Here is a 57,671-nt window from a genome sequence, read left to right as displayed (position 1 = left end):
TACGAGGGCGCTGTATTCGCCCAGGCTATGACCAGAAACGAAGGCTGGCTGTGCGCCGCCCTCTTCCAGCCACAGGCGCCACAACGCGATGGACGCGGTGAGGATGGCCGGCTGGGTCTTGTCGGTCTGGTTGAGTTGCTCCTCCGGGCCTTCCTGGACCAGCTTCCACAGGTCGTAACCGAGTGCCTTGGAGGCCTCCTTGAAGGTTTCGACGATCACTGGCTTCTCGGCGCCGAGTTCGGCGAGCATGCCCAGCGACTGGGAACCTTGACCGGGAAAGACGAATGCGAGAGATGCAGACATAGAACAAGCCCTTATGATCTTGTCGTCGGATAGGGTGCGCCAGGCCCTGGGCCAGGCGCGGAATCTGAAAACTTGGATGGATGCACAGACCAAGCGGTCACATTTAAGCACTTCATGGGCAAAACGCCTAAAGCAACAGGTCTTCGAGGCGCCCATGCAAGCGCTGCGGCAGGTTTTCCTGAATCTCGATCAACGCCCGCTGAATGGCACTCTGAAAGCCCTGCACGCCCGCCGAGCCATGGCTCTTGATGACAATGCCCTGCAACCCCAGGAAGCTCGCACCATTGTGCCGCGCCGGCGCCAGGTCAGCCTGCAGGCGTTTGAGCAGCGGCATCGCTACCGCCCCGGCGGCCCGCGATAACACGCCACCCTTGAACAACTGCTCGATGCGCGCGCCGATCATGGTTGCCAGCCCCTCGCTGGACTTGAGCAGGATATTGCCGACAAAACCGTCGCACACCACTACATCAGCCTCGCCACGGTACAGCCCGTCACCCTCGACAAAGCCTACGTAGTTGAGCCCACGGGCGTTCTGCAACAGGCTGGCCGCCAGCTTGACCTGCTGGTTGCCCTTGATGTCCTCGGTGCCGATATTCAGCAGCGCCACACGCGGCCGATGCACGCCCAGCGCCTGGGCGGCCACCGAGCCCATCACAGCGAACTGGTAGAGGTTCTCGGCGCTGCAATCGACGTTGGCCCCCAGGTCGAGCAATTGGCAGTAACCCGCCTGGGTCGGAATCGCCGCCACCATGGCTGGCCGATCGATACCCGGCAAGGTCTTGAGCACGAAGCGTGATAGCGCCATCAGCGCACCGGTATTGCCAGCACTGACGCAGGCCTGAGCCTTGCCGTCGCGAACCAGCTCAAGGGCGATGCGCATCGACGAGTCCGGCTTGCCGCGCAACGCCTGAGATGGCCGCTCGTCCATGCCGATCACCTCACTGGCGGCGACAATCTGCAGGCGCGCGCGATCCGCAGCCGCAAGGCCGCTGACAAGATCTTCTAGGAGGGAGGGTTGACCGACGAGGGTCAGGTGCAGCGAGGGGGTAGCCGAAAGGCAGGCAATGCTAGCCTGGACAATGCTGCGGGGACCGAAGTCCCCGCCCATTGCGTCGATCGCGATGATCTGAGCGGACAAGGATTACTCGTCAGCGCCCTTATCGACCACTTTGCGACCACGGTATACGCCTTCTGGCGAAACGTGGTGGCGCAGGTGAACTTCACCGGTGGTTTTCTCTACCGACAGCGCGTTTTCCGACAGGGCGTCGTGCGAACGGCGCATGTCACGGGCAGAGCGGGATTTTTTGTTCTGCTGAACAGCCATAATTGATTAACTCCTAAACGTTTGGGTCACGCTTTAACTGCGCCAAAACACTGAACGGGTTGGACCGCGATACCTCGTCCTTGCTCGAATCGGGCTCGTCTGCGCCCGCCGGCTGCTGGCATTCTTCCGGATGATGAGCAGGCACGATTGGCAAGGCGAGCAGAAGCTCCTCCTCGACCAGCGCCTGCAGATCCAAAGGATCTTCGCCCAGTTCCAGCACGTCATAGCCTTTCGGCAACGACTGGGTATTCGCACCCTCCTTCACCACGGCGTAAGTACATTCGCTGTGGATCGGTAGGGTGACCAGCTCAAGACAACGCTGGCAAACCATCTTGACCTCGACGTCCAGCTCGCTGTGGATAACCACCACGTGCTGTTCATCTCGTTCAAAATCGAACTTCGCCTGCACCGTACCGACATTGTCGGAAAGCGGGTCGCAGAGTCTTTCCAAATCAGCGAGTTGCAGCGAACCGTTAAGGGTTACGCCACGATCGGCTAATTTGCGCGGGTCAACGTGAGGTGGAATCGGGTCATTCAACATAGGCGCAGCATTCTAGGGATGCCCCCCGCCCCTGTCAAAGGAAATTAGGCGGCATCGTGCGTGATAGAATTGGTTCAACCGAACCCGGAGTCTACCATGCTTCCTTTGTTACTGGCTTCCAGCTCTGCCTATCGCCGCGAACTGCTTGCACGCCTGCGCCTGCCCTTCACCTGGGCAAGCCCCGACATAGACGAGCAGCGCCTGGCCGACGAGCCTGCCGTAGAGCTGGTACGCCGGCTTGCCAGACAAAAGGCCGAAGCCCTGGCAGACAGCAACCCAGGGCATTTGATCATCGGTTCGGACCAGGTGGCCGTGTTGGGCGAGCAGGTGCTGGGCAAACCCCACACCTTCGAGCGGGCTTGCGAGCAGCTGCTGGAGTGCAGCGGGCAGCAGGTGAGCTTTCTGACCGGACTGGCATTGCTCAACAGCGCGACCGGGCACTGCCAGGTGGACTGCGTGCCATTTACGGTGACGCTGCGCGAATTGAGCAGAGAACGGGTGGAGCGCTATGTGACGGCGGAACAGCCGCTGGATTGCGCCGGGAGCTTCAAGGCGGAGGGTTTAGGGGTAAGCTTGTTCCAGAGCACGCACGGGTGCGATGCGACCAGCTTGATCGGCCTACCATTGATTCGATTGGTGGATATGCTGACCAAGGAAGGCGTTGTCATCCCTTGAGACTTGGGGGCGCTTGCGCCCCCAGCGACCTCAGCGCGAATCAGCGCAACTGCGGCCCTTGAAAGCCCATCCACATCGCCAGGTGCTCAGCCACGCTGGCCCCCACGCGCTTGGAGAAGCGATCGAACGGCGATTCCTGCACGGTGAAGTCGACCAACTCCTTCTCACCAACGATCTCGCGCGCTACATAGCTGGCACTGCCCAGCCCATCCACCAGCCCTAGCGCCTTGGCCTGCTCACCCGACCACACCAGACCACTGAACAGCTCCGGGTGCTCCTTGTCCTTCAGCCGCCCGCCGCGCCCCTGCTTGACCATGGCAATGAACTGGTTGTGCGTGGTGTCCAGCACGCCCTGCCAGAATCGGGTCTCTTCGGGCTTTTCCGGCGAGAACGGATCAAGGAAGGCCTTGTGCTCGCCTGACGTGTAGGCGCGCCGCTCCACCCCCAGCTTCTCCATGGTGCCGACAAACCCATAACCGGCCGCCGTCACACCGATCGAGCCCACCAGGCTGGCCTTGTCGGCGTAGATCTCGTCCGCCGCACTGGCAATGTAGTAAGCCCCGGAAGCACCAAGGTCCGAGATCACCGCATACAACTTGATGGCCGGGTATTCGGCACGCAGACGACGGATTTCGTCATACACGTAGCCTGCCTGCACCGGGCTGCCACCCGGGCTATTGATACGCATCACCACAGCCTTGGTCTTGCTGTCCTTGAACGCATCGCGCAGGCTCTTGACGATGTTGTCGGCGCTGGCAGCCTCCTGATCGGCAATCACCCCACGCACCTCGACCAGCGCGGTATGGCTGGCGCTGCGCGAGGCGGCCTTGTCCATGTCCATCAGCGGGGTGAACAACACCAGGATGCCGAACAGGTAGACGAAGGTCAGCAGCTTGAAGAAGATCCCCCAGCGCCGCGAGCGGCGCTGCTCCTGCACGCTGGCCAGCAAGGTCTTTTCCAGCAGCTTCCAGCTTTTGCGCTCTTCGCGCTCCTCGGGCTCGGCCTCGGGGGCCTTCCATTCGTCTGCCATGCTTACCTACCTTGGAAGTGGAATTGCAGTACCACCCAGCCACTCGCGCAGCTGGGAAAAGTGATCGATGCAAACCTGCGGCCCAAACTCGGCCAGCGCCTGTAGCGACATGGCACCATAGCCCACCGCCACCGAATGCATGCCGGCATTGCTGGCCATCTGCAGATCGAATGCAGAATCTCCGACCATCAGCGCACGCCCCGGTTCGACGCCGCAATGCGCGAGGATCTCCTCAAGCATCAGCGGGTGCGGTTTACCACGGGTTTCGTCGGCAGCGCGGGTGATGTCGAAGAACTGCTCCCAACCATTGGCCTTGAGCACCCGATCCAACCCGCGACGAGCTTTGCCGGTGGCCACCGCCAGGCGGTAACCCTCGGCGCGGAAGGCATCCAGCGACTCGACCACGCCCTCGAACAACGGTGAGGGCTGCTGATCCAGCGCCATGTAGATATCGGCATAGTGCTGACGAAAGCGCTCCACCTGCGCAGGCGCCAGGTGCGGGTACAGCGTATGAATGGCCTCGCCCAGGGCCAGGCCGATGATGCCCTTGACTGCATCGTCGCCACTGGGCGCCTCGCCAGCACGCTCGGCGGCGGCGTTCATCGCCTCAACGATACGCCCGATGGAATCAGCCAGCGTGCCGTCCCAGTCGAAAATCAGTAGCTCATAGCCCTTTTTCATAGATCAGGATGCACTCAAACGCTCAATGGTTTTCGCCCACACCTCATCCACCGGCGCCTCGAGTTTAAGCTCGCCTCCGTCCGGCAGCGGCACGGTCAGCGCATAGGCATGCAAGAACAGGCGCTTGCCGCCCAGCTCGCGAATCTCGCGACTGAAGTCTTCGTCACCGTATTTGCTGTCGCCGGCAATCATGTGCCCGGCGTGCAGGGTGTGCACACGGATCTGATGGGTACGACCGGTGATCGGGCGCGCCTCGACAATGGTGGCGAATTCGCCAAAACGGCGCAGCACGCGGAACAGGGTCAGTGCCTCCTTGCCCTCGTCGTTCACCTCGACCATGCGCTCACCGGAACGCAGGTTGCTCTTGAGCAATGGCGCATTGACCTGTTTTTTCGAGGTCGGCCAATGGCCACGCACCAGCGCCATGTAGCGCTTGTCGACACCATCGCCGCGCAGGGCGGCATGCAGGTGGCGCAGCATGCTGCGCTTCTTGGCGATCATCAGCAGGCCGGAGGTGTCGCGATCCAGGCGGTGCACCAGTTCCAGCTCCTTGGCATCCGGGCGCAGTTGGCGCAGCGCCTCGATCACCCCAAAGCTCAGGCCGCTGCCGCCGTGCACGGCAATGCCGGCGGGCTTGTTCATCACGATCAGCGCCTTGTCTTCGTAGACAATCGCGGCCTCCAGGCGCTGCAACAGGCCCTGGGCCACCGGTGCCGGTTCGTCACGTTCCGGCAGGCGGACGGGCGGCACCCGCACGATGTCGCCGGCCTGGATTTTGTACTCCGGCTTGACGCGGCCCTTGTTGACCCTCACCTCACCCTTGCGCAGGATGCGGTAGACCAGCGTCTTGGGCACGCCCTTGAGGGCCGTGATGAGGAAATTGTCGATGCGTTGGCCGGCAAGCTCCGGCGCGACTTCGATCAGCTGAACGCCGGAAGTCGGAGGGGTATTGGTCGTCATGGCGGGATCATAACAATTTTTTATGGAATTGAAGCACTTAATCATTGCTGCTATAGTCGCGAACGCCGCCAAAAGCGGCAGGCCAGCGGCACCAGGCTCTTCGCCGGTCCCTGACCTTCGCAATTCTCCAGGACGCGAGGCCGTCCTACGGGGTTTTCGCCAGTTTACCGAATTGCCTGGAATCGCCACCAGCGCTGTGTAGAGAAGACCGAAAAAAAACGACAAGTGCGGTGTTTCACCTGCTTACCCGATTCTTTTCGCTGCACCTCTGCCCGCGAGTCGCTTCCACGCAACGCCCGGCGAATGCTTCGGAAATACCTGCCTTGGACATGAATGGCGCCAGCGCAGAACCAGCGCTGGCGAAAAATGCAACCCGTTGCGGATTCAGCGCGCGGCAGCACCCGAATTATCAGGGATACGTGCAGGGTGGAGATGCACAGCCCTCGGACCGTGTAGCACCGCGTCCGGCCACCAGCCCACTCACGGCTGGCGAGCGGATAAGGTCCTGAACAGATGCCTCCGGGCGTCCACGGCTGACGGTTGATTCCTCCTCCTGACTGAGTGCACAAGGCCCGCTTGGTTGATTCGGATACCTATTCGAAGCCACCGGGGCCTTGTTGGCACCGCAGCAAACAGGACGCGTCGTCGCGACAACGGCAGGCTGGGCAACCGGCTGGTGCCGAACGTCGCTCGACACGGGGGTGGCCCGGCCACCCTTTGCGCACCTTGGCACCGACCATGAGACGTCGTGTGTGCCGAACGCCGTTTCCGGCAGCCCGGAAACCGACGGTACAACATGAAAAGAATGCTGATTAACGCGACTCAACCCGAAGAGTTGCGTGTAGCCCTGGTGGACGGCCAACGTCTCTACGACCTGGACATCGAGTCCGGTGCGCGCGAGCAGAAAAAGGCCAACATCTATAAAGGCAAGATCACCCGCATCGAACCCAGCCTCGAAGCCGCCTTCGTCGACTTCGGCTCCGAACGTCACGGCTTCCTGCCGCTGAAAGAAATCTCCCGCGAATACTTCAAGAAGGCCCCTGAAGGCCGGGTCAACATCAAGGAAGTACTCAGCGAAGGCCAGGAAGTCATCGTCCAGGTCGAGAAGGAAGAGCGCGGCAACAAAGGCGCCGCCCTCACCACCTTCATCAGCCTGGCTGGCCGCTACCTGGTTCTGATGCCCAACAACCCGCGTGCCGGCGGCATCTCCCGCCGCATCGAAGGCGAAGAGCGCAACGAACTGCGTGAAGCCCTGAACGGCCTGACCGTGCCGGGCGACATGGGCCTGATCGTGCGCACTGCAGGCCTGGGCCGCAGCAGCGAAGAAATGCAGTGGGACCTCGACTACCTGCTGCAGCTGTGGACCGCCATCAAGGAAGCGTCCCTGGACCGCGCCGCGCCATTCCTGATCTACCAGGAAAGCAACGTCATCATCCGCGCCATCCGCGACTACCTGCGCCAGGACATCGGCGAAGTGCTGATCGACAGCATCGACGCCCAGGAAGAAGCCCTCACCTTCATCCGCCAGGTGATGCCGCAGTACGCCAGCAAGGTCAAGCTGTACGAAGACAGCGTGCCGCTGTTCAACCGTTTCCAGATCGAAAGCCAGATCGAGACCGCCTTCCAGCGCGTGGTCGACCTGCCTTCCGGCGGCTCGATCGTGATCGACCCGACCGAAGCCCTGGTGTCCATCGACATCAACTCGGCGCGCGCCACCAAAGGCAGCGACATCGAAGAAACCGCCTTGCAGACCAACCTGGAAGCGGCCGAGGAAATCGCCCGCCAGCTACGCCTGCGTGACATTGGTGGCCTGATCGTCATCGACTTCATCGACATGACCCCGGCGAAAAACCAACGCGCCGTGGAAGAACGCGTCCGCGAATGCCTGGAAGCCGACCGCGCCCGCGTGCAGGTTGGCCGCATCTCCCGCTTCGGCCTGCTGGAAATGTCCCGTCAGCGCCTGCGCCCGTCGCTGGGCGAAAGCAGCGGCATCGTCTGCCCACGCTGCTCCGGCACCGGCATCATCCGCGATGTCGAGTCGCTGTCGCTGGCCATCCTGCGCCTGATCGAAGAAGAAGCCCTGAAGGACCGCACCGCCGAAGTGCGTGCCCAGGTGCCGATCCCGGTGGCCGCGTTCCTGCTCAACGAGAAGCGCAACTCGATCACCAAGATCGAACTGCGCACCCGTGCGCGCATCATCATCTTGCCAAACGACCACCTGGAAACCCCGCACTTCGAAGTCCAGCGCCTGCGCGACGACAACCCGGAAGTGCTGAACAACCAGTCCAGCTACGAGATCGCCGCCGCCGAAACCGAAGAAGCGCCGCAGCCGACCGCCACCCGCACCCTGGTACGTCAGGAAGCTGCTGTGAAAACGGCCCCGGCACGCGCCAATGCGCCGGTACCGGCCGCCGCTGAAGAGCCGCAGGCTGCCGCACCGGTCGCCCCTGCCCCGAGCGCTCCGGAGCCAAGCCTGTTCAAGGGCCTGGTGAAGTCGCTGGTCAGCCTGTTCGCCGGCAAGGACGAGCCTGCCGCCGCACCGGTGGTTGCCGCCGAAAAACCGGCCGCTGAGCGCAGCCCACGCAACGAAGAACGCCGCAACGGCCGCCAGCAAAGCCGCAACCGCAACGGCCGCCGCGACGAAGAGCGCAAGCCGCGTGAAGAACGTGCCGAGCGCGCACCGCGCGAAGAGCGCCAGCCACGCGAGGAACGCGCACCGCGCGAAGAGCGTGCACCACGTGAAGAGCGCGCCCCACGCGAAGAACGTGCGCCGCGCGAAGAGCGTGCACCACGTCAGCCACGCGAAGACCGCCGCAGCAACCGTGGCGAAGAGCGCGTACGCGAGCTGCGTGAGCCGCTGGATGCTACCCCGCCAGCCGAACGCGAAGAGCGCCAGCCGCGCGAAGAACGTGTAACCCGCGAAGAACGAGCTCCACGCGAAGAGCGTGCACCGCGTGAAGAGCGTGCTCCACGTGAAGAGCGCGCACCTCGCGAAGAGCGTGCCTCTCGTGAAGAACGTGCTCCACGCGAAGAGCGCGCCCCTCGCGAAGAACGTGCTCCACGTGAAGAACGTGCCCCGCGCCCACCACGCGAAGAGCGTCAGCCACGTGCCGCAGAAGAAGCGGCCGAACAGGCTGCCGAGCTGGCCGAAGAGCAACTGCCAAACGATGAGCTGCTGCAGGACGAGCAGGAAGCCACCGATGGCGAGCGCCCGCGCCGCCGCTCGCGTGGTCAGCGCCGTCGCAGCAACCGTCGTGAGCGCCAGCGCAACGCCAATGGCGAGCTGATCGACGGCGAAGAAGAAGGCAGCGAAGAGCAACCACAACAGCACCAGGCCACCGAGCTGGGTGCCGAACTGGCCGCCGGCCTGGCAGTGACTGCCGCTGTTGCCACCAGCAACATCAGCACCGACGCCGAAGCCCAGGCCAACCAGCAGGCCGAGCGCGCCACCGCTGAAGTCGCCACCGCAGCAGAAACTGACAACAGCGAAGCCGCCCAACCCGTCGAGCAGGTTGAAAAGGTAGAGCAGGTCGAAGCTGTCGCCAAGGCTGAGGAAGTGGCCGTAGCACCTGCGGTCGAGCAACCGGTCAGCGAGCCAGTGGCCGTGGTCGAGGCAACCGCCGAGCCTGTGGTCGAAATCGCTCCGCAGGCCGCCGTCGAAGCGACACCTGTTGTCGAGCCGGCCGTGGTTGCCGAAACCGTGGCTGCTGAAGCGCCAGTGGAAGCCCCAGCCGTGGAAGCCGGTGAAATCGAACAGGCCCCGGCCGTTGTCGAAGCGGCTTCGGTTGCCGAGCAACCCGCACCGGTAATCGAAGCTCAGCCAGAAGCAGTGGCCGAGCCTGCACCCGTGGTCGTCGAACCTGCAGCGATCGAAGCCCCAGCCGCAGTAGAGCCGGCCACCGTCATGCTGGCGAACGGCCGCGCGCCGAACGACCCGCGTGAAGTGCGCCGTCGCAAGCGTGAAGCCGAGGCTGCCGCCAAAGCCGCACAGGAAGCTGCCGCCACCGAGGAGCCAGCCCTGGAAGCCGCCGATGAGCACAAGCCTCATCACGGTTGATAGCCAAGGCTGAATAAAAAGCCCCGCCAGTGCGAACTGGCGGGGCTTTTTCTTGGCCAAGTGAACGTGGTCGCTGGGTTGGGGCCGCTACGCTGCCCCCTTCGATCAGTAGAGGTTAGGCTCCATTTCCAGCTCAACCCCGAAACGCTCCAGGATATCCGCCTGGATCCGCAGCGCCAGCGCCTGCATCTGCGCCCCGCTCGCCTGGCCATAGTTGACCAACACCAGCGACTGCAGGCGATGCACGCCCGCATCACCATCGCGATGCCCTTTCCAGCCCGCCTGTTCGATCAACCAACCCGCCGCCAACTTCACCCGGCCATCAGCCTGCGGATACGCCACAACGGCCGGATACTGCGCACGAATATGCTCGACCAGACCAGCCGGCACCACCGGGTTCTTGAAGAAGCTCCCAGCATTGCCAAGTTCAGCCGGGTCCGGCAGCTTCTCGCGGCGAATGCTGCAAATTGCATCACTGATCGCCTGCGCAGTCGGCTCGGTTACGCCCTGTTCCGCCAGGCGCTGACGCACTGGGCCGTAATCCAGATGGGCCTGCAGGGTGCGTGTCAGGGCAAAGCGCACACGCAGGATCAACCAGCGCCCGGGGTTGCGCTTGAAAAGACTGTCGCGGTAGCCAAAGGCACACTCCGCCAAACCGAAGTCACGCAGCTCGCCGGTCTCGCGGTCCAGGGCTGTCAGGCCGGCGAATACGTCCTTGATCTCTACCCCATAAGCACCCACGTTCTGCATGGGTGCCGCGCCCACGGTGCCAGGGATGAGGCTGAGGTTCTCCAGCCCGCAATACCCCTGCGTCAATGCCCATTGTACGAATGCATGCCAAGGCTCACCGGCCTCGGCCTCGACCACGACGCGCTCGCCATCGTCACTGAGCACGCGCCGGCCACGGCTGGCCATGTGCAGCACCAACGCATCGATATCACGGGTCAGCAGCAGGTTGCTGCCGCCACCGATCACCAACACCGGGAGGCCTTGCTGCTGCGCCTGGCTCAGCGCCTGGCGTACCTGCAGGTCATCCTGCGCCTGGCTGAAATAGCGCGCCTTCACGTCGATACCGAAGGTGTTGTAAGGCTTGAGCGATACCTGCTCCTGCCACTGCACTGTCATAGCCGCCCCTTGATTTCCAGCACCAGCGCCTGGCAAGCCGCTTCGACCAGGTCGAGCACCTGCTCGAACCCGTCGGCGCCGCCGTAGTAAGGATCTGGCACTTCATCCAGCGCCCCCTGGTAGCGGCGCAGGAACAAGTCGAGCTCACCCACTGCAGTGGACGGGCGCAGGGCGCGCAAATCGCGCAGGTTACTCTCGTCCATGGCCAGAACCAGGTCGTATTCGGCAAAGTGCGAAGCCCTGACCTGCTGGGCGCGCTGTTGCGACAAGTCGTAACCGCGCGCCAGCGCCGCCTTGCAGGTACGGCTGTCTGGCGCCTTGCCGACATGCCAGTCGCCGGTACCGGCCGACGCCACCTGCACCTTGTCGGCCAGCCCGGCGACCTGCAATTGATGGCGCAGCACGCCTTCGGCAGTGGGCGAGCGGCAGATGTTGCCCAGGCACACGAACAGAACGCGCATCAGGCCTCCAGCAAGCGCCGTACGCGCTCCAGGTCTTCGGGGGTATCCACACCCACGGCAGGCGCCTCGATAGCGTCCTCGACGTGAATGCGCACGCCGTGCCACAGCGCACGCAGTTGCTCCAGCGCTTCAGTCTGCTCGAGCCAGCATGGGCCCCAGCCGACGAAGTCTTGCAGGAAGCCGACGCGGTAGGCGTACATGCCGATGTGACGGCGATACGGCACGCCCTCCGGCAGCACGTTGCGGTCCTTGGCAAAGGCATCGCGAGCCCAGGGCAGCGGTGCACGACTGAAAGTCAGGGCCAGGCCGTTCTTGTCGCTCACCACCTTGACCGCATTGGGATTGAACACGGCTTCCGGCTCATGGATGGGCTCTGCCAGGGTGGCAATGCCAGCCTCCGGGTGGGCTGCCAGGTTGGCGGCCACCTGATCGATGATCACCGGTGGGATCAGCGGCTCGTCGCCCTGCACGTTGACCACGATGGCATCAGCCGGCAGGCCGAGGTGCGCGACCACTTCAGCCAGGCGGTCGGTGCCGGATTCATGGTCGGCACGGGTCATCAGCACTTCGGCGCCAAAGGCCTGGCAAGCTTCGAGGATGCTGGCGTCGTCGGTGGCGATGACCACGCGGCTGGCACCGCTCCTGCGCGCCTGCTCCCACACATGCTGCACCATCGGCTTGCCGGCGATCGGCAACAACGGTTTGCCCGGCAAACGCGTGGAGCGCAGCCGGGCGGGGATCACCACGGTGAAGTTCAGGCTCATTTGTCCAGACGCTCGTCGTCGGTCAGGGTACGCGCCTCGCTTTCGAGCATGACCGGGATACCGTCGCGAATCGGGTAGGCCAGGCCCGCGCCCTTGCTGATCAGCTCGGTCTTGTCGGCGCTGAGCTTGAGCGGGCCTTTGGTGATCGGGCAGGCCAGGATATCGAGCAGTTTGGTGTCCATTGAAAGCTTCCTTTAGGCCAGGTGGCCGGAAATTGAAAACGGGCTTAGGGCTTGCGCAGCAAACGCTGTAGCTGGTTGTCGAACCAGGCGCTGAAAGCCGGCGTGGGCTGTGCCTCGACGGCCAGGTACCACCAGTCGTCAGCGGCAAAGGCCCGGCATTTCACCGCGTCCTTCTCGGTCATCACCAGCGGTAACTGCGGGCTGAAGGCCAGGCTCTGGGCGCTGAATTGCGCATGGTCGGCGAAGGGGTGCGGCACCGGCTGCCAGTTTAGCCCCAGCAGGGTATTGAAGAAACGTTGCGGGTTACCGATACCGGCCACCGCATGCAGGCGCTGGCCTGCGGGGAAATGGTCGAGCGCACGGCGCTCGCCGCTGCGCAGGTTAACCAGCGCGGACGGCTGCAGGCAAAAGCCAAAGCCATCGGCGCGGTCAGCATTGGCACCATTGAACAGCACGGCATCTGCATCCAGCAGGCGTTCGGCGGGCTCGCGCAAAGGGCCGGCCGGCAGGCAGCGGCCATTGCCCAGGCCACGGGCGGCATCGATCAGCACCAGCTCCAGGTCACGGGCCAGGCGGTAATGCTGCATGCCGTCGTCGCACAGGATCAGGTCGAGCGGTTCGCTGGCCAGCAACGTCTGCACGGCGCGGGAACGGTCGGGGTCGATCATCAGCGGCACGCCGGTGCGCTGCACGATCAGCAGCGGCTCGTCGCCCGCCTGGTCGGCGCACTGATTGGCCTGCACGCGCCAAGGTAACTGCGGCGGCTTGGCCCCATAGCCACGGCTGACCACGCCCACCTTCAGCCCCTGTTGGCGGCAGTGTTCGATCAGCCAGAGGATCATCGGCGTCTTGCCGGTGCCGCCCACGGTGATGTTGCCCACCACGATCACCGGCACTGGCGCCCGATAGCTGGCGCTTTCGCCACTGAGAAAACGTGCCCGTTTGCGCGTGACCACACGGCGATACAAAGCCTCCAGCGGTCGCAGCAGCGCCAAAGCCGGGTGCCCGGCGTACCAGGCGGCGAGCAAACGGTCGGCGAAAGCCATCAAGGCGTGCCCTGGGCCGCCTCGACGGTGGTCATGCGCAACTGGCTGAAACCGAGCTTGCCGGCGGCATCCATTGCGGTGACCACAGCCTGATGCGGGGTCTTGCCGTCGGCGCTGATGGCCAGCGGCAGCTTGTTGTCGCCGCCCGACTCACGCTCGATGGCTTCGCTCAAGGTGGCCAGGTCGCTCTTGGGCAGCAGGTGGTTGTTCACCGAATACACGCCTTCGGCGCTGATGGTGATTTCCACCAGCTTGCCCTGATCGGCCGGCGCCTGCTCGGCACTGGCAGCTTCAGGCAGCTCGACGCGCAGCTGGGTCTCGCGAGTGAAGGTGGTGGTTACCACGAAGAACAGCAGCAGGACGAACACCACGTCGATCAGCGACGCCAGGTTGATGTCGACGTTTTCCCGCTGGCGATTGCGCCGGAACTTCACGCCTTGCCTCCGGCCACTTCCACTTCACGGTCGCCCTGGATCACTTCCACCAGCTTGATCGCTTCTTGTTCCATGCCCACCACCAGCTCATCGATGCGGCGCAGCAGGAAACGGTGGAAGAATACCGCCGGGATACCGACCATCAGGCCGGCCGCCGTGGTAACCAGGGCCTTGGAGATACCACCGGCCAGCACGGCGGCGTTGGCGGTCATCTGCGAACCCATGAAGGCGCTGAAGATGTCGATCATGCCCAGTACGGTGCCCAGCAGGCCCAGCAACGGAGCCATGGCAGCGATGGTGCCGAGGGTGCTGATGTAGCGCTCCAGTTCGTGGATGACACGCGAAGCGGCTTCCTCGATGCACTCTTTCATGATTTCACGACCATGGCGCGAGTTGGCCAGGCCCGCAGCAAGGATTTCGCCCAGTGGCGAATCGGCGCGCAAGGCTTTGAGCTTGTCACTGGTCAGTTGCTTGTCCTTGATCCACATCCACACCTGGCCCAGCAGGTGCGGCGGGGTGACGCGGCTGGCGCGCAGGGTCCACAGGCGCTCGACGACGATAGCCATGGCAGCGATGGAACTCAGAATGATCGGCAGCATCATCCAACCACCGGACTTGACCAATTCCCACACAGTAAACGCCCCTTCGGAAAAAGGCCGCCACTCTACCATAGGACCGCTGGGGGCTCATCTGCCGGAGGTCAGGGAATTGCGACCTCACGCCAGAATCGCCGCTGCACCCGCACACCTTCCGCTTCCCCGTGCCGCCCCAGCACCACCCGCAACGCCCCCTCCACCGCCGTGTCATGCATCACCGCCCCGTGCCGCCGATACCGCTCCACGACCTGCGCATGCGGGTGCCCGAAGCTGTTGTTGCGCCCACGCGAAACCAAAACCCCACGCGGTGCGGTAGCACGGATGAACGCCTCGGTGGACGAACTGCGGCTGCCATGGTGCGGAGCCTGCAGCCAGTCGATTCCGGGCACTTCAGTGGCTGCCAGCCAGGCCCGTTCGGCGCCAGCCTCCATATCACCAGCCAACAACAATCGCTCGCCCTGGGCCTCGACCAGCAGCACGCAGGAGCGGTCGTTGCTGCTCTGCCCATCAGCCCAGTGCCACAGCGAAAAGCGCACGCCGTCCCATTCCCACTGTTCACCACTCACACAAGGCTGCAGCTCAAAGTGTTCCAGCGCTTCACCACCGACAACCCGCTTGACCGGCAAACCCCGCTGAATGGCCCCCGCCCCACCCGCATGGTCGGCATGCGCATGGCTGATCACCATCAGGTCTAGGCTGGCCACCCCCAGCTTATGCAAAGTCGGCAGTACCACCCGCTCCCCCAGGTCACTTTCGCCCCTGGCCGGCCCGGCGTCATACAACAGGTTGTGATGCTGGGTACGCAACAGCACCGCCAGCCCCTGGCCAACGTCCAGCTGCCAGACCTCGACTTGCCCGAGCGGCACCGGCTCCCTGGGCACCCACAGCGCCAGCAGCATCACCGCTCCCAACGCGCGCAGCGGCACACCGCGGGGTAGCAAAACCAACAACGCACCCAGACAGACCAACAGCCAGGCCCACAGTGGCAAGGCCGGCGGCACCCATGCCGGGCGCTGCTGCGCCACCAGTGCCAGCAGCCGGAACAGCCAATCCAGCAAGCCGCCCGCCAGCCACAACAGCGCCTCCCCTACGCCGCCCAGCGGCAGCAACAACGTACCCAGCAACGCCAACGGCAAAACCGCCAGGCTGATCCACGGCACTGCCACAAGGTTGGCCAGCGGTGCAGTCAGGCTTACCGGCAAGCCTGTAGCCAGCAGTACCGGTAGCAAGCCGATGGCAACAACCCATTGCGCACGCGTCCAAGCCTGCCAGGGCCGCCAAGCGCCCAAGCGAGCACTGAAGCAATAGATCAGCGTGGCCACGGCAGCAAACGACAGCCAGAACCCAGGAAGCAGCGCCGCCAGCGGCTCAACCAGCAACACCGCAACGAGCGCCAGCAACAAGGGTAAAAAAGCCCCAAGGTGGCGAAAGCGCAGGCGCCAGAGCAACACCACAGCCAGCATCAGGCAGGCGCGCTGCACGGGCACACCGCCGCCGGCCAACCAGCCGTAGCCCAGCGCCGCGGTCATGGCCAGACCGCAGGCCCAGGGTAGCCATGGCAGCCGTGCCGGCCACAGCCCCCAACGCGCCAGCACGGCAACCAGGCCGTAGAGCAAACCGGCGACCAGGCCGATATGCTGGCCAGAAATTACCAACAGGTGCACCGTGCCGGTGGCCTGCAATGTCTGCCAGTCCTCCCTGGCCAGGCCCGCTCCATCGCCCAGCACCAACGCCACCAACGCTTGCTCACGACCATTGGCCTCGACCGCAAGCAAGCGCTGACGCAGCGCATCGCGCCAGCCACCGGTCACGGGAGCCAGCAGCTGCCCCGCCTTGACCGTGCCCGTGGCGCCCACTCGCCGCGCCAGCAAATAGGCCTCCCGGTCCGGCCCATGCGGATTGAGCAGCCCAGCCGGACGCTGCAAGGTCACGGCCAGCCGCCACTGCTCGCCCGCCCTCAGTGTCGGCCCTTCGAACCAGCTCAATTGCAGGCGCTGCGGCAGTTCGGCCCGCCGCGAGCGTGCCGCCTCCAACTCGAAACGCACGCCTTGTGCTGTTCGGGTCGGCAAACCAACCACCCGCCCTTCCAGCCACAGGGTGCGGCCATCCAGACCGCTAGCCAGGCGATCATCGAGCGCCTGCTGCGCAGACCAGCAAGCCCAACAGAAGCCCAGGAGAAAACAGCCCAACGGCCAACCCCGGGTAAACAGGCTGACGACAGCGCAGCCGGCCAGCACCAGCAGCCATCCGACCGATGGCAACGCGGGGAGAAAGCCCAGGCACAAAAGCCCGAGCGCGAGCGCAAACATCCCTGTGCGCATGAGGTAGAGCTCCAGAAGGCAAATTACCTTCTGAGGCATAGCCCATTTGCCGGCAACGCTTGCTCAACAATTGTCACAAACTCTAAACGAGCCTGAGCAGGATTAAGGGCATACTTCCCGGATCAACGCTCCGGGAGCCTACATGCCGCGCCGACTTTTCAAACGCTACATGCCGGACCCGACCAGCATTCGGGAACACAAGTCCTTACGCTTTTTCGGCAAGTTGCTGCACGACCCGAACCTCTGGCACCTGAACCGCCATTCGGTGGCACGGGCCATGGGCGTTGGCCTGTTCGCCGCGCTGATCCCGATGCCCGCGCAGATGCTACTGGCTGCCGCGCTGGCCATTCCGGTGCGCGGCAACCTGCCGATCGCCGTCAGCCTGGTGTGGCTGACCAACCCACTTACCATGCCACCTGTGTTCTTCGTCACCTACATGACAGGCGCCTGGCTGATGCAGGTGCCGCCACGCAGCTTGCCCGATGAGTTGACCTTCGAGTGGATCACCGACCAGTTGGCCACGGTGTGGCAACCGTTTCTGCTGGGTTCGGTCGTGTGCGGGGTGGTGCTGGGCATCGTCGCCTACTTCACCACCCTGTTGTACTGGCGCTGGTGGATTGGCCGGCAGTGGCGCCGGCGCAAGCTCAGGTGTTCGCAGCAGGGGTCATGCACGCATGCCGCGACCGCTGACCAGCAGGCGCACGCACAGCAGGTAGAGCACCGCAGTGGCCACCAGCATGAAGGTGATCGCCGTGCCAATGCTGATATCCGACACCCCTAGGATGCCGTAGCGGAATGAGTTGACCATGTGCAGCACCGGGTTGGCCAACGACACGGTCTGCCAGAACGGCGGCAGCAGGTTGATCGAGTAGAACACGCCGCCCAGGTAGGTCAGCGGCGTCAGCACGAAGGTCGGGATGATCGAGATATCGTCGAAATTACGGGCGAACACCGCGTTGACGAAGCCCAGCAGCGAGAAGATGGTGGCAGTGAGCAGCACCACGATCACGGTCACGCCCAGGTGATGCACCTGCAGGTCGGTGAAGAACATCGACAAAATGGTCACGATCACCCCAACCGCCAGACCGCGCAGCACGCCCCCCAGTACATAGCCGACCAAGATGGTGTGCGGCGACACCGGCGACACCATCAGCTCTTCGATCGAGCGCTGGAACTTGCTGCCGAAGAAGCTCGACACCACGTTGCCATAGGAGTTGGTGATCACCGACATCATGATCAGCCCCGGCACGATGTACTGCATGTAGGTGAAACCACCCATATCGCCGATCTGCCGACCGATCAGGTTACCGAAGATGACGAAGTACAGCACCATGGTGATCGCTGGTGGCAGCAACGTTTGCGGCCAAATGCGCAAGAAGCGCCGCACCTCGCGGTAGACGATGGTGTTCAGGGCGACCCAGTTGGTGCGCAGTTCCACACTCATACGGCCACCTTCGACAAGTTTTTTTCCACCAGGGACACGAACAGCTCCTCAAGTCGGTTGGTCTTGTTGCGCAGGCTCTGCACCTCGATGTTCTGCAGCGCCAGCTGGCCGAACAGCGCGGTGATGCCGATGTCCTTGTCCACCTGCACCTCCAGGGAATGCGGGGTCAGCAGCCGGCTCGGGTAGCCTTGCAGCACAGGTGCACTGGCCAGGTCCTGCTTGAGGTCGAGCACGAAGGTTTCCACATGCAGCTTGCCCAGCAACTGGCGCATGCTGGTGTTCTCGACGATGGTGCCGTGGTCGATGATGCCGATGTTACGGCACAGCTGCTCAGCCTCTTCCAGGTAATGGGTGGTGAGGATGATGGTGATGCCCTTCTGGTTCAGCTCGGTGAGGAAGCTCCACATCGAGCGACGCAACTCGATGTCCACACCCGCGGTGGGCTCGTCAAGGATCAGCAGGCGCGGCTCGTGGATCAGCGCGCGGGCAATCATCAGGCGGCGCTTCATGCCGCCGGACAGCGAACGCGACTGCACATCACGCTTGTCCCACAGGCCCAATTGGGTCAGGTACTGTTCGGCGCGTTCCTTGGCCAGCTTGGGCGGGATGCCGTAGTAGCCGGCCTGGGTCACGACGATGTCGAAGGTTTTTTCGAACTGGTTGAAGTTGAACTCTTGCGGCACCACGCCCAGGCAACGCTTGAGCGCCGAGGGCTCGCGGTCCAGGTCGTGGCCAAACACGTTCACCGTGCCACTGGTCTTGTTCACCAGGGTGGAGAGAATGCCGATGGTGGTGGACTTGCCGGCGCCGTTGGGGCCGAGCAAGGCGAAGAAGTCGCCTTCGGCAACATCGAGGTCGATGCCTTTGAGGGCCTGAAAGCCATTGCCGTAGGTCTTGGTCAGCTGTCGGATGGACAGGGCGGAACTCATAGCGGGTCACTTACCGAGGAAAAAGGTGCAGGACACGCCAGGTAAAGTCACTGGCGCAGTGAGTACGGCCATGGTGCAAGGCAAGGCCGCACAAGTACAGTCACATCTATTGATAATGACTATCGAAGCAGGGTCAGGTGAGCGCCGTCATCACCGCGGCCTGGTAGGCCGGGCGCTGTTTCAGGCGCTCATACCAGGCTTCGAGATGGTGCATGGCCGGGCGTTCGATGGGCATTTCGAACCAGGCGTAGATAAAGCTACCCAGTGGGATGTCGCCCATGCCGATCTGGTCACCGGACAGATACGGCTGCTTGGCCAAGGTTTCGTCGGCAATGGCCAGCAATTGCGCGCACTGCTTGTGCGCGGCGTTGATCGCCACCCAATCGCGCTGGTCTTCCGGGGTGCGCAAAAGGCCCCAGAACAGCGGGCGGAAGGGTGCGGCGAAGGACGAGGTGGTCCAGTCCATCCACTTGTCGGCCAGGGCGCGCTGGCGTGGGTCTTCGAGGTACCAGCCCTGCTCGGCGCCGTACTCGGCGCACAGGTAGCGGACGATGGTGTTGGATTCCCACAGGGTCAGGTCGCCGTCTTCGAGCATCGGCACCAGGCCGTTGGGATTGCGGGCGCGGTAGTGCGGCTCGTTGACCACACCGAAAGCGCCGCCGGCGTCGATGGAGTCGAAGTCCAGGCCCAGCTCGTGGGCGATCCACAGCGCCTTGCGCACATTGCTCGAATTCTTGCGACCCCAGATCTTCAGCATGGCAACGTCCTTATGAATGCACAGGTGTTGCAGTCTACTCCAGACCCTCGCCGCCTGTACCCATGAAGAAACCAGCACAGGCAAGCACATGAACTGAAACTCCCGCTGCCACACCCTGTCACTGTTCAGAACATGCCGTTCACAGCGTTGCGTCTAAGCTGTCTGGGACGGCTCAAGCCCTTGGTTCCAAGGAGGACCGATTATGTTGCTGTTGTGGTTGGTAGTGCTGGTGATCGGCGCGGCATACCTCACGCATCGGCGCCTGGCGCCCTTGCAGATTCTGGGCATCATGGCGGCCTACGTGCTGCTGATGGGCATTTTCAGCAGTGCACCCGGCTGGTTGCTGACCCTGATCTGGGGGGTACTGGCCTTGAAAATCGCCCTGGTTGCGCTCCCGGACTGGCGCCGCAAGGTGTTCACCGGGCCGGTTTTCAACTGGTTCCAGCGTACCTTGCCGCCCATGTCGCAAACCGAGCGCGAAGCGATCGATGCCGGCACGGTGTGGTGGGACGGCGAACTGTTCAGCGGCCGCCCCGACTGGCGTACCTTGCTGGCCTACCCGGCACCGAAACTGACCGACGAAGAACAGGCCTTCATCGACGGCCCCACTGAAGCGCTGTGCGCCATGGTCAGCGACTGGCAGATCGGTCAGGACCTGGACCTGCCACCCGAAGCCTGGGGTCACATCAAGCAGCATGGCTTCTTCGCCCTGATCATCCCCAAGGAATACGGCGGCAAAGGCTTTTCGGCCTACGCTCATTCCCAGGTGGCGATGAAACTGGCCACCCGCAGCGGCGATCTCGCCTCCACGGTGATGGTGCCCAACTCGCTCGGCCCGGCCGAATTGCTGCTGCATTACGGCACCGACGAACAACGCAACCATTACCTGCCACGCCTTGCCCGCGGCGACGAGATCCCCTGCTTTGCCCTGACCGGCCCGTTGGCCGGCTCCGATGCCGGCGCCATGCCCGACACCGGCATCATCTGCAAAGGCCAGTGGAACGGCGAAGAAGTGCTGGGCCTGCGGCTGAACTGGGAAAAGCGCTATATCACCCTGGGCCCGGTCGCGACCTTGCTGGGCCTGGCCTTCAAAGCCTACGACCCGGACCACCTGTTGGGCGACGAGCAGGAGCTGGGCATCAGCCTGGCCTTGATCCCCACCGACACGCCCGGTGTCGAAATCGGCAAGCGCCACCTGCCGCTGGGGGCCGCCTTCATGAACGGCCCCAACAGCGGCAAGGACGTGTTCGTGCCGCTGGACTTCCTGATCGGTGGGCAGGCCATGCTCGGCAAGGGCTGGATGATGCTGATGAACTGCCTGTCGGTAGGCCGTTCGATTTCCCTGCCTGCGGTCGGCACCGGCGCGGCCAAGTACACCAGCCTGGTCACCGGCCAGTACGCCAATATCCGCGAACAGTTCAACGTGCCACTGGCCGCTTTCGAAGGCATCCAGGAATCGCTGGCACGCATTGGCGGCAACGCCTGGCTGATGGACAGCGCCCGCCTGCTGACCGCCAAGGCCGTGGACCTCGGTGAAAAGCCTTCGGTGCTGTCGGCGATTCTGAAGTACCACCTCACCGAGCGCGGCCGCGAATGCATCCAGCACGCCATGGACGTGCACGGCGGCAAGGCCATCATCATGGGGCCGAACAACTACCTGGGGCGCAACTGGCAAGGGGCACCGATCTTCATCACGGTCGAAGGCGCCAACATCCTTTCGCGCAACCTGATGATCTTCGGCCAGGGCGCCATCCGCTGCCATCCGTTCGTGCTCAAGGAAATGGCTTTGGTCGGCCGTGAGGACCGTGACCAGGCGCTGCGGGAGTTCGACGAGCTACTGATGAAGCACATCATGTTCGCCGCCGGCAACGCGGCCAGCACGTTGGTGTTCAACCTGGGGCTAGGGCGCTTCGAGTCGGTACCGGGTGATGCATTGAGCCAAGGGTATTTCCGCGCCCTCAACCGCCAGGCTGCCGCTTTCGCCCTGCTGGCCGACCTGTCGATGATGCTGCTGGGTGGCGCGCTCAAGCGCCGCGAACGCCTGAGTGCGCGCCTGGGCGATGTGCTCAGCTACCTGTACCTGTCCAGCGCCGCGCTCAAGCGCTACCACGACCTGGGCTCACCCGAGCACATGCAGCCACTGCTGCGCTGGGCCATGGAAGAAAGCCTGGGCCAGGCGGAAAAGGCGCTGGACCGGCTGCTCGACAACTTCCCCAACCGATTTGTCGGTTGTGTTCTGCGCGTGCTGGTGTTCCCCTTCGGCCGCCGCCATACCGGGCCGAGCGATGAGCTGGATGCCGAAGTGGCGGCGCTGATCGGCCGCAGCAAGGGCGACCCGGCGCTGGAGGAATTGCTCGCCGGCTGCTTCCGACCCCAGGCCGAGGGTGACCCGGTGGCAGCATTGCAACGGGCCTGCAACCTACTAGACGAGACTGCGCCACTGCACAAAGTGCTGCATCAGGCGCTTAAGGAGGGCAAGGTACAGCCGGCACCTGGGCAGTCGGCCATCGATGCGGCAGTCCAGAGTGGTGCATTACAGGCTGACGAGGGTCAACGCTTACAGGCGGCGGAGCAGGCACGCCGGGCAGTGATCGATGTGGATGCCTTCGACAAGGCGCAACTGCTTCCGGAGCAGGGCAAGGTGCGATGAAACAGGGGGCCGTTTTGCGGCCCCTTCCCCAACCGGCGTATACTCCGGCCCCGTTTCAACCACCCCGAGGACCGCCCCCATGGCCACCCCCCATCAGGCATACCACCTACAACTTCTGAACCACCTGCGCACCATTCTGGCTGCCCTGGGGGAAGCCGAGCAGGTACCGGAGGAAAGCCACGTCCTGTTCCTCGAGCGCTTTGACGAGTTGTTGACCCTGCTACCGCAGGACCCACTGGAAAGCCAGTACCTGGGCCAGGACCTGATCTGCCAGGTCATCCAACGTTACCCGCAAATCGCTCACCTGGTGCCGCGCGACCTGCTGTGGTTCTTTGCCGGCGATTGCCTGCACTTCATGCCGGATGAAGAACTGGCCTTGTACCAGGCACTGGAAGAACGCCGCTACGAATGCGAACAGCGCGGCGAGGCATTCGACTGGTTCGAACAGAAGCAGCTACTGGCGTCGGCAACAGCTGATACCCGCCACTAAGCTCGCGAAGTACCGCTATGGCGAAGGCGTGTTGAACTACACAAGCGCTTCCCTTTTTTCCCGGGAAGCTCAGCCTTCGCCTACAGACCCCCTGAGGTGCCCTGCGTACTCTGCCGACGCGCTGAGACACATGAGTTTCCAGCGATCAACCAGACAGGGTTCATCCAATGAAAAAAACACTATCCGTGCTTGCACTTAGCCTCTGCAGCAGCGCGGCAATGGCCTCGATCATCAACTTCGAAGGTACTGTCAGCGGGCCTGGCACCTGCCCGATCGAAGTCGTTACCCCTGGCGGCCCAAGCCTGCCGCTGATCCACCTGGGCAACTATAATACGTTCAACTTCACCAAGGTCGGGGAAGAAACCTCTCCGAAACACTTCGCATTGCGCGTCCCGGCAAGCTGCGTGACCGGTACTCAACAGGCCTACGCGACCTACCAGGCAGGCTACGGCGCCGACCAGACCAATCCCAACCTCTATGCCCTCAAAGACGGCCTGGGCTACAGCACCGGCCTGGGCCTGGCCATCAACGACCTTGCAACCCGCCTTGCGCCGGGTACTGAGTCGATGAGCTACGAGGTTAACGACACTACCGACACCGACATGGTGTTCTCGGCGCGCCTTGTCACCACTTCGGCAACAGTGACCGAGGGGCAGATCGACACCAACGTCTCGTTCTCTGTCGATATTCGCTAATTCAAGCCCCCTGGCACTGCCAGGGGGTATTTCGTTTCGCCAATGAAACCGGCCCGACCATGTCTACTACTCTGCTGCGCAAGTACGCGCTCAGCTTCGCCTGTCTGGCGACGCTTTCTTCAACCACCGAAGCGGCCTTGACGATCAGTGCCACGCGCGTTGTCCACCCTGGCGACCAACACAGCAGCTCGATCGTTGTCGCCAACCCAAGCAACATTACCTACGCCACGCAAGCCTGGGTCAACACCGCAGCCGACGACACCAGTACCGCTGTCCCCTTTGCCGTATCCCCGACCTTGTTCAGGCTCGACCCTAAGCGTGAACAACTGGTCAAGATAAACGCACTGCCAAACAACCTGCCCACCGATCGAGAATCGCTGTTCTACTTCAATGTTCAGGAGATCCCCCAGATAGACAGCGGGCAGGACAACGTACTGAAAATCGCCCTGCGCACCCGCATCAAGCTGTTCTATCGGCCCAGCCAGGTGAAGGGTGTGCCCGAGCAGCACCTGGACAGCCTGCAGTGGTCATTGGCAAGCAACAACGGCAAGACCTTCCTGCAGGTCCTTAACCCCACGCCCTATCACTTCACCTTTGGGCGCTTGGAAGTGGGCGCACCGGGCAAAATCGAAAAAATCGATACCGCCTTGATGGCCATGCCTATGCAGACGCAGTCCTTTGAACTGAAGACAACCCAGGCCAGCAAGGGCCTTCAAGTACAGTTCACCACGATCAACGATTATGGCGGCACCACACGCCTGGTAGAAAAACCGCTATCCGTAACGGCCATTTAGCACGACCGCTCAATCGCGCAGGCCCAGGTCAAGCAGCGGGAAGTTTGCTTCTTCTGGCCAGGTCTCGCCCTGATCAAAACTGACAAAAACCCTGACGCTTAACTTGTCGCGCTTAAGCGACATCAAAAAAGGCTTGGTCGCCTTGACCGTATCGTCGAACCCCAAGCCGTTTTGCACCTCCGCCGGGGTCAAGGCATGTTCTTTGAGCACTTCTTGCGTCGATGGCTGCCCCTGGGTGTCCACGCCGCCGACGACCAAGGTGACCCTGTGATCCGCATGAATGTATTTCCAGGCAGCAAGGGTAATGGTCAAGCCATCAGCCGGGACCTGGGACAGGTAGACCGTATCATTCGAGGATGGGTGAACGTCCGGCCTGGGAAGCCCTTGATTCAAGGGCAAGCACAACACTAACCGGGATAATGACGTATGAACGTTACCACCCGTTGTTTCTGTCACCTCAAAATACACAGTCAACACCTTGCCACTGTGTGGCGCGATCCTGTCCAGCGGGATCTCGTACTCATGGGGGAAGCCCGACGCTTCTGCACTTGTCTGATAGCTGCCCACACGCCCAGGCTCGCCCCAGAAAACCTCGATCGTTTCACCGGGTAACGCCGCCCCTGTTGGCACCTTGACCCGCATGTAAGTCATGCGTGAATTCAGGTCCAAAACAACCTGCTGCTCCTCTCCCACAGCATGGGAAACCTCTGGCCAGCTCAAATCTCTGGGCACCGGCGCCGCATCGACCTGCAACTGGACGACTTTCGGCTCCACTGGCGTGCTTGGGTTACCGGCATAGTCACATAGCAGGTAGTGTGCAAAACGCGCCCCATCCCCTCGATCCAGGATGACATCGCCAGGAATCTCCACTGTGACGGGGAGATCCCCCTGCTCGAGGACTTTTTCGGCGACAAGATTGTTTTCATACAATTGCGTGTCCCAGAACCAGCGAATATAGTCTCCAGGCACAAAGGTCTGATAATCCGGAAGCAGAGCGATAACAGGATCGTGACGATTTAGGTAATCCTCCGTTATGCCATCTCTCATCACCTCATCATCGAACAACAGGGCCCCGCGGTCCGCCCCCAGGCTGGGCCCCGTCAAGTCCAGGGTTATCGTTAGCGGGGCCGAATCCTGTTCAGCCCCGTTGTACGCTTTGACCCTGTAGGTCAAATCGGGCGTAGCGTCATTCTTGAGATCTTGAACGGGAATCTCGACGAAGTAATCATCTGCGGCAATGGGTGCCGTCCATTGCTTGAGCGCACCTACCTGTACGCCGTCCCACATCAGCATAAGTGTCTCTGGCCTCCCAGGGGTTGGGGGCGAACCACTGTCCCAGGGCGTGACATCCACACGTAGGGGGGCTTTGAGCAAATCGAGAGGGATGACGTTCAGCGCGCCACCCACCAGGTTTGCAAGCGAGCCTTCCACCCACGGTGGAGGAAAAAGCGCGTCCGACTTGTTGCTTGGCATCACTCAACCTCCAACGTGAATGGTTTGCTGCTATAAAGGTGCCTGCTGCTTACCAGCTGTAACGCACGCCCAGGTTGGCACCCCAAGGTTGTTCCAGCGCCTTGCCATTGCTGTAGTCGAAATCGGCATGCAGTTGCAGGCGCTCCGTCAGCGATACCGCTACCCCCATGCCTAGCTCCGCGCGCGAGCCTGACAGGTCGTTGTCGAAACGGTGATCGTTGACCTTGACCAGGTTGTTGTTGGCGAATTCGTGCACATAAGCCAGGCGCACATAAGGTTGCAGCCACTGCCCACCCTCAAGCTTCAAGGTACGCCCCGCCGTGGCGCCGGCCTTGCCCAGCACCGAGTGCGTCGTATCACCGTCGGCCTTCAAGCCATTGTCCAGGTGGTAGTCCTTGCCCTGGATACCAACGACCGACAGTTGCCCGAAAGGCTCGACGAAATAGCCATCATTCAGCGCCAGGTGGCGACCGAACTCTACCGACGCCCCCACGCCAACGTTGTCATAATCGCCCTCGGTACGCTGGCCATCACTGAGACTTACCTTGGCCTGGTTGTCGAAGCGGTTCAGCTTGACCACGCTGTCGAGGTAATAGCCGGTCTGGGCATCCAGCCAAGTGGCATACAGCCCCAGGTAATAGCTTTTCACCTCGCCCGAAGCGCCTCGGGTCAGGTTCAGGTCTGAGCTGCTGTAGCCCGCCATAACCCCGGCCAGCCATTGACCATCGCCCCACGGCAACGGCGTATCGGCCCCCAGCGAGAAGCCCTGCTGAACTTGGCTGTAGGGCGTACCGGTCGAGGCCGAAACGTTATATTTGTTGCCATAGCTGCGGGCCCACAGGCCCGCATTGCGCTCGTCAAGCCGCAACTCACCCATGCGGCTGCGCAGGGAAGACAACTCGCCGTACCACACCGTGGGCGCAGTATTGAACAAGGCCATGGCCGCCTCGGTACCTGGGCTTATCGTTTTGGTCGCGCCATCCAGGAACCAGTCATTGCCGCGCTGCACAAGGCTATAGGAGAACGCCCCGAGGTCCACCGGGCCGTTAAGCAGCGAGAACTGCGCATCCCCCGCCGCCGCATGAACCAGGTGCAGGCTGTTTTCCTGCGTGGGTTCATTGCCGCTGCTGCCGACCAGCAGACTATGGTTGCCGGTTGCCGTGCCGGTGATGTCCAGGAAGTCGGTTTCGCCTGTACTGAAATCGGCATCCATGATGAACGTGCCACTGCCCGACAAGTTGCCAAGGGTCAGGCGCTGGTACTGCGTGGCTTCACCGAAACGTACCGCCCCCCCCGCCATGGCCAGTTGTGCGACCTCACTGTCCTCGACCATGTTCCAGCGCCCGCCGTCATTCAGTGCCAAGCTCTCGACATTGGTCAGGCGCCCGGTCAGGCTGGCCTGGTTGCCCAAGGTCAGCTTGGCGCTGGAACCGTCCTCCACCAGGACATCACCTACCAGGTTGCTACCCTCCACCAGCATCGTAGCGTTGGAGCCGTTCGCCACTTCCAGCAGGTTGCCATTGCTGCCAACCAGCGTAGTACCGCCGCTGATGGTGATCGCCGCATCGCCGGGCGCCTGGTTTGCGCTACCCACCCGGATGGCAGCGCCATTCTGGCCCTCCACCCGCGAGCCCTGCAGATTGAGCGATGCAGCTTCAGTCGAAAGCGCATCGCCCACCACCCGGATGCCATCCGTGGCACCGGTCAGCTGGCTGTTGGTCGCATCCAGCCGAGCATCGCCAAATAGCAAAGCAGCACCGGCTGCCCCGGTACTCACCAGGGTGCTGTCGGTCAGGGAAAGATGAGAACTCCCGGCCACCCTGGCACCGCCGACCCCGCCTTCGATATGGCTGCCCGTTACCGACACCGTTGAACCCGCCGTCGCACTGCGCAGTACATCGAGGCCAAACAGGTTGCTGGTCAGGCGCGAGCCATTGGCGATGGTTGCCGAAGCACCGCCATTGACCATGACTGCAGCGACACCCGTGGCGGATACCGTGGAGCCCTCAAGCTGTAGACCTCCGCCTGTGCGCACGTCGATCTGCTGAGTGGTAGCCCCCTCGGCTACCAAGCGCCCGCCGTCATTGACCCTGTAGCTGTCAACCGGGGTACTGGCACCGATTTGTTGCTCATCGTCCACCAGCGTCAGGGCACCTGCAGGCCCAGTGAAGAGCACAGCAGAGGCGCCTAGCAAGAGTTGCCCAATGGCTGACGCCAAGGGGGACAGGGTGAAGTTGCGCCTTTTGATCATTGCACTTTAGCCTCATCGATTAACCCGCAAACGGGCAGCAAAAACGTGAGAAAGGCTATTAAGAAATCACCCAATCGCGAGTAGGAAAAGTCCTGTAATTGATGCGACTTTTCAGCAAACCCAGCCCGCATGCCGGATCGCCAACACTCAAGGACGAACAAGTGGGCATTCGGCGGTAAACGAGTGCATGGATACCACTGCCACGGCAGGCTCGGATGTGATCGTTTTACCATTACGTTCAAATGCATAAATGAAAGTCGCCAGCCCATCATAAGTAACTGCCTGATTGAACTCGTAAATCGGCTTCAGGCCATCGGCATAAGGGATTCGCCAAACGAACCCGGTGGGTGGGTTAGTCGCATTCAACTGAATAGTTTTTTCAAACTTAGCATTTGGTATATCGAGCCCACCAGGAGCAGTTCCCTGGGTCGCCGTCCAGGTCAGTGTCAAGTCTTCACCGTTGGCCAACCATTTGCTCAGGTCAGGGATATTGATACGCACATCAGGGTTAACATCAGTTGGATCCGCAGGGTCAAACAACGAAGTGCAGTTCAGCCACAGGCGCCCTCCGCCTACAAAACCACCCAGGATCTCCGCAGCTTCCGGGTGTATGACAATAGCCTCCACCACAATTGGCTGAGATCCAGAAGCAGCCTTGTTCGGCACACCTGCACGGCTGACTTCATAGTGAGCAAAGCGGTTGCCATTGTCGTGTCGAAGAATGTATGCCCACGGGATGGTCACTTTGATTTCGTTGCCAGGGTCGGCCTGCTCAAGTTGATAATCCGCTTCGATGACATGTTCATCGGTGTAGTAAAACTCAACCAGATCATCTTCCGCGAATGCAGCGTCGATCGTTACTCTCAACTCGGCATCGGCGCCATCATCGTTCTCGGTCAGGTGATTTTTCTGGTTATCATTGCCTCCATATACATCCGGCAGGGCCATTTGCGGATTTACAGGCCCCGGCCACTCCGGATCAGGGTCGGGCACGATCGGGCCAATGCGCTCAAGGTTGACATCGAATGTGTCACTCTCACCGCCCAATGGGTGATCGCCACGCCGCACTTCATACGTTACATCGACCGGTTTGACGCCTGTAGAGCCTTTGCCGTAAATATCCAGGATAACACTGGCAGGAATAGCCTGCTTGACCGGGAACGTACCCACTGCCCGCTCAGCGAAATCATGTGTGCCCCAATGGAGGGTAATCAGATCCGACGATTTGAAATGCTGGAAGGCATCAATCTGCACTTCTATACCTTTAAGCACGGCGTCCTGATCCACCACACCGTTGTTCATGTCTAACACCAGAGGCTTCTGGAAATCCGCCGGGACAGGCAAATTCCCTAGCGCCACCGTAACGCGCGTGGCCCTAGACACGGCACTGCGATTACCGGCCTTGTCCTGAAGAATGTAGGCGATAAGGATGCCACCGTCCCCCTCATCCTCAATAACATTCTGAGGCACCGGTATCGTCAGAGGCACTGTAGTGACAAGCGCGGTGCCGTCTGGTACCAGGTCACCCGGATCAACAGGCACTTGCTTGCGCCAGACCCACCCTACGGTATCTTTAGCATCCCAACCGGGATAAGTGGTGTCACTCGGAAGTGGATAGCCAGGCAATGTGAGCTCAACCGAACCAATATTGGTGTCTAACACGGCAGCAATAGCCGGGAATGGATTGGGCATTTGATTGGGGTAGGGAGCGACACGATCAAAGATCAAGTGTAACGGGGGAAAATCTACAGGCAGGGGGTTGTTATAAGGGACGACCCTGATAAAAAAAGTATGACCGCCTTCACCCCATCTTTTTACCTGATCCTTATCCAGAGTAACGTCAAAGGGGAAAACACTGTTTCTATCATACTGACCATTGTGCAGCTCCTCCTCGGCCCCACCGTCTGGCAGATGCAACAGCCACATCTGGTCAAACTCCCCTACATTGGGATCACCTGCTGCACCCCAATCAGTGATGGTCAAATCAATATCGACTGCATCATCTGTCAAGGCCGAGCTCAGCATCGTATTATCGGTGGGGTCTGCTATCAGGGCCGGATCGATCTGAGGTGAGACAGGCGCAAAAACACGCTTACGGCCTGAGGGCTTGCTTTTTTTACCGCTCACCTTTTCTTTAATTTTTACTTTAATTTTCCCTTTCAATTCTACTTTCATATTAGACACTCAACATAAGGGGCTGCGCGGACTGCTACGTGATCATTGAAATCCACATCCTCCCCCCGCACAACTGGCAAATTTGTCAGTTGCCAACATGGCCGTTATATTATCTGCGTACCGGCCAAAACAAAAAAAACCCGCGCTAGCGCGGGCTCTCAAGGGGTAGCAAGGCTACAAGCACAGGATCAACTCTGCCCACTCAAACGATCAACACCATCATAGTAATAGTTCGAGGTCCCCCCCGCCTTGACGACTGACCTCAGCCTACCCGTGGCGTCATATTCCATTTCCATGCCCTCACCATCGTCTTCAAGGTTGCCGTCATCGTCATACGTCAACCTCTGCTCGGCTGTATACCCTTCATAGCTATTGGTTATTTTGCTGAGCTGCGCAGGGTCTTCATATTCGAAGAAGTACTCGGCCACATTTTCACCCGGCGCGTCCGTGTCTTTATCTGTCAGTTCGGTGATAACCAGCACAATATTGTCCAGGGCATCAAACTCAAATGCCTGGCCACGGATCACATGCCCTTGCGGGTCGACTGGGGCCAATTCGCCACTGCATTTATAGTCATACAAGCGACCGCGACTCTCGTACGCATAGACCTCGTTCCTGAGCCAGTTTTCTCCGTTCAGCACACCGCCAGCTCCCGAATTAAAGGGCTTGTGCTTTGCGTAGATGTTTTTCAACCGCTCATTGACATCTGCAGACGCGGCAGGTTGAAACACCTTGCCCCGAACACGATCAGCGTACACCTCGGCTTGTCGCCGCTGGTCTTCTCCCGGCTCCCCTGGCCACAAGGTTTTCACCACGATGCGGTCACATTCATCGTACCGCTGGGTCAACGTCTGTATCTCACCCTTCATATCGAAACGGCGAAGCGTCTCACGATCGAAATCGTCATATTCCAACTGAGTAATGAGGAAGTTGTCGCCATCACGCGTTGCGATTTCCGACGTTCTGCCCAGCGTGTCGTACGCGAACATTGCTACCGTCGAGCCCAGCGTGGTCTGCAGCAAACGCCCGGCCGCGTCATACTCATAGTCTTGCACCTGGCCCAGCACATCGGTGTAGCTCAGCATGCGTTCGCGGTAGCTGAATGCATACTGCATTTCAAAGACTTCGTCGCCCTCCTTGCGCCTCTCCAACTTCATCTGCCCGGTACTGAAATACTCCCTTTCCAGGGTTTGCCCATCTTCGGTACAGCTCAACAGGCGGGCGTTTTCCGAATCGTACTGGTAATCAGCCGTGAACCGGCTGGATACTCGCTTTAGCGGCTCTTCACCCAACACGGGGTTATATTCGTAATCGACCCATTGCTTGGAGGGCGTAAACACCCTCTCCGGCCGGTTTTGCCCAGGTTTATAGTACAGAGTGCGCTTACGCCCACCCGTATCAGACTTGTATAGCCGCTTGAGGCCATCGAATGTTTGTGTGCCCAGCTCGATGCCATTGACACCGATGTATGCCGGAAGGTCGCCACTGTCGAAGTCCGCATAGCGGCGGGTTACCACCGACCTGTCGGGGAGGGTCTGCTCCAGCAACCGGCCGAAGGGATCGTAAGTACTCAGCGTGACGGACTGATCGGCCGCCACTTCCCGGGCCACACGCCCCAGGCCATCGTAATGATAGGTATGTTGGCTGTATGCAACGGTATCGTCCCTGGACTTGAAGCGCCTGACCTGGGTGGGTTCATCGAACCGGTTGAACCAAGTTTCGGTCACGCCACTTGCGTCAGCGCGATCTTCTGACTCCCGCCAACTGCGCTTGATAGGCATAAACGCCGAGTTCTGGTTACCCACCGGGTTCGTCTCTTCAACGTGGCGGATAGCATCAGGCCCAATTTGCCACGCCTGCTGGCCCCAGTCATCGTAGCCATAGCGCACCGTCAACGGCAGGTCGACTGGACGGTGAACCCCCTGCTCGGAAACCTCATCCGCCATCCAGTCGTATTCGGTTTCTTCCTCAAGTTGGCCGTAAGCGTTGTAAACAGCCGAATAGCTCTTGCGATACGCCTGGCGTCGCCATACTTCGGCACTATCGGCGTCCATACGCTCCTCTTCGAATACACGGCCCAAACCATCGAGTTTCGATCGGGTCGTTACGCGCTTGACATCGCTCGACGTCTGCACAGCCGGTTCGTCAAGAACCGCCAGCACATAGCTGTAAGTGCGATAGGCCCTGTAAATGGGATCGTTGGGTGCAACGGTCTCACTGATCACACGGGCCAGTCGATCATAGGCATAGGCAATTTCCACATCGTTGTCATCCCGGTTGAACAATGGCTCACCGATCAATGCCGAGTGCTTCAGGACGATAGTTTTCTGAACATCGCGAAGGGTGCCGTCTTCCAGCGCTTGGCCATGATCGAAGCCCGTCACCACTTGAGTGGTCACCAAGGCTGGATGGTGTTCCACGACCTCTGTCGTGTAGGTGTACGACGTGGTCGTATCCTGGTCGCCCATGGTGAAAGTCGTGATGCTTGGCCGCCCATAACTCAACAAGTCCGCTGTGGATTCATGGTAATCGGTAAGCGAATGGCTCAGCGGTACCGGCACCTTGGCGTCACCTTGCAGCTCAAAAAAATGCTGTTCTTTTTCCACGAGCCACTGTTTGGCAATATAGTCGGGCGTGCCGTCGGGCAGCGGAACCGGGTCGAGCGCTTTATAGACGAACTGCGTGCGCGTGGTTGCGGCCTCGCCTACGGATGATGGGTTAATGGTCTGGCTCTTGCGCCAGCGCACAAAGTTCTGCGGGTCTGCCGGGCAACTGCCCAGCTCGCCTGCAGCGGGGTAATATTCGTACAACGTCTCGACGCCCGTGGCGGGCACTTCGCTTATCAGGTTGCCAAACACGTCATAGGTGGTAGCGTGTTCGGCCTTGCCAATCGCCGCATTTCCCTCCACTTGCCAGGTCTGGGTCGAAAGGCTCGCCAGCTGGAAGTTCGCAGGTTGCTTTATGAAGGGCTCCGCCGGATTGCCAGGGTATTGGCTGACCGTGGTATTCACACATTGGCCCTGAACCTGTTTTACCTCGACACTGCGGTGGAAGCGGTCGTAGGTTGACAAGACGGTGCGATCCGCCTGTCCTGGGCAGCGCTCGGTGGTTTTACTCCAATAGGAATAGTTGGCATCCGTCACCTCGTAGAGGTTATCGCGGCCATTGTTGTTCCAGACGATAGAGCTTCCATTGCCCACGAAGTTGGTCGTGGAATAGTCATACTCGGTCATAGTATCGGGCTGCTCAAAACCCGGAACAATGCGGTGGCGCTTGACCCGCGGCAAATATTGTTCAACCCCTGGGAGCTTGTGGCCAGGGTCACCGTCAACACCGTACTCGATATGCTCGACCGCGCCCGTCGGCGTTCGCACCCGGCTCACACAGGTTTGCCCATGCACCTGCTGGTAGGAAAACTCCCAGTACGCCAATTCATCGGTGGGCAACACCACACGTTCCAGCCGCCGCCCGTTGAACTTGAGGGTGTAACTGGCCCTCGCCTCCGGTTGATCCGGGTACAAGGTGATGACCATATCGCCCGAGTACTCAATCAACAACAGGCGAGCTGGCCGCCCCCCACCCACACCTGAATCAAACACTTCACTCAGGCAGGGGGTACCTGGCAATTGCGGATTGTCACGATAGACGAACTCCAAGCAACGCCTTGAATCGGCATAGATTTTTTTCGGCAGCATCAACTTCCTTGTACCGATATTAACGGGCTGCAGCACTTCCGTCAGTGGTGTGTCCTTGTGCTCGACCCGGTACAGCCCATCGCCATCCTTGTGAAAATGGAAAGAGTCCAGCTTTTTCTCGCTAATACTCTCCACGCCGTCCACTGTAAATCGCTCACCGGTATACAGCGAAAGTGCCCCTCCCCCGGCAGGGTAGGCATCCTCGATGAAACTACTTAGATTGATATCCCAACCTTGCCCATATCCAAAGTCCCCCGCCCCCATCGAGCTATAGCTGAGCCTCAATGGAAACTCCACCCCCCCAAGATAGTCACCACGCAACACAGGCAACGCGATACTCAGGCCATACTGGCCTGTACGCGGATCAACACCATTACTGATGAAACTCAAGAAATTGAACGCACCGGAATGCAACGCCGTTTTACCAGACATACCAAGCCTCCTAAATAATACATTTGATTAGTTGATCGCGTAAGTCAGCTTGTCGCGACTACCCTGCAGACCATTCGCCAAATGGAATGAAACCCTGAGCTTATGCCAATTACCGTTCTGATCCATCAGGCGGAACGACAAGGGCTTTTCCAGTTCGGCTCGCCACTGCCTTTCAATGGGGTTTTCTTTGTCGTAAATAATAGGCAGGTCCGATACCCGGTGCAGAGCAAAACAAACGTCGCCCGCCGCAGCTTTATAGTCATCAAGCAGCTCTGTATCCAAATAGGTATCGAGCTGGGTTTGGTATTGCACCAACGCCTGCAACAAGCCGTCATGTACAAGGTATTTTTCAGGGTCCTCTGGGTTGTCTGTTTCGTTACCGAGCTGGCTGTTCTCACGAACAAATGGGGTGAACGCATAACCGGTAAAACTGCAGTACTTTTCCCTTCGCTGATCAGACTCCCAGCGCATCGTCGACACGGGGCTGTCGTCTTCGAACTTCAGCCTGAGAAACTTCAGTGTCTGGAAGGCATCATCTTTTGCTCCCGCCAGTATCCAATAGTCGGTGGTATCGTCTACCTTGTGAAAGTCTTCATCACCCACGCCTTCCCAGCCTTTCACCGGGACACGCGTGAACGTGTAGGCATCCCTGGAAAAAATAGGCACGGACTCAGCAACCACGGTTACTTTCTGGGTACCGTCGACGTAATCGGTAGAGCGATAGACTGCATTATCGTCACCTTTGAACTGGGCAGCCACTTCCAGCGTGCCAACGGCGGTACTCTGCAGGAAAAACCGCTTGTATCGGGTACTGTCTTCCCCTCGCGCGCTGCCCTGCATAACCTGAGTACGTGATCCCACCCGATTGGCACTATTATTCACGACCCAATTTTTAGGGCCGTCGCCTGGTTCAAGGCCTTCTTCACCGTCAGGTAGGAATTCAAGCACCTTGCCGCCCTCAACGTTGTACAGTTTGAGGCTGGCGAGTTCTTTATCGCTGATCGGTGGCGAAATAACCCCCGGCCTATCAACTTTTGTCTCGATGGTTATTCTTACTTCAATCTGCTGCATACCGTTGGCAAAACATTTGCCAACGCTGAGCAGTTCGACGGCAAACCTGAGAAGGCCATCCCAGCTACTGGCCACGGGTGCGGCGGTTGCAACCGGTCGGTGTTCGATGATTGCGTACCCGTTCCGCGAGTCATTGTAATCGGCCATTACTACGGTAACCGGCAATTGGGCGTTCTCGGGGGGGGTATAGACACCGTTCTGGTCTACATCACCTTCTCCAAACACATGCCACGTCAGGTCGCTGGGCGCATCCGTGACTTTGAATGGCACGGTGGCGTTGGGCTTGTAGCCCGCCACATAGAATGGCTCGACAAAATAGCGCTGGGGCCAGTTCACGATTACCACTGTCGCCTCGGCATAGGCGTTCGTTCGAGTATCCGTGACGCGAATGACCTGGAACAGGATTTCGGGTTTACCTGGTTCGATCATTGCCGGCGTGAAACGGGCCTTGCCATTACCCAGGTCTTCCAACCTGCCCAGGTCCAACTCGTATGCGCTGCTGTGGTCGCGCTTGTCGAGGTTACCGGCCCGTCCCGGTCCTCGTGAAGCGCGTAATGCTTGCGGTGTATCGATCTTATCCCACTTAAGGGTACCGCCATTCACGCTTGAGGCAGACAGTTCGATCGGCACTCCATTGGCGCCGGTGACCATGATTCGAGGGGATATCTGCACCGGCTTGACGTGCTCGACCACCACCGCACTACGTGACTGCTCACTGCCACTGCCATCCAGGTACTGCCCCGTCACCACCGAAACCTGGCTATCGGCGATGAACCGATCTGCATCGCCCGACGAATAAATGCCGGCGGCGCTAATTGTGCCACTGGCAGAAACACTCCTCAGGTTAGCGGTTGCCCACGCCGTGACGGGCGTAACCCCATTGAGCGCGAAGGGCACGCTTCCCTGCGCCACGGTACTTGCCGTGGCTGGGTCTACCCGGTAGGTGTTTTCTGTGGGCGAAATCTGACCAAAGCCGACCACATCGGCTGGCTCGTACTTGTCAGCGTCTTCGTACGTGTAGCGATACGCGTTGGGTATCCGTACCGGCCTGAGTACCTGAGCCAATGGCTCGCCACGCTTGCGATCGTTGATTGGGTCAAGCAACAGCGAGCATGAATGCTCGGCCCCTGTGGCGGCTGTGCCGGGACTTAGATAGGGGAAGTTGTTGCCGGGTTGCGGAAGCGTGCCCTGCAGCAGATGCGAGCGTAACTGCATCATCAACACCACCGCGCCATCGCCTTCGCTAGCGGCCTTGTCCTTGAACAGTTTGTCTGTCTTGGCCCCCCAAGGTGCCCTCTGGGTCAAAACCTTGATGCTCTTGGGCGACATCGACGCGTAATCTTCGCCATCGAACTCGACCAAGGTATAGACCTGGCGAGCGCTAGGTTGGTTGAGCCAATGGTCGTAAACCGCTTTGCCTATCTGTTTCGATGCATAGTCGGTGGTACCCAGGTCACATTGCAGCGTATCGGTCCGGGCATCTGAAAGCGCCAGCACCAATTGGGTATACTGCCCGCTCACGCTTTGCTGCAGTTTCAGCTCTATGTGCGCGCTGACCGCATAGCGCATGGCCTCATTCACACTGTGAGCCCGCAACAGTACAGGCGGGCTGCCCGGCAAATAAGCATGCTGAATGTAATCGCCCGAGAGCAGGGTCATTCGCACGGTCGTGACGGCCGACAGCAAGTTGGCCTCTTCGAAATACAGCTGTGGCGGGCCAAATACCAGGTTGCGAAACTCGCCACGCAACTGGCCGCCCTCGTCCAGGTCAAACGCCATGCTCATGGGTTCGATGAACGTTTGATTGGTATAGCTTTGTAGCCACTGGTCCGACAATAACTGGTTGATCTGATCTCGCCCCACTTGGGCAATAGCAGACCAACCCGCCATGACCGTGCCGCCAGCCAGCTGCTGGAGTATCTGTTCTTTAGTAAGGTTTGTCACGACCAATCCCTCGCTTCATCGAGCCTGTTCAGCCCTGCAAATAAATTCAAGCGGCCCGCTTTAAGTGGCCGTTCCTTCACTGTTTCAACACGGCAAATAACCGAGCGCATCCCGACAACGCTCACCTTCATACCTTGAGCGTCAGGTCTAGTTTCGGAAAGTCCGTCCATTGGACGCCATCGAAACTGACACTGGCCCAAACCAAAAATTTTTGGTCCGGCTGTAGCTTGCTCAACAGCTCATGAGTCAGTAAATCGTCTACACCCTCTTTCACCTGCAACTCGGTAACCGGCACCTGATCGCGCAACACTTCCGTTACCGGTACCGACCCAGCCCCTATACCACTAAGGTGAATGCTCAGTAGCTGGTCTTTCTTGATAAATAACCAGGGTTCCAACTTCAGCCTGCCACCCGCGGGCACCAACACCAGCTCTTCATCGGCGTTTGCATCCGGGCAATCAATACGTTCATACCGTGTTTCATCCACCGGCAACACCAGCAACTTCACCGCTTTACTATCCCAATGAAGCCCTGTATTCGTTTCCACTATCCGATAAAAAACTTCGAACCGCTTGGACGGCGTGACACCCATATTGGCCGGGACAAACTCGGCAGGCACGTTGAATACCAACGGGCCTTCCGCATCTGGGTATTGAATGATTGTTCGGCCACCGTTCGGGTCGCCTTGCCAGTGCACTTCAACGTGTTCATCCGGGCGCAGATCGGCTTCGCTGGGGATGAGGACGTAGGCCCCATTTCTCCTGATATCCCAGGCATTGATATTATATTCATCTGCCGCACCGGCATTTGTGCTGTCCCTGACAGTAGGCATGGGAGGCACTGCGCGAGGCGCCGTCACGTCCAGTGGCACTGCGTGTGACGTCAACGAGGCGCCTTCACGCGCGTACTGGTAAAAAACCTGTACTGCCCCCAGGCTGGCAAGTAACAGTGCCGGTTCGATCAGCAGGGAAAATCGCCCGGCGACCAGGCTGCTTTCATCCAGACGAATAACTTGCACGCTGGCTTCGCCCGACGGCAACACCCAGGCCAGCAGCAAATAGTCACCTACGGCAGGCTGCGGATAACCGTCGATGATAATCGGTAAACCGTCTGGGTAGTTGCCAGGATCAATTTCGCTACCACCACCATTGCCCACCTCAGGTGCGGGCAATAATGTACCCGTGTCCACTGCGTCGCTGATCAAGAACGTTTGCGTACGCGAGGGTGCAAGTTCGCGACCGTCCTTGAGTTTAACGGTATAACTCATTTCAAGACGCCCACCCACATCGACTGTATTCAGGTCCGATTTGGGTATCAACCATTCCAACGGCTCACCGTTGAACTTCTGTTCCGGGCGCAATGACTTTTCCAGCTTTGACAACTCCAACCCCGTACTTCTGAAGCGTCGAACTGTCAATGTAACCTGATCACCATCCTGAATGGCCTGGTAAGCAGCCGTCACCACGTGGGCATGCTGCTGCAACTCATCCTTATTGATCTTCAAACCGTGCGATTGCAGTACCTGCACCACCGGCAATCTACCGGGGCCACGCACACCCACATAACAAAACTGCCGCATGGACTCTGGCGCTGTCACATCATTAACTTGGTACGACAGGAACGCATAACCGCCACTGGCATTCGTCACGGTCCGATTGTCTATCTGTAAAACTACATTATCCGGGTCTTGTACCAGGGTGACCTCCCTGACCAAGTCAAATGGGACACCCTCCCGATCCACCCCTAACCAATTGGAATAAACACGGTCTCCGAGACTCAGCCCTGCCCCTCGAATAACGGCGCTGAGGCTGTCGCTACCCAAGCGGTCCAGGTCCACTTCAAGGCTCTGCGTCAACCCTTCAATGACCGGCTTGGGATGGATGAAAGTTGCGCCCCCCCCCACGCTGTCGATCGCGCGGTTTTCCGCTTTTGAAATCATTGTTCTTACTCCATATCAGGCTTGCCGGAACCAAGTTTTACGCCTGCAACCGGTGCTCGACCACTGGCAAAAATACTAGGCCCAAGCCCGTGCCCGGCGGCACTGCACGTCTTGGCTGGGCCTGCGCCCTACCTGTTATTTATGCCAGGTGCCAACCGAATCCAGCTGTTTTAGCCTGAGCGTTACCGGGCCATCCCTGCGAGGAGTGGCCTGCTAATCAGCAGCTTGATCAATAAACAACGGAGTTCGACCATGATAAATACAACACGGGGAAGCCGTACCCACCGCGCCCCATCCCCGCCTCTTCTCTTGACGTTAACGTTCATTTTTTGTGGCTTAATTACCCCCTATGCCAGCGCAGGTACAATTACCCTGATTTCAGCGCCAACCGGAGACTTTGGAGAACGCCGTTGCACCATTGATATCCCCCCAGCCGGTGCAGGAAAAACATTAAAACTCTCCGTGGCGGAGCGCGGGGGGATAGGCGTGGGTAATTGCTATGACATCAAGCCCAGCGATATCGTGATGCACGATATTCCCTCCTCCGCAGAAATCCTGCTGACCGATGATTGGTTGTGCGACACGAAATTAGACGATACGTTTTACACAGAGGACGACCCCGAAGATAACAAAAGCTTCGTTATCCGACTGGAGACGACGCGCAATCCCTCGCAACTCCCTGAAATTGGCATTGACCGCCTGGCAGAGTTCGAGGTAGGCAAATACATTGACCACAGCAACGATGCCGGCGAAAAACCTGTCGGTTTCAAACTGGCCGCCAAAACCCACAATGACGCAGGAAGAATCACTAGGAAACTGAGTTGCCTGCAAATAAACATTTCCGAAGACTCCAACACACCAACACTCACGCCTGTGCCCTTGGGCGAAAAGACGACCACCACGATAGAAAAAGAACACGACCACGAGTTTGATTGCGCAAGCGACGAAGTCATGGTCGGCCGTGCGCACAGTGGCGATGAACACGGTGATCATGAAGATGACTGGACGAAATACACCTGCCAGACCGTGAAAGGCGATGGGAAGGTGAAGATTGTGATTAAACAGGATTATACCGCCGCCAGGATCTCTGAATGTGGCAGGCGCAAACCTGAAAGCACGAGCGAAAAACAGCCCGACAAAAGCTGTACAGAAGCCGTTACTTACAACAAAGATAAGGTCGACCCCATTTACTTCACGTGCCCGACGGACAGCGTGATGGTCGGGCGCGGCCATAAAGGCGATGAAACTGGGTACACCACCTACCGCTGCGCCACGCTTTACAAAGACACGGAAGCTGTCGAAAACAAAATGATCGTCGTACCCGGTGATTGGGAGAAGGAAGTCAAGGAGTCAAATTCCGATTTCACCTGTGGCCTTGGCAAAGTCATGATCGGCCGCGCGCACAAGTCCGACGAAAATGGCCCTACCAAATACCGCTGCGGCCAGCTGTTCTACCCAACCAACCCGACAACGCAGGTGACCCCATGAGCAGCATGGCCGCGCACTCCAATGCCAATAACTTCGCCGTCGAAAAGCGTGTCGACCCACGTACCGGCCAATATGGGCTGAGCATCGCGATTCCTGAATTGGTTGCCGACAGCGGCGCCGGTGCCAGTTTCTCGCTAAACCTGGCCTACAACTCAATGGCCGCGGGCGATGTCGGGTATGGCGAAGGATGGGATTTGAACCTTTCCCGCTTTGTCGAGCATGCCTACCCTGAAGGCGGTGGCGCCCTGTCGCTGTTTACCGGCGAACAGTTCACCGTGGACGGCATCGAGAGCATCAGCGAGAAAAAACTCGATACCTTCCACTTCCACAAGGATGGCGAAGGGCGCTTCCGCGTCGTGCACCGTAGCGGCGTGGTCGAAATACTCGAAGAGATGGGCGCGGGCGCACAGCGTGCAGCCTTGCCGACGCGCATCTACGCACCCTCCGGGCACTGGATCGAACTCACCTACGCAAGTAACTCGGTTACCCCGGGTTGGTTTTGCTTGACGCACGTACACAGCGGGCATCCCGATGGCGCAGGTAAAGGCCGCCTGTTGCTGCAGGTCGCCTACGGCGGCACGACTGAGTTCACCCTGTACCCTGGCGCCGCTGATGTGCAAGCCAGCCAGGTACTGAAGTTCAAGGGGCGACAACTGCAGAATGTGGTACTGCCCGACCAGACTCAGTGGCAATTCGACTACCAGACCGTGCATGGGCAGACCTGCGTGACCAAAGTGGTCTCGCCCACAGGCGCCGTGGAGCACATCGAATACGGCATCGACGGGGATCCTGGCCATGCATTGCCGGGCGTCGACAAGAAGCTGCCACGGGTCAAACGCCATCGCGTTCAGCCAGGGCAAGGCCAGCCGGAAATGCGCACGGACTATGACTACTCCACTGAAAACTTCATGGGTAATGGCAGCACCATTACCTGGCGCAACAACGGGCGCGACAATTTGTACGACGTTGTCGACCCAGGCTACAGCTATTGGTGCAAGACCACCCAGCGTTGCCCGGGCCAGGCTGACCGCACCGTCACCACCCACTACGACCGCTTCCACCGCAGCACCCAGGAAACCCGCGCTCAGGGCAAACAGGTCACCCGAACCCAAATCGTCTATCACGGCGAGTTGGGCGACCCCTTCAGCAAACAGCCGCCCATTTACCTGATGGCGAATACGGTAACGACCTCTTGGGAAATGGAGGACGATGCCAACAAAAAGCGCTTTGAAACCATCACCACCGAATACGATCGAGAGGGTAACCTCACCAAGGAAATTCAGCAGGATGGCGGGTACACCGTGCTGGAGTACTACGACGCCAACGGCGAACCTGGCAAATGCCCCGCTGATCCGAACGGCTTCAAGAAGCATGTAAAAAGCCAGACGGTCTACCCGAGCACGCTTGCCAACGTGGTAGAAGGCGCCACCGTGCTACGCACCGATTTTACCTATTGTGCGCTGGGGACCCTGCAGGGTCGCATCGACCTGCCCGAACACGGCGAAATCGCCTCGACATGGCTGGCCATCGAACAGGAAGTGCTGACGGACGCCGCCAACCCGCAGGCCCTGCGCGCCCTTAGCACGGTCAAACGGACCTACCTCAGCAGCCCCAGCAATGCTCACTACCACGGCCGCATGAGCAAACGTGAAACTACACTGCATGCCGAGCATGATGGGACGAAGCTGGGTAAAGTGCTGGCCGACACCACCACAACGCTTGAGTGGAAGTTCAGCCTCTCCTCGCACAAGGCGCTGGGCGATGTCCTGCAGACCACCCAGACGACCATCGGGCATAACCTGAGCCAGAAGGTTTCTAAACAGAGCCAGCATCCGCTGACAGGCCAGGTGCTGGAAAACCTCGACATTCACGACACGGTCACGCGCTTCAGCTATGACACAAGCAATCGGCTGACCAGCGAAACCTCCGCACCGGACGATGACGAAAAGCGCGCCACTGTCCGCTATCGCTATGCCGTGTCGGCTGAGCAGAACCTTCAGGAAACCGAAGACAACCTGGGCGTAATCAGCCGCGTGTTGTTCGACGGCCTCAACCGCATCATCAAGGAAGAGCGGGTATGCGAGGCGGTGGCCTCGAAGGCCAGGCAACAACAGACGTATCAGGTTTATTCCGCCGCTTACAACGCCTTCGGCCAGCTGGAAAACGAAACCACCTACGACCAACTGCCCGACCGCGAACTGGCCTTGACCAGCCAGCATCGATACGACAACTGGGGTAACCGTTGCGCTACCGTGCGCCCGGACGGGGTGACCGTGTTCACCGACCGCTCCCCGTTCGGCGCCGAGGGGGATATCGTCACCACCTGGGAGGAGTACCCGGACCAACCCGGTGTGCGAAATAGCCAGAGCACCACCTCCTTCAATCGCTTCGACAAACCAGAACAGGTGCAAACGCTGGATGAGCACGGTGCCTCGGCATCGACACGCGCCTACAGCTATGACGGCTTTGGCCGCAGCGTCGCAGAAACCTATACCTTCGGCGTGCCGGCAAGCGGCAAGCACACCGCACGTGCCGAACACAAACGCACCACCGGTTACAGGTACGAAATCTGGGGGCGCATGCAGCGCACCGATCGCGCGGACGGCTCGGCGTTGAGCCGGGAGTTTGCCCACCACAGCACCGATGAACTGGCGACCACCCTGCTGCTGCACCCGCAACGCAACGATGAAGGGCGTTCGGTGTGTGGACGCGAGTTCGACGATATCGACCGCCTGGTCAAAGTGACCGTTGGCCCCCACCAGGAAACGCGCGAGTACAGCGGCTCACAGTTGCTGCCAGAGAAGCGAATCATGGGCTCTGGCCGCACGTTCAACTACGAGTACGACCTGGCGGTCGGCACCGCGCCAACACGTATCACAGCGGGGAAAAACCAGAAGCCTTCCAGCTTCAAGTACAGCATGGCCTCCGCAGCCATTACCGAAGCGCAGAACGAGCAAGGTACACGCAGCTACAGCTACACCGACCAGGGTTACCTGCTGAGTGAAAGCTGGGCAGACAAACAATCGGGCGATGTCTACACGCGCGACTTCGTCTATTCGTTGCAAGGGCGCATGCTGACGTGCAGCGACAGCGACAACAGCCGAAAAGCATACGAATACGATGAACTTGGCAGGCTGCACTCGATCACCCAAGGCACGCTGCAAGCGGTATTCACTTACAACAGTGCAGGCCTGTTGCATACCACGCTGACCACCAACAACGCCGAGGCCGCCAACCCGCAGAAACTGCTGTGCACCCAGGCCTATGACCACCGCGGCCGGGAAACGTCGCGCACCCTCAAGCTGAGCCGGCTTGACACCACCCTCGATGAGCGCGCGCTCGAACAAGTGTGGCGCGACGACAACATGCTGCACAGCCGCACGCTGATCAAAGCCGGTACGGCGGTGCTGACGGAGCGCTTTGATTACGATGACCGTGACCGCTTGTACAACCACAGGTGTGAAGGCAGCGCGCTGCCTACCAACAGCAAGGGCCGTGCAATCACCAACCAGGCGTTTGAGTTCGACGCGTACGACAATATCTACTTTTGCCTCAGCGAGTTCGCGGATGGCGAAGTCGACGAAGCGTTCTACGAATACTTCGAAGATTCACCGTTCCAGCTGAAAAGCGTAAGCCATACGCTGACAGCCGATTACCCCGCTTTGGTGAAGTTCAGCGAGGACGATTACGACGCCGATGGCAACATGCTCAAGGACGAGCAGGGCAACCGCCTGGTGTACGACGAGGATACCGGCCAACTGGCCAGCGCTGCGGCACCGGGCGGCACGGCCCTGGCCAACTTCCGCTATGACGGCCACGGGCAACTGCTGGGCGTGCGCCACGGTGCGCAGGCCGAGGAGCAACGGCGTTACGAGGGCTATCGGGTCAGCAGCACCTTGCGCGATGGCTTGCTCACCGAGTACCTGTTTGCAGGCGACTCCCCGCTGGGGCTGCAACAGTCGGGCAAAAGCAACGAGACACGCCTGTACATGGCCAGCAACAACAACAGCGTCATCGGCGAATGCGCGGCCAATGATGAGGTGCATGAAGCCAACTACAGCGCCTATGGGGAGGTGCAGGAAGGCAAGCTGCTGGGCCTGCTGGGCTTCAATGCCGAAGCGCGCGAGCAGGCACTGGGCTGGTACCTGCTGGGGCGCGGCTACCGTGCCTACAACCCCAGCCTGATGCGCTTCCATAGCCCGGATAACCTGGACCCTGAACTGGCGGGCATCAACCCGTACGTGTACTGCCTGGGCAACCCGGTCATGTGGCAGGACCCTACCGGGCATTACAGCCGCGGCTGGGGCTCGAACGATGACCCGGTGAAAGAGAAGCAGAAGCGCGGGGCTGAGTTCTGGCTGAACATTGGCGTTTTGGTAATGAACATAGGCTTGACCATTGGCTTTGCCGTGATGACCGCAGGTGCCGCCACCCCGCTCGTCATTGGCGTACTGGCGGTAGGTATCACCGCAACGCTTGCATCGGCGGCTACACAGGTTGCCGCGGAGTTTGTGAAAGACCCGGAAAAGAAAAAGAAATTGGGCATCGCGTCTATGTCACTGTCCATCATCGGCACGATGACGTTGACGGCAGGGATGCTCAAGGCAGGGTTCGACAAACGTGCTGCGGCCGGGAGGCAAAGCGTTGCCGAAGTGGGGGATGCTGGGGGTGCCGGTGACGGGGGCCTACGGCGTAACAGCACAAGGAGCAACGGGGCCCAAACAGATGACATTTCACCAGTAGAGCACAATTTGCCAGCGGACATAAATCAGCCGTCTGCGCGCTCATCGAGCGCGGATCGTAATCCACCTCCATCTCCAGCTTTGCCACAACGTGCCGTACCTGAACCAACCCCTGACTACGACACATCACCACGTGGCTCATTGATCACGGTTGAGCTGGAGCAAACGGACATCATGGGTGTTCCCTTGGCTCCAATTAGTAGCTCCAGACTTCTCAGGGTCACCGGGACTAGGGTGAAATCAGCCATTCCAGGAGGGGCACGTACTAACACCTTCGCTACTTCAAAAGCTGCCCAGGCGTTTGCTAACACGCTTCAAAAATAACTAGCGCCAACAGGTTCGGCGCTGCAGATATCATCTGCAGCGCCGTTCTTCTTACGGGTTTTTGTGTTTCACCATCCTGACCCAAAAACACATCGACTTATCCCCTCCCCCCCCAGACTAGCCCTACAGTCCTCCCCCAACTTTCTCCTTATCTTTCCGCCCCACCAAGCGACCGCCTCATTCCAACCCCAAACGCCTCGCTTGTCACCGCCAGCACCGCCTAACCGCCGCGCTCCAATGTCCAAACCAGGCATCTGTCATGCTCAAGCCCTTCAAACACCAGCAGGCGCTGTCACGCCTGCGCTTTTCCACCCTTCCCGCTCTCAGCGCAAGCCTGCTGAGCATGCCGGCCCTGGCCGCCCCCGCCGACCTGCAGTTCGAGCCCGGCTTCATTCGCCAAAGCCCAGGCCAACCCGCCGATGCCGGCGCCCTCGCGCTGCGTGCCCTGGCCGAGCAGCGCCCACTCGCCGCCGGCCGCTACAGCCTGGAGCTGTACCTGAACCTCAGCCCCTTGGGCAAACGGGACATCACCCTCGACGACAGCCGCGATGGGCAAACCCTGGCGCCATGCCTGAGTGCCGATCTGCTGGATGAAATCGGTGTGCGCGAACAACACCTGGGCGCCAGGCAACCCGGCGATGAAGGCCACTGTATCGACCTGCCCACGCAACTGGCCGGCGCCAGTGCCGACCTGGATGCGGGCAAGTTGCGCCTGAACCTGTCGATACCACAGTCCTACCTGCGCCGCGATACCAGCGGCGCCATTGCCGAGCACCACTGGAACGAAGGCATAAACGCCGCCTTCGTCAATTACCAGGCCTCGGCCCAGCACAGCAACCGCCGCGGTAACGGCACCCACAACAGCCATGACCTGTACCTGAACAGCGGCGTCAACCTGTACGGCTGGCGTCTGCGCAGCCAGCAGGCGCTGCGCGAAAACCGGCAGGGCGAGCTGCGCTGGACGCGCACCAATACCTATGCCCAACGCGACCTGCCGGCACGCTGGGGTACCCTCACCCTCGGCGAAACCTTTACTCAAGGCGAGGTGTTCCGCAGCTTGCCGTTCAAAGGCGTGAAACTGGCCTCCGACACCGAGATGCTGCCAGACGCCATGCAAAATTACGCCCCCGTGTTGCGCGGCGTGGCGCAAACCTACGCCAAGCTTGAGGTGCTGCAGAACGGTTACCCACTCTATTCCACCTTCGTCGCCCCTGGCCCATACGAAATCGACGACCTGGCCGTGGGCGCCAGCAGCGGTGAGCTGGAAGTGGTTCTGACCGAAGCCGATGGCCAGGTGCGCAACTTCATCCAACCCTACTCCACCCTGGGCAACCTGATGCGCGCAGGCGTGTGGCGCTACGACCTGGCCCTGGGCCGCTACCACGGCGCATACGAGGCCGACACCCCCGCGTTGTGGCAAGGCACGCTGGCCCGCGGCATGGGGTGGGAAAGCACGCTGTACGCTGGCGTGCTCGGGGGTGACTACTACCGCGCCGCCACCCTGGGCCTTGCGCGCGACTTCGGGGCGTTTGGCGCGCTATCGCTGGACGCCACCCAGGCCACCAGCGACCTTGGCCCAGCACTGGGCCAAGTGCAAGGCAACAGTTTTTCGGCCCGCTACGGCAAGGCCTTCGACAGCGGAACCAACCTGCGCTTCGCCGGCTATCGCTATTCCACTGTCGGCTACCGCGACTATGACGAGGTGGTGCAGCAACGCAACGCCTCCGATCACTACCTGGGCAACCGCCGCAGCCGGCTGGAAGCCTCGGTGTACCAGCACTTCGGCAGCGCCGGCAGCCTCAGCCTGACCCTGTCGCAGGACGACTACTGGCACAACAGCCTGCAACGGCGCCAGTACCAGGCGCAATACAACACGCAGCTACCGCACAATATCAGCCTCAACCTGTTCGCCTCGCAGTCGCTCAATTCGTCGCGCCACAACGACCGCATCATCGGCCTGAGCCTAAGCCTGCCCCTGGACTTCAAGCACGCCTCCAGCGCGACCTTCGACATGCAGCACAGCGCTGGCAAGCACAGCGAACGCGCCAGCCTCAGTGGCCACTTCGATGACCGGCGCCTGAACTACCGCGCCACGCTGGCCAACGACACCCAGCAAAGTGGCAGCCTGTCGTTGGCCTACCAGGGCAGCCATGCCAACTACGGCATGGGTTACAGCGAGTCCGCCGATTACCGCAACCTATCGCTGAGCAGCAGCGGTGCCCTGCTGGCGCACGGCGGCGGCATGCTGCTGGCGCCGTTCATGGGTGAAACCAATGCCGTGGTGCATGTGCCGGGCATCGAAGGGGTTGGCGTGGGCCAGGCACAACAGGGCAAGACCAACCCTGCGGGCTATGCACTGGCACCGTACATGCGCCCCTATCGGGCCAACCAGCTGGTACTGCAACTGGACCAGCTCGACCCGGAAATCGAAATCGACAACGGCACCACGCAGGTGGTGCCACGCCGCGGCGCCGTGGTGCTCGCCAAGTTCCCGGCGCGCCGGGTCAACCGCCTGGTACTGACCCTGTTGCAAGCAGACGACCGCCCCCTGCCCTTCGGCGCACAGGTCAGCGATGCCCAGGGCCAGGTATTGGCCGTGGTCGGCCAAGGCGGCCAGGCACTGGTCGCCACCCACCTCGAGCAGCAGCAACTGCTGGCCAGGTGGACGGCGGGCAGCGAGCAGCAATGCCGCTTCGATATCACCCCCGCCACCTTGCCGCTTGAACAAGGCTATCGCCTGCAAACCTTGCGCTGCGAAGCTTCTTCCGACTGGAACCGCCAATGAACGCCACCCATCGCCTCACCCTGCTATCCACCTTGCTGCTGGTCAGCCTGCCCTTCATTCACCTGCCGGCTGCCCACGCTGCGTCAGGCTGCGTCATCAACAATGGCCCAGGCCCTGCCACCTTCACGGCAGATTTCCAGAATGTGTGGGTGCCCAGGGACTTGCCGATCGGCGACCAAATCACTCGACTGCGGGTTCCCGTGACCTCCGACCCGGCAAACAGGGCTGTCTCTTGTCACAACAGCTCCGATCGCCTTCTGGAAGCGCAAGCCGACTACACCGCGCCGTTTGCCTACGATGTGCCAGTGCGACTTGGCAGCGGGCGCTTCGCCAATAGCATCATCAGAACCCGGACCCCGGGGGTTGGTGCCGTCATCGAACTGGGCCACCCGTTCAGCGGCGGGGCACCCAATACGTTCAGCTCAAGCACGGGCGACACCTTCCTGCCTTACCGCGGCACCAACATGGCCAGCATGGCCATCCCGATCCTGATCGGTCCGATCAGCATGACCGTCACACTGGTCAAGATCGGGGCCATGGCGCCCGGGCCAGTCTTGCTGGATGAAGAAGTAGCCCGTGGCAGCACCTCAGATCAGCCTGACGCCTTCCGCCTGCGAATCAGCGGCAACCTGAACCAGGCACAGTGCACATTGAAAAGCGATGCGGTCAGTGCCGACCCGGTCGATCTGGGCAGCCATACCGTGGCGGACTTCCCGGGCAGGGGCAGCACCACGACCAGCATGCCGTTCCATATCACCCTGAGTGACTGCGAGGACGACCCCAACTCAAGTACCGCTACGGCCTATATCTACCTGACAGGCACCGATGGCTCGGCCGCCATCGACCCTAAACTGGGCCTGTTCAGCTTGGGCAACGGTTCGACGGCGACCGGTATTGGCATCCAGATAACCGATGACAGTGGTGTTCCCGTGCCATTGGCAGAGCACGTATCGACCAACCAGAGGCTTCAGCTGCCTGTAACCCGCCTGCCTTATCGTGCGCACTTCTACCAGACGAACGATCGGGTGACCCCTGGCGTGGCAAAGGGCGCGCTCGATTTCACCATCAGTTATCGCTGAGTGCAGCCCTGCCCTGCGCGAACGCGATGTTCGCACAGGCGGGGCGCAAAAATCAGGCACGCAAAAACGCAAAAAGGAACCCGAAGGTTCCTTTTTGCGTTACATGTTTGGAGCGGGAAACGAGACTCGAACTCGCGACCCCGACCTTGGCAAGGTCGTGCTCTACCAACTGAGCTATTCCCGCATTGTGAAACTTTACCGCTACGGCGTGAAGCGCCATCAAGACCTTCACCACCACTGCACCGCATAGACGCCACAGTATTTAAACTGGAGCGGGAAACGAGACTCGAACTCGCGACCCCGACCTTGGCAAGGTCGTGCTCTACCAACTGAGCTATTCCCGCAAATGGCGTCCCCTAGGGGACTCGAACCCCTGTTACCGCCGTGAAAGGGCGGTGTCCTAGGCCACTAGACGAAGGGGACACACAACACTTTTCAGTGCACCAGGTTTGAACCTCACGATTCAGCCTGGGTTTTCTTTTCCTGCCCCGCCGTTAAGCGTTGCCGGAGAAACTGGAGCGGGAAACGAGACTCGAACTCGCGACCCCGACCTTGGCAAGGTCGTGCTCTACCAACTGAGCTATTCCCGCATTGGCGTCCCCTAGGGGACTCGAACCCCTGTTACCGCCGTGAAAGGGCGGTGTCCTAGGCCACTAGACGAAGGGGACACGCTACAAGCATTACTGCTTGCTTTCACTCCCTGCCGCGTTTCGCTGTGTGCTTTACGCTGCAAGTGGCGCGCATTCTATGGATGGTTGGTACAGGCGTCAACCCCTTTGTAGAAATTTATTTAAATCAATGACTTCCGGGTATACCCAGCGCTGTTTCAGGCAGCCCACAGGCGTTTGCCGTTGATTTTCTGGCGTCAAGTCAGCATTAATGTGCCAGCATCCAGTCATGGCGCAGTTTGCCGATAGAAAAAGAGAATGGCTGCCTGGGCCTCTCGCGAGCACGCTCGCTCCTACACTCAATAATGCAAACCTATTCATGAGGCATTAACGGTGACACCACTTCTGATCACCCTGCTCATCGTGGCGGGCATCGCGCTGCTGATCGTGATCGGCTACCTCAACAATGTGGTCGAGAACGGCAAGCTGGAACGCGCCCGGACGAAGATCGAACTGGCCGACCGCCTGCGCCGCTGTGGCGAGATCACCGAGACCTTCCCCGGCCAGTTCATGACCCCGGCCCTCAAGCTGCTGCTGACCCGCCTGGAAATGAACCTCAACCAGCGCCTGCTGGCGGTGGACAAATACAATGCCGAACTCAAGGCGCGCATCGCCGAACTGGAAGGGCTGATTGCACTGGGCGACAAGGTACCGGTGAACAACCCACCGAACCCGATCCACACCGAGGTCAAGGCCAAGGACGTGCGCTTCCTGCTGGAGGCCATGCACAACCAGGTGACCCGTGCGGCCCAGGAAGGCTTCCTGGCCACGCCCGAGGCCAAGCACTGGATCAAGGAAATTCGCCATATCCTGGTGCTGCTGCATATCGAGTTCTTCAACAACCTCGGCCAGCAGGCCCTGCAGAAAGGCCAGCCCGGCCAGGCGCGGCTGGCGTTCGAGCGCGGCGTGCAATACCTGCGCAAGCAACCGGAGCCGAAGGTGTATGAAGAGCAGCTCACGTATCTCGAGAAACTGCTGGCCCGCGCCAACGCCCAGGTGCTCGACCGCATGACCCCGGCCGAGGACGAGCACAACGAATTGACCGACGGGCTCAAGACCGATGAAGAGGAAACCTGGAAGAAGAAGGTGATGTACGACTAAGCCCTGCGCCGTTCCCCTGTAGGAGCGGCCTTGTGTCGCGATGGGCCGCAAAGCGGCCCCGGATCTATGCATTAACGCTGAAGTCGCCGGGGCCGCTTTGCGGCCCATCGCGACACAAGGCCGCTCCTACAGGGATAGCGCCGGCCATTGGACAGTGGTCAGCAGTCAGTCAGCTCAAGGAAGATCGCCGCCAACCGCTCCAACCCCACCTGATCTGCTTCACTGAACCGCCCAACCTTCGGGCTATCCAGGTCCAGCACCCCAATCAACTTGCCTTCCTTGACCAACGGGATCACCAGCTCGCTGTTGGACGCGCTGTCACAGGCAATGTGCCCTGGGAACGCATGCACATCTTCCACCCGCTGGGTTTGCCGCGTAGCCGCCGCTGCCCCGCACACGCCCTTGCCGAATGGAATGCGCACGCACGCCACCTGGCCCTGGAACGGCCCCAGAACCAGTTCTTCGTTTCGGTTCAGGTAGAACCCCGCCCAGTTCAGGTCGTCCACCTGGTTAAACAGAAACGCCGAAAACTGCGCGGCATTGGCGATGAAATCACGCTCGTCGGCAAACAGTGCCTGCACTTGCGCTGCCAGCAGGTTGTAGCCGTCGAGGCCTGCGCCACTGGCATTGATGTCGATCATTTACTTTTGCTCCAGCAATTGCAGCCCAACCCAATAGCGGGCGAACTGATAGGCACAACGGCCATTACGGTTACCGCGCCCGGTGGCCCAGCGCACGGCGAGGATGTCGAGTTGTTCGTCACGCTGCCAGGCCAGGCCCGCAGAGCGTGCCAGCTGGCCGATCCAATGCTCGACAACATTCAGGAAGTGGTCCTGGGTGAACGGGTAGAACGACAGCCACAGGCCAAACCGGTCAGACAGGGCAATCTTGTCTTCCACCGCTTCGCTGGGGTGCAACTCGCCGTCCACACGCTTCCAGTTCTCGTTGTCGCTCTCTTTCTCCGGCACCAGGTGGCGGCGGTTGGACGTGGCATACAGCAGCACGTTGTCTGGTGCCTGCTCCAGCGAGCCGTCGAGCACGCTCTTGAGCACGCGGTAGTCGCCCTCCCCGGCTTCGAACGACAGGTCGTCGCAGAACAAGATGAAGCGTTGCGGCAACTTCTGCAGTTGCTCCACCACCCGTGGCAGGTCGGCCAGGTGGTCGCGTTCGATTTCTATCAAGCGCAGGCCGGCGCTGGCGTGCTCGGCCAGCAAGGCGCGTACCAGCGACGACTTGCCGGTACCGCGCGAGCCCCACAGCAGCGCGTGGTTGGCCGGCAGGCCGTTGATGAACTGGTGGGTGTTACGCCCTAGCTGGTCACGTTGTTTGTCGACGCCGATCAGGTCGGTCAGGCGGATGTCCAGGCTGACTTCCAGCGGTAGCAGGTAGCCGCTGCGGCCATCGCGCTGCCAGCGGGCGGCCAGGGTGGTGCCCCAGTCGATGTTCGGGCGCGGTGCCGGCAACAGGGGTTCGAGGCGCGCCAGTACCGATTCGGCGCGGTCCAGGAAAGCAATCAAGCGAGCGTCCATGACGACTCCTAACAAGACAGGTGAGATTTCCAGCTGAATGTGTGACAGGCCCGCCAGCTGCCGGGGCTATTCGGCTATGCTTGCGCAGCGCAAGGAACGTGAAACCGGCTCGGGACTCATGGATATCAAGTTCACCAATCGCCTGTCATACAAGCAAGCCCGGTTGACAGTCCTGGTCGGCTTCATCCTGGGAACATTGCTCAGTCTCATCCAGATCGGCATCGATTATGCCAGCGAAGACGCGTCCATCAACCGTGAAGTGCGCGCCTTGCTGCAAATCAGCCACAACCCGGCCTCGCGCATTGCCTACAACATCGATTCCGAGCTGGCGTTGGAGCTCACCCGGGGCCTGCTGCAGTCGCCGGCCATCATCCGCGCCCGGCTGATCGACAACAACGAAACGGTGCTGGCCGATGTCGAGCGGCCAAGGCTGCAGGACCGCTACCGGCTCCTCAGCGACTTCCTGTTTGGTGAGCAGCGCCAGTTCAAAGAGCGCCTGTTCCTGACCCATATGCCAGAGGAATACCTTGGCACTCTGTATCTGGACGTCGACACCTACGCCTTCGGCAGCCGCTTTCTCGACCGTGCCGGCATCACCCTGCTCAACGGCTTCGCCCGCAGCCTGGTGCTGACCGGCATCCTGCTGGCGCTGTTCTACATGATGCTGACCAAGCCGCTGGTGACGGTGATCGGTGCGCTCAGCGGCAGCGACCCGCGCAAACCCCGGCAAACGCGCCTGGAATGCCCGCATGGTCATGAGCACGACGAAATCGGCGTGCTGGTGAAGGTCGCCAACCAGCAGTTCGTCAGCATGGCCACCGAAATTGAACAGCGGCGCACGGCAGAAAACCGCCTGACCCAGTACCTGAACGAACTGGAAGACATCGTATCGGCGCGCACCGACGAGCTGAAAGCCAGCAACAGCAGCCTCAGCCTGTCCAACCAGGAGCTGGAGCAAGCCCGCCGCCGCGCGCTGGACATGGCCCAGGCACGCGCCGCCTTCCTGGCCAACATGAGCCACGAAATCCGCACCCCGCTCAACGGCATGCTTGGCATGATCGCCCTGGCGCTGGACAACCCGCTGCCCAGTGAACAACGCCAGCAACTGGCAATTGCCCACGATTCGGGCAAGGTGCTGGTGGAGCTGCTGAACGATATTCTCGACCTGTCCAAGTTCGATGCTGGCCAGCTGGAGCTGGAGCGTATCCCCTTCGACATGGGGTCGATGGTGGAAGACACCGCCAACCTGCTGTCGCAGAACACCGCGCAAAGCGTGGAACTCACGTGCCTTATCGCCAGCGACTTCCCTAGCAGCGTGCTCGGCGACCCCACGCGGGTGCGGCAGATCGTCAGCAACCTACTGTCCAACGCGCTCAAGTTCACCCGCTTCGGTCGCGTCGATGTGCGCCTGGTGACGATCGTCGGCGGTGTGCGCCTGGAGGTACGTGACACGGGCATCGGCATCCCCGAAGAGGCCCAGGCGCGCATCTTCCAGCCCTTCACCCAGGCCGGTGCCGGCATTACCCGCCAGTACGGCGGCACCGGCCTGGGCCTGGCGCTGACGCGCAACCTGTGCAAGGCCATGCAGGGCCACCTGCACATTCGCTCCGAGCCGGGCTTTGGTAGCTGCTTTACCGCCGAATTACCGCTGGCCGTGCACACCGAAGCCATCCCGCCGGTGCCCCTGCATGGCCACGTGGCCGCCCTGAGCGCAGGCGGTAGCGGGCTTGATGAACTGCTGCAGAACTTGCTGCCCGCCTGGGGCCTGACCTACCAGCGCCATGACAGCAGCGCCACGCTGGACGGCGCCGCGATCGACCTGTTGATCAGCGACGATGTGGACCACCTGTTCGAACTGCGCCAGGCACTGAAAACCCCGATACTGCTGGTGACCGCCTACGGCAACTTCCTGCCCAACGAGCAGTCGCTGGCCTTGGCCCCGTTGCATCAGCTGGCCCGGCCACTGGCGCGCAACGCCCTGTACCAGACGTTGCGCCGCACCTTGCAAGGCCATGAGCCCGAACACCCGCTGGCCACCCCGGCCATTACCCTGGAGCAAGGCCGCGCGCGGATTCTGCTGGTAGAGGACAACCCGGTAAACCAGTTGGTAGCCAAGGGCATGCTTGCCAAGCTTGGCTGCCAGGTGCAACTGGCCACCCAGGGCGCCGAGGCGCTGGAACTGTTGCAGCATGACGACTTCGACCTGGTGCTGATGGACTGCAACATGCCGGTGATGGATGGCTACGAGGCCAGCCGGCGCATCCGACAGAGCGGCCGCTGGCCCGAACTGCCAATCGTTGCCCTCACCGCCAACGCCATGCCCGAGGAGCGCGAACGCTGCCGAGCGGCAGGCATGAACGACTACCTGGCCAAGCCGTTTCGCCGCGAAGAGCTACTGGCCCTGATCGACCACTGGGTGCCGCTCAACGGCTGAGCAAGCGCTCGATGTCCGCTTCCAGGGCCTGTGGCTTGGTGGTGGGGGCATAGCGCGTGACCTGACCGCTGGCAGGGTCGATCAGGAACTTGGTGAAGTTCCACTTGATCTTCTGCGAGCCGAGCAAGCCCGGTGCACGCTGCTTGAGTTCGACGTACAGCGGATGCGTGCCGGGGCCGTTGACCTCGATCTTGCGAAACAGCGGAAAGCTCACACCGAAATTGCGCTCGCAAAACTGCGCGATTTCACGCGCATCGCCCGGTTCCTGCTTGCCAAACTGATTGCACGGGAAGCCCAGCACCACCAGGCCGCGCTCGCGGTAGGTTTGCCACAGCTGCTCCAGGCCCTTGTACTGCGGGGTAAAGCCGCACTGGCTGGCGGTATTGACCACCAGCAGCACCTTGCCTGGGTAGTCTGCGAGCGTCTTGTGCTCACCGCCGAGGGTCACGCAGGGGATGTCCAGCATCGATGCAGCCATGGTCGGGCTCCGGTCAGTCGCGTGGGCGCAGGTCGATGCACACCGAGTTGATGCAGTAGCGCAGGCCGGTCGGTGCCGGGCCATCGGGGAACACGTGCCCCAGGTGCGCGTCGCAACGGGCGCAGGTGACTTCGGTGCGGATCATGCCGTGGGAAGTGTCGCGGATCTCGATCATCGCGCTGTCTTCGATCGGCGCGTAGAAGCTCGGCCAACCGCACCCAGAGTCGAACTTGGTTTGCGCGTCGAACAGTGGCAGGTTGCAGCAGATGCAGTGGTAGATGCCGTCGCGGCGTTCGCTGTTGTACTTGCCGCTGAATGGCCGCTCGGTGCCCTTGAGGCGGCATACCTGGTATTGCTCAGGGTCGAGCATCGACCGCCATTCATCCAGGGTTTTTTCGATCTTTTTCATGTAGGGACCTCGGCAGGCTGAATTTCACCCCGCGCGTCTTTTCCGGGGCGCGGGTGGCACGTATATTAGTTGGCTTCGTGTGCCAGGCGTTCAGTCTGGCACCCGCTTCCTGCCGTTTCAAACCTTTCGGCATGGGTTGCGCGTTTTCTCATATCGGGATCCCATCATGCAGTTCAGCAAATCGAACAAGCTCGCCAATGTCTGCTACGACATTCGCGGCCCAGTGCTCAAGCACGCCAAACGTCTGGAAGAGGAAGGCCACCGCATCCTCAAGCTGAACATCGGCAACCCGGCGCCGTTTGGCTTCGAGGCGCCCGATGAAATCCTCCAGGATGTGATCCGCAACCTGCCCACCGCCCAGGGCTACAGTGACTCCAAGGGCCTGTTCAGCGCGCGCAAGGCGGTGATGCAGTACTGCCAGCAAAAGGAAATCGAAGGCGTCACCATCGAGGACATCTACCTCGGCAACGGTGTGTCCGAGCTGATCGTCATGTCGATGCAGGCGCTGCTGAACAACGGCGACGAAGTGCTGATCCCGGCCCCCGACTACCCGCTGTGGACCGCCGCCGTGAGCCTGGCGGGCGGCAAGCCGGTGCATTACCTGTGCGACGAGCAGGCCGACTGGTTCCCCGACCTTGAAGACATCAAGGCCAAGATCACCCCGAACACCAAGGCCCTGGTGATCATCAACCCGAACAACCCGACCGGCGCCGTCTACTCCAAAGAGCTGTTGCTGGGCATGCTGGAGCTGGCCCGCCAGCACAACCTGGTGGTGTTCTCCGACGAGATCTACGACAAGATCCTGTACGACGAAGCGGTGCACATCAGCACCGCCTCGCTGGCACCCGACCTGCTGTGCCTGACTTTCAACGGCCTGTCCAAGTCGTACCGAGTGGCGGGTTTCCGTTCTGGCTGGCTGATCATCTCCGGGCCCAAGCACCACGCCCAGAGCTACATCGAAGGCATCGACATGCTGGCCAACATGCGCCTGTGCGCCAACGTGCCGGCCCAGCATGCCATCCAGACCGCGTTGGGTGGCTACCAGAGCATCAACGACCTGGTATTGCCGCCAGGCCGCTTGCTGGAACAGCGCAACCGCACCTACGAGCTGCTCAACGATATCCCGGGGGTGAGCTGTGTGAAGCCGATGGGTGCGCTGTATGCATTCCCGCGCATCGACCCGAAGGTGTGCCCGATCCTCAACGACGAGAAGTTCGCCCTTGACCTGCTGCTGTCGGAAAAACTGCTGATCGTGCAAGGTACGGCGTTCAACTGGCCGTGGCCGGACCACTTCCGCGTGGTCACCTTGCCTCGGGTGGACGACCTGGAAGCGGCGATTGGCCGGATTGGCAATTTCCTGAAGGGGTATTCGCAGTAAGGTCCGACGGGATTTTT

The 57,671-nt window shown here is 60.6% G+C and carries 42 protein-coding genes and 5 tRNA genes (1 of these 47 running past the window's edge); 14 read left to right on the top strand and 33 right to left on the bottom strand.

Annotation, left to right across the window (positions count from 1 at the left end; all coding sequences use genetic code 11):
- The 4 genes from fabD to APH35_RS17080 all read right to left on the bottom strand — a co-directional run.
- Positions 1–303 carry the start of an ACP S-malonyltransferase gene (fabD, locus tag APH35_RS17095; RefSeq protein ID WP_012271161.1) on the bottom strand. The gene continues 636 nt to the left of window position 1, outside the view, so the window shows 303 of its 939 coding nt (coding positions 1–303); it begins with the start codon at positions 301–303; the stop codon falls past the left edge of the window.
- 127 nt (positions 304–430) lie between these two features.
- Positions 431–1,441, bottom strand: a complete 1,011-nt coding sequence (gene plsX / locus APH35_RS17090) for a phosphate acyltransferase PlsX (RefSeq protein ID WP_012271160.1) — start codon at positions 1,439–1,441, stop codon at positions 431–433.
- Positions 1,442–1,444: 3 nt separating this feature from the next.
- Complete coding sequence (gene rpmF, locus APH35_RS17085) at positions 1,445–1,627, bottom strand: 50S ribosomal protein L32 (protein ID WP_003247154.1); 183 nt, start codon at positions 1,625–1,627, stop codon at positions 1,445–1,447.
- Between the two features lie 13 nt (positions 1,628–1,640).
- Positions 1,641–2,168 carry a YceD family protein gene (locus APH35_RS17080; protein WP_012271159.1) on the bottom strand — a complete coding sequence of 176 codons (528 nt, stop codon included), beginning with the start codon at positions 2,166–2,168 and terminating at the stop codon, positions 1,641–1,643.
- 96 nt (positions 2,169–2,264) lie between these two features.
- Here APH35_RS17080 and APH35_RS17075 point away from each other — a divergent pair, with 96 nt between their 5' ends.
- Positions 2,265–2,843: a Maf family protein gene (locus APH35_RS17075; protein ID WP_060493581.1), complete on the top strand. Its 579-nt coding sequence runs from the start codon at positions 2,265–2,267 to the stop codon at positions 2,841–2,843.
- Between the two features lie 40 nt (positions 2,844–2,883).
- Here the strand turns inward: APH35_RS17075 and APH35_RS17070 are convergent, their stop codons facing one another.
- The 3 genes from APH35_RS17070 to rluC are packed head-to-tail and all read right to left on the bottom strand — an operon-like array spanning position 2,884 to position 5,514.
- Positions 2,884–3,873 (bottom strand): S49 family peptidase, encoded by a 990-nt coding sequence (locus APH35_RS17070; RefSeq protein WP_060515142.1) that lies wholly within the window; start codon positions 3,871–3,873, stop codon positions 2,884–2,886.
- 6 nt (positions 3,874–3,879) lie between these two features.
- The gene (locus tag APH35_RS17065) at positions 3,880–4,554 is read right to left on the bottom strand and encodes an HAD family hydrolase (protein ID WP_012271156.1); all 675 of its coding nucleotides are present in this window, start codon (positions 4,552–4,554) and stop codon (positions 3,880–3,882) included.
- A gap of 3 nt (positions 4,555–4,557) precedes the next feature.
- Positions 4,558–5,514, bottom strand: a complete 957-nt coding sequence (gene rluC / locus APH35_RS17060) for a 23S rRNA pseudouridine(955/2504/2580) synthase RluC (protein ID WP_060493582.1) — start codon at positions 5,512–5,514, stop codon at positions 4,558–4,560.
- Positions 5,515–6,310: 796 nt separating this feature from the next.
- Between rluC and rne the strand changes: the two genes are divergently transcribed.
- Positions 6,311–9,571, top strand: a complete 3,261-nt coding sequence (gene rne / locus APH35_RS17055) for a ribonuclease E (protein ID WP_060515141.1) — start codon at positions 6,311–6,313, stop codon at positions 9,569–9,571.
- A gap of 105 nt (positions 9,572–9,676) precedes the next feature.
- Here rne and murB read toward each other — a convergent pair whose 3' ends face one another.
- The 8 genes from murB to APH35_RS17015 all read right to left on the bottom strand — a co-directional run bounded on the left by murB (position 9,677) and on the right by APH35_RS17015 (position 16,500).
- Positions 9,677–10,696 (bottom strand): UDP-N-acetylmuramate dehydrogenase, encoded by a 1,020-nt coding sequence (gene murB, locus APH35_RS17050; RefSeq protein ID WP_012271153.1) that lies wholly within the window; start codon positions 10,694–10,696, stop codon positions 9,677–9,679.
- Positions 10,693–11,157 (bottom strand): low molecular weight protein-tyrosine-phosphatase, encoded by a 465-nt coding sequence (locus tag APH35_RS17045; protein WP_060493584.1) that lies wholly within the window; start codon positions 11,155–11,157, stop codon positions 10,693–10,695. Before APH35_RS17045 ends, murB begins: the two co-directional genes overlap by 4 nt.
- Positions 11,157–11,921 (bottom strand): 3-deoxy-manno-octulosonate cytidylyltransferase, encoded by a 765-nt coding sequence (kdsB, locus tag APH35_RS17040; protein ID WP_060515140.1) that lies wholly within the window; start codon positions 11,919–11,921, stop codon positions 11,157–11,159. The genes APH35_RS17045 and kdsB overlap by 1 nt, the downstream gene beginning before the upstream one ends.
- A complete protein-coding gene (locus APH35_RS17035; protein ID WP_003247142.1) occupies positions 11,918–12,103 on the bottom strand; it encodes a Trm112 family protein in 186 nt (61 codons plus the stop codon). The genes kdsB and APH35_RS17035 overlap by 4 nt, the downstream gene beginning before the upstream one ends.
- A 44-nt stretch (positions 12,104–12,147) precedes the next feature.
- The gene (lpxK, locus tag APH35_RS17030) at positions 12,148–13,149 is read right to left on the bottom strand and encodes a tetraacyldisaccharide 4'-kinase (RefSeq protein ID WP_060515139.1); all 1,002 of its coding nucleotides are present in this window, start codon (positions 13,147–13,149) and stop codon (positions 12,148–12,150) included.
- Positions 13,149–13,583 (bottom strand): ExbD/TolR family protein, encoded by a 435-nt coding sequence (locus APH35_RS17025; RefSeq protein ID WP_012271149.1) that lies wholly within the window; start codon positions 13,581–13,583, stop codon positions 13,149–13,151. The genes lpxK and APH35_RS17025 overlap by 1 nt, the downstream gene beginning before the upstream one ends.
- On the bottom strand, positions 13,580–14,215 hold the full coding sequence (locus tag APH35_RS17020; protein WP_016391244.1) for a MotA/TolQ/ExbB proton channel family protein: 636 nt from the start codon (positions 14,213–14,215) through the stop codon (positions 13,580–13,582). Before APH35_RS17020 ends, APH35_RS17025 begins: the two co-directional genes overlap by 4 nt.
- 68 nt (positions 14,216–14,283) lie before the next feature.
- Positions 14,284–16,500 (bottom strand): DNA internalization-related competence protein ComEC/Rec2, encoded by a 2,217-nt coding sequence (locus tag APH35_RS17015; protein ID WP_012271147.1) that lies wholly within the window; start codon positions 16,498–16,500, stop codon positions 14,284–14,286.
- A gap of 142 nt (positions 16,501–16,642) precedes the next feature.
- On the opposite strand from APH35_RS17015, the gene APH35_RS17010 reads away from it, so the two are divergent.
- Positions 16,643–17,281 carry a DUF2062 domain-containing protein gene (locus APH35_RS17010; RefSeq protein ID WP_012271146.1) on the top strand — a complete coding sequence of 213 codons (639 nt, stop codon included), beginning with the start codon at positions 16,643–16,645 and terminating at the stop codon, positions 17,279–17,281.
- On the opposite strand, the gene APH35_RS17005 is transcribed toward APH35_RS17010, so the two are convergent.
- The 3 genes from APH35_RS17005 to APH35_RS16995 form a co-directional block, all read right to left on the bottom strand.
- The gene (locus APH35_RS17005) at positions 17,165–17,944 is read right to left on the bottom strand and encodes an ABC transporter permease (RefSeq protein WP_012271145.1); all 780 of its coding nucleotides are present in this window, start codon (positions 17,942–17,944) and stop codon (positions 17,165–17,167) included. The genes APH35_RS17010 and APH35_RS17005 overlap by 117 nt on opposite strands.
- A complete protein-coding gene (locus APH35_RS17000) occupies positions 17,941–18,873 on the bottom strand; it encodes an ABC transporter ATP-binding protein (protein WP_060515138.1) in 933 nt (310 codons plus the stop codon). The genes APH35_RS17005 and APH35_RS17000 overlap by 4 nt, the downstream gene beginning before the upstream one ends.
- Before the next feature lie 133 nt (positions 18,874–19,006).
- Positions 19,007–19,630: a glutathione S-transferase gene (locus APH35_RS16995; protein ID WP_012271143.1), complete on the bottom strand. Its 624-nt coding sequence runs from the start codon at positions 19,628–19,630 to the stop codon at positions 19,007–19,009.
- A 202-nt stretch (positions 19,631–19,832) separates the two neighbouring features.
- Here APH35_RS16995 and APH35_RS16990 point away from each other — a divergent pair, with 202 nt between their 5' ends.
- From APH35_RS16990 to APH35_RS16975, 4 genes are all read left to right on the top strand, one after another.
- Entirely contained in the window at positions 19,833–22,280 is a 2,448-nt protein-coding gene (locus APH35_RS16990; protein WP_060493588.1) for an acyl-CoA dehydrogenase, read from the top strand.
- Positions 22,281–22,359: 79 nt separating this feature from the next.
- Positions 22,360–22,770 (top strand): PA2817 family protein, encoded by a 411-nt coding sequence (locus tag APH35_RS16985; RefSeq protein ID WP_012271141.1) that lies wholly within the window; start codon positions 22,360–22,362, stop codon positions 22,768–22,770.
- Positions 22,771–22,988: 218 nt separating this feature from the next.
- On the top strand, positions 22,989–23,465 hold the full coding sequence (locus tag APH35_RS16980) for a fimbrial protein (RefSeq protein ID WP_012271140.1): 477 nt from the start codon (positions 22,989–22,991) through the stop codon (positions 23,463–23,465).
- 59 nt (positions 23,466–23,524) lie between these two features.
- The gene (locus APH35_RS16975) at positions 23,525–24,259 is read left to right on the top strand and encodes a fimbrial biogenesis chaperone (RefSeq protein WP_012271139.1); all 735 of its coding nucleotides are present in this window, start codon (positions 23,525–23,527) and stop codon (positions 24,257–24,259) included.
- Between the two features lie 9 nt (positions 24,260–24,268).
- Here the strand turns inward: APH35_RS16975 and APH35_RS16970 are convergent, their stop codons facing one another.
- The 6 genes from APH35_RS16970 to APH35_RS16945 all read right to left on the bottom strand — a co-directional run bounded on the left by APH35_RS16970 (position 24,269) and on the right by APH35_RS16945 (position 39,239).
- Complete coding sequence (locus tag APH35_RS16970; protein ID WP_156341223.1) at positions 24,269–25,732, bottom strand: hypothetical protein; 1,464 nt, start codon at positions 25,730–25,732, stop codon at positions 24,269–24,271.
- Positions 25,733–25,781: 49 nt separating this feature from the next.
- Complete coding sequence (locus APH35_RS16965) at positions 25,782–27,983, bottom strand: autotransporter outer membrane beta-barrel domain-containing protein (RefSeq protein WP_081336893.1); 2,202 nt, start codon at positions 27,981–27,983, stop codon at positions 25,782–25,784.
- 147 nt (positions 27,984–28,130) lie between these two features.
- Entirely contained in the window at positions 28,131–30,158 is a 2,028-nt protein-coding gene (locus tag APH35_RS16960; RefSeq protein ID WP_060515136.1) for a hypothetical protein, read from the bottom strand.
- Positions 30,159–30,346: 188 nt separating this feature from the next.
- Positions 30,347–34,285: an RHS repeat protein gene (locus APH35_RS16955; protein ID WP_060515135.1), complete on the bottom strand. Its 3,939-nt coding sequence runs from the start codon at positions 34,283–34,285 to the stop codon at positions 30,347–30,349.
- Positions 34,286–34,312: 27 nt separating this feature from the next.
- Positions 34,313–37,300, bottom strand: coding sequence for a hypothetical protein (locus tag APH35_RS16950; RefSeq protein WP_156341222.1), 2,988 nt, complete (start codon positions 37,298–37,300; stop codon positions 34,313–34,315).
- Between the two features lie 127 nt (positions 37,301–37,427).
- Positions 37,428–39,239, bottom strand: coding sequence for a hypothetical protein (locus APH35_RS16945; protein ID WP_060515133.1), 1,812 nt, complete (start codon positions 39,237–39,239; stop codon positions 37,428–37,430).
- A 252-nt stretch (positions 39,240–39,491) separates the two neighbouring features.
- Between APH35_RS16945 and APH35_RS16940 the strand changes: the two genes are divergently transcribed.
- The 4 genes from APH35_RS16940 (at position 39,492) to APH35_RS16925 (ending at position 49,657) form a co-directional block, all read left to right on the top strand.
- Positions 39,492–40,727, top strand: a complete 1,236-nt coding sequence (locus APH35_RS16940; protein WP_156341221.1) for a hypothetical protein — start codon at positions 39,492–39,494, stop codon at positions 40,725–40,727.
- Positions 40,724–45,793: an RHS repeat-associated core domain-containing protein gene (locus tag APH35_RS16935; RefSeq protein WP_060515131.1), complete on the top strand. Its 5,070-nt coding sequence runs from the start codon at positions 40,724–40,726 to the stop codon at positions 45,791–45,793. Before APH35_RS16940 ends, APH35_RS16935 begins: the two co-directional genes overlap by 4 nt.
- 259 nt (positions 45,794–46,052) lie before the next feature.
- Complete coding sequence (locus APH35_RS16930; RefSeq protein WP_060515130.1) at positions 46,053–48,578, top strand: fimbria/pilus outer membrane usher protein; 2,526 nt, start codon at positions 46,053–46,055, stop codon at positions 48,576–48,578.
- Positions 48,575–49,657: a fimbrial protein gene (locus APH35_RS16925; RefSeq protein ID WP_012271130.1), complete on the top strand. Its 1,083-nt coding sequence runs from the start codon at positions 48,575–48,577 to the stop codon at positions 49,655–49,657. Before APH35_RS16930 ends, APH35_RS16925 begins: the two co-directional genes overlap by 4 nt.
- 108 nt (positions 49,658–49,765) lie before the next feature.
- Here the strand turns inward: APH35_RS16925 and APH35_RS16920 are convergent.
- From APH35_RS16920 to APH35_RS16900, 5 genes are all read right to left on the bottom strand, one after another.
- Positions 49,766–49,841 (bottom strand) — tRNA-Gly (locus APH35_RS16920).
- 84 nt (positions 49,842–49,925) lie between these two features.
- A tRNA-Gly gene (locus tag APH35_RS16915) sits at positions 49,926–50,001 on the bottom strand.
- Between the two features lie 3 nt (positions 50,002–50,004).
- Positions 50,005–50,080 (bottom strand) — tRNA-Glu (locus tag APH35_RS16910).
- Between the two features lie 91 nt (positions 50,081–50,171).
- A tRNA-Gly gene (locus APH35_RS16905) sits at positions 50,172–50,247 on the bottom strand.
- A gap of 2 nt (positions 50,248–50,249) precedes the next feature.
- A tRNA-Glu gene (locus APH35_RS16900) sits at positions 50,250–50,325 on the bottom strand.
- 333 nt (positions 50,326–50,658) lie between these two features.
- Between APH35_RS16900 and APH35_RS16895 the strand changes: the two genes are divergently transcribed.
- Complete coding sequence (locus APH35_RS16895; RefSeq protein WP_060515129.1) at positions 50,659–51,426, top strand: hypothetical protein; 768 nt, start codon at positions 50,659–50,661, stop codon at positions 51,424–51,426.
- A 158-nt stretch (positions 51,427–51,584) separates the two neighbouring features.
- Here the strand turns inward: APH35_RS16895 and APH35_RS16890 are convergent, their stop codons facing one another.
- Together APH35_RS16890 and APH35_RS16885 are read right to left on the bottom strand one after the other, a co-directional pair.
- On the bottom strand, positions 51,585–52,067 hold the full coding sequence (locus APH35_RS16890; protein ID WP_060494485.1) for a GAF domain-containing protein: 483 nt from the start codon (positions 52,065–52,067) through the stop codon (positions 51,585–51,587).
- The gene (locus tag APH35_RS16885; RefSeq protein WP_012271127.1) at positions 52,068–52,955 is read right to left on the bottom strand and encodes an ATP-binding protein; all 888 of its coding nucleotides are present in this window, start codon (positions 52,953–52,955) and stop codon (positions 52,068–52,070) included. It lies immediately after the preceding gene.
- Between the two features lie 76 nt (positions 52,956–53,031).
- Between APH35_RS16885 and APH35_RS16880 the strand changes: the two genes are divergently transcribed.
- A complete protein-coding gene (locus APH35_RS16880; protein ID WP_012271126.1) occupies positions 53,032–55,389 on the top strand; it encodes a hybrid sensor histidine kinase/response regulator in 2,358 nt (785 codons plus the stop codon).
- Here the strand turns inward: APH35_RS16880 and APH35_RS16875 are convergent.
- Together APH35_RS16875 and msrB are read right to left on the bottom strand one after the other, a co-directional pair.
- Entirely contained in the window at positions 55,379–55,867 is a 489-nt protein-coding gene (locus APH35_RS16875) for a glutathione peroxidase (protein WP_012271125.1), read from the bottom strand. The two genes, APH35_RS16880 and APH35_RS16875, sit on opposite strands and share 11 nt — an antisense overlap.
- 13 nt (positions 55,868–55,880) lie before the next feature.
- Positions 55,881–56,276, bottom strand: coding sequence for a peptide-methionine (R)-S-oxide reductase MsrB (gene msrB, locus APH35_RS16870; protein WP_012271124.1), 396 nt, complete (start codon positions 56,274–56,276; stop codon positions 55,881–55,883).
- Between the two features lie 166 nt (positions 56,277–56,442).
- On the opposite strand from msrB, the gene APH35_RS16865 reads away from it, so the two are divergent.
- Positions 56,443–57,654, top strand: coding sequence for a pyridoxal phosphate-dependent aminotransferase (locus tag APH35_RS16865; protein ID WP_012271123.1), 1,212 nt, complete (start codon positions 56,443–56,445; stop codon positions 57,652–57,654).
- Positions 57,655–57,671: the final 17 nt, after the last annotated feature.

This window comes from Pseudomonas sp. NBRC 111132 (assembly GCF_001320565.1).
Taxonomy (GTDB): Bacteria; Pseudomonadota; Gammaproteobacteria; order Pseudomonadales; family Pseudomonadaceae; genus Aquipseudomonas; species Aquipseudomonas putida_P.
The sequence above is the reverse complement of the archived record's forward strand: the minus strand, read 5'-3'. Positions and strand labels throughout refer to the sequence as shown.

Bases quoted from the DNA above. Each gene is read 5' to 3' on its own strand.
- rpmF (WP_003247154.1), bottom strand. From the start codon at position 1,627: ATGGCTGTTCAGCAGAACAAAAAATCCCGCTCTGCCCGTGACATGCGC.
- APH35_RS17080 (WP_012271159.1), bottom strand. From the start codon at position 2,168: ATGTTGAATGACCCGATTCCACCTCACGTTGACCCGCGCAAATTAGCC.
- APH35_RS17075 (WP_060493581.1), top strand. From the start codon at position 2,265: ATGCTTCCTTTGTTACTGGCTTCCAGCTCTGCCTATCGCCGCGAACTG.
- APH35_RS17070 (WP_060515142.1), bottom strand. From the start codon at position 3,873: ATGGCAGACGAATGGAAGGCCCCCGAGGCCGAGCCCGAGGAGCGCGAA.
- APH35_RS17065 (WP_012271156.1), bottom strand. From the start codon at position 4,554: ATGAAAAAGGGCTATGAGCTACTGATTTTCGACTGGGACGGCACGCTG.
- rluC (WP_060493582.1), bottom strand. From the start codon at position 5,514: ATGACGACCAATACCCCTCCGACTTCCGGCGTTCAGCTGATCGAAGTC.
- rne (WP_060515141.1), top strand. From the start codon at position 6,311: ATGAAAAGAATGCTGATTAACGCGACTCAACCCGAAGAGTTGCGTGTA.
- murB (WP_012271153.1), bottom strand. From the start codon at position 10,696: ATGACAGTGCAGTGGCAGGAGCAGGTATCGCTCAAGCCTTACAACACC.
- APH35_RS17045 (WP_060493584.1), bottom strand. From the start codon at position 11,157: ATGCGCGTTCTGTTCGTGTGCCTGGGCAACATCTGCCGCTCGCCCACT.
- kdsB (WP_060515140.1), bottom strand. From the start codon at position 11,921: ATGAGCCTGAACTTCACCGTGGTGATCCCCGCCCGGCTGCGCTCCACG.
- APH35_RS17035 (WP_003247142.1), bottom strand. From the start codon at position 12,103: ATGGACACCAAACTGCTCGATATCCTGGCCTGCCCGATCACCAAAGGC.
- lpxK (WP_060515139.1), bottom strand. From the start codon at position 13,149: ATGGCTTTCGCCGACCGTTTGCTCGCCGCCTGGTACGCCGGGCACCCG.
- APH35_RS17015 (WP_012271147.1), bottom strand. From the start codon at position 16,500: ATGCGCACAGGGATGTTTGCGCTCGCGCTCGGGCTTTTGTGCCTGGGC.
- APH35_RS17010 (WP_012271146.1), top strand. From the start codon at position 16,643: ATGCCGCGCCGACTTTTCAAACGCTACATGCCGGACCCGACCAGCATT.
- APH35_RS17005 (WP_012271145.1), bottom strand. From the start codon at position 17,944: ATGAGTGTGGAACTGCGCACCAACTGGGTCGCCCTGAACACCATCGTC.
- APH35_RS17000 (WP_060515138.1), bottom strand. From the start codon at position 18,873: ATGAGTTCCGCCCTGTCCATCCGACAGCTGACCAAGACCTACGGCAAT.
- APH35_RS16995 (WP_012271143.1), bottom strand. From the start codon at position 19,630: ATGCTGAAGATCTGGGGTCGCAAGAATTCGAGCAATGTGCGCAAGGCG.
- APH35_RS16990 (WP_060493588.1), top strand. From the start codon at position 19,833: ATGTTGCTGTTGTGGTTGGTAGTGCTGGTGATCGGCGCGGCATACCTC.
- APH35_RS16985 (WP_012271141.1), top strand. From the start codon at position 22,360: ATGGCCACCCCCCATCAGGCATACCACCTACAACTTCTGAACCACCTG.
- APH35_RS16980 (WP_012271140.1), top strand. From the start codon at position 22,989: ATGGCCTCGATCATCAACTTCGAAGGTACTGTCAGCGGGCCTGGCACC.
- APH35_RS16975 (WP_012271139.1), top strand. From the start codon at position 23,525: ATGTCTACTACTCTGCTGCGCAAGTACGCGCTCAGCTTCGCCTGTCTG.
- APH35_RS16970 (WP_156341223.1), bottom strand. From the start codon at position 25,732: ATGCCAAGCAACAAGTCGGACGCGCTTTTTCCTCCACCGTGGGTGGAA.
- APH35_RS16965 (WP_081336893.1), bottom strand. From the start codon at position 27,983: ATGATCAAAAGGCGCAACTTCACCCTGTCCCCCTTGGCGTCAGCCATT.
- APH35_RS16960 (WP_060515136.1), bottom strand. From the start codon at position 30,158: ATGAAAGTAGAATTGAAAGGGAAAATTAAAGTAAAAATTAAAGAAAAG.
- APH35_RS16955 (WP_060515135.1), bottom strand. From the start codon at position 34,285: ATGTCTGGTAAAACGGCGTTGCATTCCGGTGCGTTCAATTTCTTGAGT.
- APH35_RS16945 (WP_060515133.1), bottom strand. From the start codon at position 39,239: ATGATTTCAAAAGCGGAAAACCGCGCGATCGACAGCGTGGGGGGGGGC.
- APH35_RS16940 (WP_156341221.1), top strand. From the start codon at position 39,492: ATGATAAATACAACACGGGGAAGCCGTACCCACCGCGCCCCATCCCCG.
- APH35_RS16935 (WP_060515131.1), top strand. From the start codon at position 40,724: ATGAGCAGCATGGCCGCGCACTCCAATGCCAATAACTTCGCCGTCGAA.
- APH35_RS16930 (WP_060515130.1), top strand. From the start codon at position 46,053: ATGCTCAAGCCCTTCAAACACCAGCAGGCGCTGTCACGCCTGCGCTTT.
- APH35_RS16925 (WP_012271130.1), top strand. From the start codon at position 48,575: ATGAACGCCACCCATCGCCTCACCCTGCTATCCACCTTGCTGCTGGTC.
- APH35_RS16890 (WP_060494485.1), bottom strand. From the start codon at position 52,067: ATGATCGACATCAATGCCAGTGGCGCAGGCCTCGACGGCTACAACCTG.
- APH35_RS16885 (WP_012271127.1), bottom strand. From the start codon at position 52,955: ATGGACGCTCGCTTGATTGCTTTCCTGGACCGCGCCGAATCGGTACTG.
- APH35_RS16880 (WP_012271126.1), top strand. From the start codon at position 53,032: ATGCTTGCGCAGCGCAAGGAACGTGAAACCGGCTCGGGACTCATGGAT.
- APH35_RS16875 (WP_012271125.1), bottom strand. From the start codon at position 55,867: ATGGCTGCATCGATGCTGGACATCCCCTGCGTGACCCTCGGCGGTGAG.
- msrB (WP_012271124.1), bottom strand. From the start codon at position 56,276: ATGAAAAAGATCGAAAAAACCCTGGATGAATGGCGGTCGATGCTCGAC.
- APH35_RS16865 (WP_012271123.1), top strand. From the start codon at position 56,443: ATGCAGTTCAGCAAATCGAACAAGCTCGCCAATGTCTGCTACGACATT.